General features: G+C 57.2%; 78 protein-coding genes, 2 tRNA genes and 1 other RNA gene (1 of these 81 cut by a window edge). 14 read left to right on the forward strand and 67 right to left on the reverse strand.

Annotated features, from left to right (window positions below):
- The 59 genes from FYJ24_RS06835 to FYJ24_RS07120 form a co-directional block, all read right to left on the reverse strand.
- Window positions 1-245 carry the 5' portion of a hypothetical protein gene (locus FYJ24_RS06835; protein WP_154544859.1) on the reverse strand. It extends 94 nt beyond the left edge of the window, so the window shows 245 of its 339 coding nt (coding positions 1-245); the start codon lies at window positions 243-245; its stop codon lies beyond the left edge, outside the window.
- A gap of 11 nt (window positions 246-256) precedes the next feature.
- Complete coding sequence (locus tag FYJ24_RS06840) at window positions 257-1,165, reverse strand: peptidoglycan recognition protein family protein (protein ID WP_154544861.1); 909 nt, start codon at window positions 1,163-1,165, stop codon at window positions 257-259.
- A gap of 78 nt (window positions 1,166-1,243) precedes the next feature.
- On the reverse strand, window positions 1,244-1,837 hold the full coding sequence (locus FYJ24_RS06845) for a hypothetical protein (protein ID WP_154544863.1): 594 nt from the start codon (window positions 1,835-1,837) through the stop codon (window positions 1,244-1,246).
- Window positions 1,834-2,919 (reverse strand): hypothetical protein, encoded by a 1,086-nt coding sequence (locus FYJ24_RS06850; RefSeq protein ID WP_206192566.1) that lies wholly within the window; start codon window positions 2,917-2,919, stop codon window positions 1,834-1,836. The genes FYJ24_RS06845 and FYJ24_RS06850 overlap by 4 nt, the downstream gene beginning before the upstream one ends.
- Window positions 2,920-2,931: 12 nt before the next feature.
- On the reverse strand, window positions 2,932-5,127 hold the full coding sequence (locus FYJ24_RS06855) for a fibronectin type III domain-containing protein (protein WP_154544865.1): 2,196 nt from the start codon (window positions 5,125-5,127) through the stop codon (window positions 2,932-2,934).
- A gap of 1 nt (window position 5,128) precedes the next feature.
- Window positions 5,129-8,956 carry a tape measure protein gene (locus FYJ24_RS06860; protein ID WP_154544867.1) on the reverse strand — a complete coding sequence of 1,276 codons (3,828 nt, stop codon included), beginning with the start codon at window positions 8,954-8,956 and terminating at the stop codon, window positions 5,129-5,131.
- A 12-nt stretch (window positions 8,957-8,968) separates the two neighbouring features.
- Complete coding sequence (locus FYJ24_RS06865) at window positions 8,969-9,295, reverse strand: hypothetical protein (protein WP_154544869.1); 327 nt, start codon at window positions 9,293-9,295, stop codon at window positions 8,969-8,971.
- Between the two features lie 74 nt (window positions 9,296-9,369).
- Entirely contained in the window at window positions 9,370-9,696 is a 327-nt protein-coding gene (locus FYJ24_RS06870; protein ID WP_154544871.1) for a hypothetical protein, read from the reverse strand.
- Between the two features lie 83 nt (window positions 9,697-9,779).
- A complete protein-coding gene (locus FYJ24_RS06875) occupies window positions 9,780-10,346 on the reverse strand; it encodes a phage tail tube protein (RefSeq protein WP_154544873.1) in 567 nt (188 codons plus the stop codon).
- A 77-nt stretch (window positions 10,347-10,423) separates the two neighbouring features.
- Window positions 10,424-10,801, reverse strand: a complete 378-nt coding sequence (locus tag FYJ24_RS06880) for a hypothetical protein (RefSeq protein ID WP_154544875.1) — start codon at window positions 10,799-10,801, stop codon at window positions 10,424-10,426.
- On the reverse strand, window positions 10,801-11,064 hold the full coding sequence (locus tag FYJ24_RS06885) for a hypothetical protein (protein ID WP_154544877.1): 264 nt from the start codon (window positions 11,062-11,064) through the stop codon (window positions 10,801-10,803). Before FYJ24_RS06885 ends, FYJ24_RS06880 begins: the two co-directional genes overlap by 1 nt.
- Entirely contained in the window at window positions 11,065-11,475 is a 411-nt protein-coding gene (locus FYJ24_RS06890; RefSeq protein WP_154544879.1) for a hypothetical protein, read from the reverse strand.
- Window positions 11,418-11,990: a hypothetical protein gene (locus tag FYJ24_RS06895; protein WP_154544881.1), complete on the reverse strand. Its 573-nt coding sequence runs from the start codon at window positions 11,988-11,990 to the stop codon at window positions 11,418-11,420. The genes FYJ24_RS06890 and FYJ24_RS06895 overlap by 58 nt, the downstream gene beginning before the upstream one ends.
- A gap of 19 nt (window positions 11,991-12,009) precedes the next feature.
- Window positions 12,010-12,159: a hypothetical protein gene (locus FYJ24_RS06900; protein WP_154544883.1), complete on the reverse strand. Its 150-nt coding sequence runs from the start codon at window positions 12,157-12,159 to the stop codon at window positions 12,010-12,012.
- Between the two features lie 2 nt (window positions 12,160-12,161).
- Window positions 12,162-13,361, reverse strand: coding sequence for a phage major capsid protein (locus FYJ24_RS06905; RefSeq protein ID WP_154544885.1), 1,200 nt, complete (start codon window positions 13,359-13,361; stop codon window positions 12,162-12,164).
- A complete protein-coding gene (locus FYJ24_RS06910; RefSeq protein WP_154544887.1) occupies window positions 13,358-14,062 on the reverse strand; it encodes an HK97 family phage prohead protease in 705 nt (234 codons plus the stop codon). Before FYJ24_RS06910 ends, FYJ24_RS06905 begins: the two co-directional genes overlap by 4 nt.
- On the reverse strand, window positions 14,059-15,984 hold the full coding sequence (locus FYJ24_RS06915; RefSeq protein WP_154544889.1) for a phage portal protein: 1,926 nt from the start codon (window positions 15,982-15,984) through the stop codon (window positions 14,059-14,061). Before FYJ24_RS06915 ends, FYJ24_RS06910 begins: the two co-directional genes overlap by 4 nt.
- Window positions 15,984-16,172 (reverse strand): hypothetical protein, encoded by a 189-nt coding sequence (locus tag FYJ24_RS06920; protein WP_154544891.1) that lies wholly within the window; start codon window positions 16,170-16,172, stop codon window positions 15,984-15,986. The genes FYJ24_RS06915 and FYJ24_RS06920 overlap by 1 nt, the downstream gene beginning before the upstream one ends.
- 9 nt (window positions 16,173-16,181) lie before the next feature.
- The gene (locus tag FYJ24_RS06925; protein WP_154544893.1) at window positions 16,182-17,717 is read right to left on the reverse strand and encodes a terminase large subunit domain-containing protein; all 1,536 of its coding nucleotides are present in this window, start codon (window positions 17,715-17,717) and stop codon (window positions 16,182-16,184) included.
- Window positions 17,718-17,736: 19 nt separating this feature from the next.
- Window positions 17,737-18,147 carry a terminase small subunit gene (locus FYJ24_RS06930; RefSeq protein WP_154544895.1) on the reverse strand — a complete coding sequence of 137 codons (411 nt, stop codon included), beginning with the start codon at window positions 18,145-18,147 and terminating at the stop codon, window positions 17,737-17,739.
- A gap of 11 nt (window positions 18,148-18,158) precedes the next feature.
- Window positions 18,159-18,458 carry an HNH endonuclease gene (locus tag FYJ24_RS06935; RefSeq protein WP_154545023.1) on the reverse strand — a complete coding sequence of 100 codons (300 nt, stop codon included), beginning with the start codon at window positions 18,456-18,458 and terminating at the stop codon, window positions 18,159-18,161.
- Window positions 18,459-19,014: 556 nt separating this feature from the next.
- Window positions 19,015-19,329: an HNH endonuclease gene (locus FYJ24_RS06940; protein WP_154544897.1), complete on the reverse strand. Its 315-nt coding sequence runs from the start codon at window positions 19,327-19,329 to the stop codon at window positions 19,015-19,017.
- 349 nt (window positions 19,330-19,678) lie between these two features.
- Window positions 19,679-20,446 (reverse strand): hypothetical protein, encoded by a 768-nt coding sequence (locus FYJ24_RS06945; RefSeq protein WP_206192569.1) that lies wholly within the window; start codon window positions 20,444-20,446, stop codon window positions 19,679-19,681.
- Window positions 20,447-20,574: 128 nt separating this feature from the next.
- Complete coding sequence (locus FYJ24_RS06950; protein ID WP_225872065.1) at window positions 20,575-21,360, reverse strand: phosphoadenosine phosphosulfate reductase domain-containing protein; 786 nt, start codon at window positions 21,358-21,360, stop codon at window positions 20,575-20,577.
- Entirely contained in the window at window positions 21,354-22,133 is a 780-nt protein-coding gene (locus FYJ24_RS06955; RefSeq protein WP_154544903.1) for a DNA adenine methylase, read from the reverse strand. Before FYJ24_RS06955 ends, FYJ24_RS06950 begins: the two co-directional genes overlap by 7 nt.
- Complete coding sequence (locus FYJ24_RS06960) at window positions 22,123-22,464, reverse strand: helix-turn-helix transcriptional regulator (protein ID WP_154544905.1); 342 nt, start codon at window positions 22,462-22,464, stop codon at window positions 22,123-22,125. Before FYJ24_RS06960 ends, FYJ24_RS06955 begins: the two co-directional genes overlap by 11 nt.
- Window positions 22,457-23,032, reverse strand: a complete 576-nt coding sequence (locus FYJ24_RS06965; protein ID WP_154544907.1) for a hypothetical protein — start codon at window positions 23,030-23,032, stop codon at window positions 22,457-22,459. Before FYJ24_RS06965 ends, FYJ24_RS06960 begins: the two co-directional genes overlap by 8 nt.
- A complete protein-coding gene (locus tag FYJ24_RS06970) occupies window positions 23,029-23,859 on the reverse strand; it encodes a hypothetical protein (RefSeq protein WP_154544909.1) in 831 nt (276 codons plus the stop codon). The genes FYJ24_RS06965 and FYJ24_RS06970 overlap by 4 nt, the downstream gene beginning before the upstream one ends.
- Before the next feature lie 13 nt (window positions 23,860-23,872).
- Window positions 23,873-24,265, reverse strand: coding sequence for a hypothetical protein (locus FYJ24_RS06975; protein ID WP_154544911.1), 393 nt, complete (start codon window positions 24,263-24,265; stop codon window positions 23,873-23,875).
- Window positions 24,243-24,995, reverse strand: a complete 753-nt coding sequence (locus tag FYJ24_RS06980; RefSeq protein WP_154544913.1) for a hypothetical protein — start codon at window positions 24,993-24,995, stop codon at window positions 24,243-24,245. Before FYJ24_RS06980 ends, FYJ24_RS06975 begins: the two co-directional genes overlap by 23 nt.
- A complete protein-coding gene (gene cas6e / locus FYJ24_RS06985; RefSeq protein ID WP_154544915.1) occupies window positions 24,992-25,558 on the reverse strand; it encodes a type I-E CRISPR-associated protein Cas6/Cse3/CasE in 567 nt (188 codons plus the stop codon). The genes FYJ24_RS06980 and cas6e overlap by 4 nt, the downstream gene beginning before the upstream one ends.
- Window positions 25,559-25,575: 17 nt before the next feature.
- The gene (locus FYJ24_RS12635; protein WP_206192570.1) at window positions 25,576-25,722 is read right to left on the reverse strand and encodes a hypothetical protein; all 147 of its coding nucleotides are present in this window, start codon (window positions 25,720-25,722) and stop codon (window positions 25,576-25,578) included.
- The gene (locus tag FYJ24_RS06990) at window positions 25,719-25,967 is read right to left on the reverse strand and encodes a hypothetical protein (protein ID WP_154544917.1); all 249 of its coding nucleotides are present in this window, start codon (window positions 25,965-25,967) and stop codon (window positions 25,719-25,721) included. Before FYJ24_RS06990 ends, FYJ24_RS12635 begins: the two co-directional genes overlap by 4 nt.
- Entirely contained in the window at window positions 25,964-26,209 is a 246-nt protein-coding gene (locus tag FYJ24_RS06995; RefSeq protein WP_154544919.1) for a hypothetical protein, read from the reverse strand. Before FYJ24_RS06995 ends, FYJ24_RS06990 begins: the two co-directional genes overlap by 4 nt.
- Window positions 26,206-26,547, reverse strand: a complete 342-nt coding sequence (locus FYJ24_RS07000; RefSeq protein ID WP_154544921.1) for a hypothetical protein — start codon at window positions 26,545-26,547, stop codon at window positions 26,206-26,208. The genes FYJ24_RS06995 and FYJ24_RS07000 overlap by 4 nt, the downstream gene beginning before the upstream one ends.
- A 72-nt stretch (window positions 26,548-26,619) precedes the next feature.
- Window positions 26,620-26,934, reverse strand: coding sequence for a hypothetical protein (locus FYJ24_RS07005; protein ID WP_154544923.1), 315 nt, complete (start codon window positions 26,932-26,934; stop codon window positions 26,620-26,622).
- Window positions 26,935-27,024: 90 nt separating this feature from the next.
- Window positions 27,025-27,384, reverse strand: a complete 360-nt coding sequence (locus FYJ24_RS07010; protein WP_154544925.1) for an HNH endonuclease — start codon at window positions 27,382-27,384, stop codon at window positions 27,025-27,027.
- A gap of 192 nt (window positions 27,385-27,576) precedes the next feature.
- Window positions 27,577-27,906: a hypothetical protein gene (locus FYJ24_RS07015; protein ID WP_154544927.1), complete on the reverse strand. Its 330-nt coding sequence runs from the start codon at window positions 27,904-27,906 to the stop codon at window positions 27,577-27,579.
- On the reverse strand, window positions 27,899-28,264 hold the full coding sequence (locus FYJ24_RS07020; protein ID WP_154544928.1) for a hypothetical protein: 366 nt from the start codon (window positions 28,262-28,264) through the stop codon (window positions 27,899-27,901). Before FYJ24_RS07020 ends, FYJ24_RS07015 begins: the two co-directional genes overlap by 8 nt.
- A complete protein-coding gene (locus FYJ24_RS07025) occupies window positions 28,261-28,842 on the reverse strand; it encodes a hypothetical protein (RefSeq protein ID WP_154544929.1) in 582 nt (193 codons plus the stop codon). The genes FYJ24_RS07020 and FYJ24_RS07025 overlap by 4 nt, the downstream gene beginning before the upstream one ends.
- Entirely contained in the window at window positions 28,839-29,036 is a 198-nt protein-coding gene (locus FYJ24_RS07030) for a hypothetical protein (protein ID WP_154544931.1), read from the reverse strand. Before FYJ24_RS07030 ends, FYJ24_RS07025 begins: the two co-directional genes overlap by 4 nt.
- On the reverse strand, window positions 29,033-29,203 hold the full coding sequence (locus FYJ24_RS07035) for a hypothetical protein (RefSeq protein ID WP_154544933.1): 171 nt from the start codon (window positions 29,201-29,203) through the stop codon (window positions 29,033-29,035). Before FYJ24_RS07035 ends, FYJ24_RS07030 begins: the two co-directional genes overlap by 4 nt.
- Window positions 29,184-29,657 carry a single-stranded DNA-binding protein gene (locus FYJ24_RS07040; RefSeq protein ID WP_206192571.1) on the reverse strand — a complete coding sequence of 158 codons (474 nt, stop codon included), beginning with the start codon at window positions 29,655-29,657 and terminating at the stop codon, window positions 29,184-29,186. The genes FYJ24_RS07035 and FYJ24_RS07040 overlap by 20 nt, the downstream gene beginning before the upstream one ends.
- A gap of 20 nt (window positions 29,658-29,677) precedes the next feature.
- Window positions 29,678-30,589 (reverse strand): hypothetical protein, encoded by a 912-nt coding sequence (locus FYJ24_RS07045; protein WP_154544937.1) that lies wholly within the window; start codon window positions 30,587-30,589, stop codon window positions 29,678-29,680.
- 12 nt (window positions 30,590-30,601) lie between these two features.
- Window positions 30,602-30,985: a hypothetical protein gene (locus FYJ24_RS07050; protein ID WP_154544939.1), complete on the reverse strand. Its 384-nt coding sequence runs from the start codon at window positions 30,983-30,985 to the stop codon at window positions 30,602-30,604.
- Window positions 30,982-31,293: a DUF4406 domain-containing protein gene (locus FYJ24_RS07055; protein WP_206192572.1), complete on the reverse strand. Its 312-nt coding sequence runs from the start codon at window positions 31,291-31,293 to the stop codon at window positions 30,982-30,984. Before FYJ24_RS07055 ends, FYJ24_RS07050 begins: the two co-directional genes overlap by 4 nt.
- Complete coding sequence (locus FYJ24_RS07060; RefSeq protein ID WP_206192573.1) at window positions 31,290-32,336, reverse strand: DNA-methyltransferase; 1,047 nt, start codon at window positions 32,334-32,336, stop codon at window positions 31,290-31,292. The genes FYJ24_RS07055 and FYJ24_RS07060 overlap by 4 nt, the downstream gene beginning before the upstream one ends.
- 127 nt (window positions 32,337-32,463) lie before the next feature.
- Window positions 32,464-32,916, reverse strand: a complete 453-nt coding sequence (locus FYJ24_RS07065; RefSeq protein ID WP_154544943.1) for a WhiB family transcriptional regulator — start codon at window positions 32,914-32,916, stop codon at window positions 32,464-32,466.
- Complete coding sequence (locus FYJ24_RS07070) at window positions 32,913-33,125, reverse strand: hypothetical protein (protein WP_154544945.1); 213 nt, start codon at window positions 33,123-33,125, stop codon at window positions 32,913-32,915. Before FYJ24_RS07070 ends, FYJ24_RS07065 begins: the two co-directional genes overlap by 4 nt.
- Complete coding sequence (locus FYJ24_RS07075) at window positions 33,125-33,661, reverse strand: hypothetical protein (RefSeq protein WP_154544947.1); 537 nt, start codon at window positions 33,659-33,661, stop codon at window positions 33,125-33,127. The genes FYJ24_RS07070 and FYJ24_RS07075 overlap by 1 nt, the downstream gene beginning before the upstream one ends.
- Window positions 33,661-34,467 carry a lambda exonuclease family protein gene (locus FYJ24_RS07080; protein ID WP_206192574.1) on the reverse strand — a complete coding sequence of 269 codons (807 nt, stop codon included), beginning with the start codon at window positions 34,465-34,467 and terminating at the stop codon, window positions 33,661-33,663. The genes FYJ24_RS07075 and FYJ24_RS07080 overlap by 1 nt, the downstream gene beginning before the upstream one ends.
- A gap of 9 nt (window positions 34,468-34,476) precedes the next feature.
- Window positions 34,477-34,812: a hypothetical protein gene (locus tag FYJ24_RS07085; RefSeq protein ID WP_154544949.1), complete on the reverse strand. Its 336-nt coding sequence runs from the start codon at window positions 34,810-34,812 to the stop codon at window positions 34,477-34,479.
- Between the two features lie 139 nt (window positions 34,813-34,951).
- Window positions 34,952-35,140, reverse strand: coding sequence for a hypothetical protein (locus FYJ24_RS07090; RefSeq protein ID WP_154544951.1), 189 nt, complete (start codon window positions 35,138-35,140; stop codon window positions 34,952-34,954).
- Window positions 35,137-35,340: a hypothetical protein gene (locus tag FYJ24_RS07095; RefSeq protein ID WP_154544953.1), complete on the reverse strand. Its 204-nt coding sequence runs from the start codon at window positions 35,338-35,340 to the stop codon at window positions 35,137-35,139. The genes FYJ24_RS07090 and FYJ24_RS07095 overlap by 4 nt, the downstream gene beginning before the upstream one ends.
- Window positions 35,337-35,690: a hypothetical protein gene (locus tag FYJ24_RS07100; RefSeq protein WP_154544955.1), complete on the reverse strand. Its 354-nt coding sequence runs from the start codon at window positions 35,688-35,690 to the stop codon at window positions 35,337-35,339. Before FYJ24_RS07100 ends, FYJ24_RS07095 begins: the two co-directional genes overlap by 4 nt.
- Complete coding sequence (locus tag FYJ24_RS07105) at window positions 35,690-36,256, reverse strand: hypothetical protein (RefSeq protein WP_154544957.1); 567 nt, start codon at window positions 36,254-36,256, stop codon at window positions 35,690-35,692. Before FYJ24_RS07105 ends, FYJ24_RS07100 begins: the two co-directional genes overlap by 1 nt.
- Complete coding sequence (locus FYJ24_RS07110; RefSeq protein ID WP_154544959.1) at window positions 36,253-37,050, reverse strand: BRO-N domain-containing protein; 798 nt, start codon at window positions 37,048-37,050, stop codon at window positions 36,253-36,255. Before FYJ24_RS07110 ends, FYJ24_RS07105 begins: the two co-directional genes overlap by 4 nt.
- A 253-nt stretch (window positions 37,051-37,303) precedes the next feature.
- Entirely contained in the window at window positions 37,304-37,522 is a 219-nt protein-coding gene (locus FYJ24_RS07115) for a hypothetical protein (RefSeq protein ID WP_154544961.1), read from the reverse strand.
- Window positions 37,519-37,740, reverse strand: coding sequence for a helix-turn-helix domain-containing protein (locus FYJ24_RS07120; RefSeq protein WP_154544963.1), 222 nt, complete (start codon window positions 37,738-37,740; stop codon window positions 37,519-37,521). Before FYJ24_RS07120 ends, FYJ24_RS07115 begins: the two co-directional genes overlap by 4 nt.
- 100 nt (window positions 37,741-37,840) lie before the next feature.
- On the opposite strand from FYJ24_RS07120, the gene FYJ24_RS07125 reads away from it, so the two are divergent.
- Complete coding sequence (locus FYJ24_RS07125) at window positions 37,841-38,341, forward strand: helix-turn-helix domain-containing protein (protein WP_206192575.1); 501 nt, start codon at window positions 37,841-37,843, stop codon at window positions 38,339-38,341.
- Window positions 38,322-38,771, forward strand: a complete 450-nt coding sequence (locus FYJ24_RS07130; protein ID WP_154544965.1) for a hypothetical protein — start codon at window positions 38,322-38,324, stop codon at window positions 38,769-38,771. The genes FYJ24_RS07125 and FYJ24_RS07130 overlap by 20 nt, the downstream gene beginning before the upstream one ends.
- Window positions 38,772-38,891: 120 nt before the next feature.
- Here the strand turns inward: FYJ24_RS07130 and FYJ24_RS07135 are convergent.
- Window positions 38,892-38,965, reverse strand: a tRNA-Gly gene (locus tag FYJ24_RS07135).
- A 120-nt stretch (window positions 38,966-39,085) separates the two neighbouring features.
- On the opposite strand from FYJ24_RS07135, the gene FYJ24_RS07140 reads away from it, so the two are divergent.
- Window positions 39,086-39,544: an NUDIX domain-containing protein gene (locus tag FYJ24_RS07140; RefSeq protein ID WP_318656578.1), complete on the forward strand. Its 459-nt coding sequence runs from the start codon at window positions 39,086-39,088 to the stop codon at window positions 39,542-39,544.
- Between the two features lie 16 nt (window positions 39,545-39,560).
- Window positions 39,561-39,932, forward strand: a complete 372-nt coding sequence (trxA, locus tag FYJ24_RS07145) for a thioredoxin (RefSeq protein WP_154544969.1) — start codon at window positions 39,561-39,563, stop codon at window positions 39,930-39,932.
- On the opposite strand, the gene recR is transcribed toward trxA, so the two are convergent.
- The 3 genes from recR to ffs form a co-directional block, all read right to left on the reverse strand.
- Window positions 39,929-40,522, reverse strand: coding sequence for a recombination mediator RecR (recR, locus tag FYJ24_RS07150; RefSeq protein ID WP_154544971.1), 594 nt, complete (start codon window positions 40,520-40,522; stop codon window positions 39,929-39,931). The two genes, trxA and recR, sit on opposite strands and share 4 nt — an antisense overlap.
- Window positions 40,523-42,334, reverse strand: a complete 1,812-nt coding sequence (locus tag FYJ24_RS07155; protein ID WP_318656579.1) for a DNA polymerase III subunit gamma and tau — start codon at window positions 42,332-42,334, stop codon at window positions 40,523-40,525. It lies immediately after the preceding gene.
- Between the two features lie 22 nt (window positions 42,335-42,356).
- Window positions 42,357-42,452: signal recognition particle sRNA small type (gene ffs, locus FYJ24_RS07160), an RNA gene on the reverse strand.
- Between the two features lie 55 nt (window positions 42,453-42,507).
- Here ffs and FYJ24_RS07165 point away from each other — a divergent pair.
- The 10 genes from FYJ24_RS07165 (at window position 42,508) to FYJ24_RS07210 (ending at window position 48,945) form a co-directional block, all read left to right on the forward strand.
- The gene (locus FYJ24_RS07165; RefSeq protein WP_154544973.1) at window positions 42,508-43,074 is read left to right on the forward strand and encodes a YbaK/EbsC family protein; all 567 of its coding nucleotides are present in this window, start codon (window positions 42,508-42,510) and stop codon (window positions 43,072-43,074) included.
- Window positions 43,075-43,199: 125 nt separating this feature from the next.
- Window positions 43,200-43,284: transfer RNA gene (locus FYJ24_RS07170), tRNA-Ser, on the forward strand.
- A gap of 155 nt (window positions 43,285-43,439) precedes the next feature.
- Window positions 43,440-44,636, forward strand: a complete 1,197-nt coding sequence (locus FYJ24_RS07175; RefSeq protein WP_206192576.1) for a tyrosine-type recombinase/integrase — start codon at window positions 43,440-43,442, stop codon at window positions 44,634-44,636.
- Window positions 44,633-45,124 carry a hypothetical protein gene (locus FYJ24_RS07180; RefSeq protein WP_154544977.1) on the forward strand — a complete coding sequence of 164 codons (492 nt, stop codon included), beginning with the start codon at window positions 44,633-44,635 and terminating at the stop codon, window positions 45,122-45,124. The genes FYJ24_RS07175 and FYJ24_RS07180 overlap by 4 nt, the downstream gene beginning before the upstream one ends.
- Window positions 45,125-45,227: 103 nt before the next feature.
- Window positions 45,228-45,446 (forward strand): helix-turn-helix domain-containing protein, encoded by a 219-nt coding sequence (locus tag FYJ24_RS07185; protein WP_154544979.1) that lies wholly within the window; start codon window positions 45,228-45,230, stop codon window positions 45,444-45,446.
- Window positions 45,443-45,934, forward strand: coding sequence for a hypothetical protein (locus FYJ24_RS07190; protein WP_154544981.1), 492 nt, complete (start codon window positions 45,443-45,445; stop codon window positions 45,932-45,934). Before FYJ24_RS07185 ends, FYJ24_RS07190 begins: the two co-directional genes overlap by 4 nt.
- A complete protein-coding gene (locus FYJ24_RS07195) occupies window positions 45,931-47,097 on the forward strand; it encodes an AAA family ATPase (RefSeq protein ID WP_154544983.1) in 1,167 nt (388 codons plus the stop codon). Before FYJ24_RS07190 ends, FYJ24_RS07195 begins: the two co-directional genes overlap by 4 nt.
- Window positions 47,094-47,390, forward strand: coding sequence for a WhiB family transcriptional regulator (locus FYJ24_RS07200; protein WP_206192577.1), 297 nt, complete (start codon window positions 47,094-47,096; stop codon window positions 47,388-47,390). Before FYJ24_RS07195 ends, FYJ24_RS07200 begins: the two co-directional genes overlap by 4 nt.
- Window positions 47,390-47,908 (forward strand): hypothetical protein, encoded by a 519-nt coding sequence (locus tag FYJ24_RS07205; RefSeq protein WP_154544987.1) that lies wholly within the window; start codon window positions 47,390-47,392, stop codon window positions 47,906-47,908. Before FYJ24_RS07200 ends, FYJ24_RS07205 begins: the two co-directional genes overlap by 1 nt.
- Window positions 47,909-48,090: 182 nt before the next feature.
- Window positions 48,091-48,945 (forward strand): phage major capsid protein, encoded by an 855-nt coding sequence (locus FYJ24_RS07210; protein ID WP_154544989.1) that lies wholly within the window; start codon window positions 48,091-48,093, stop codon window positions 48,943-48,945.
- Between the two features lie 86 nt (window positions 48,946-49,031).
- Here the strand turns inward: FYJ24_RS07210 and FYJ24_RS07215 are convergent, their stop codons facing one another.
- The 4 genes from FYJ24_RS07215 to FYJ24_RS07230 all read right to left on the reverse strand — a co-directional run bounded on the left by FYJ24_RS07215 (window position 49,032) and on the right by FYJ24_RS07230 (window position 51,768).
- A complete protein-coding gene (locus FYJ24_RS07215; protein WP_154544991.1) occupies window positions 49,032-49,595 on the reverse strand; it encodes a DNA primase in 564 nt (187 codons plus the stop codon).
- A 332-nt stretch (window positions 49,596-49,927) separates the two neighbouring features.
- Window positions 49,928-50,179 (reverse strand): hypothetical protein, encoded by a 252-nt coding sequence (locus tag FYJ24_RS07220; protein ID WP_154544993.1) that lies wholly within the window; start codon window positions 50,177-50,179, stop codon window positions 49,928-49,930.
- A 153-nt stretch (window positions 50,180-50,332) separates the two neighbouring features.
- Window positions 50,333-50,617, reverse strand: coding sequence for a hypothetical protein (locus tag FYJ24_RS07225; RefSeq protein ID WP_154544995.1), 285 nt, complete (start codon window positions 50,615-50,617; stop codon window positions 50,333-50,335).
- A gap of 209 nt (window positions 50,618-50,826) precedes the next feature.
- Window positions 50,827-51,768, reverse strand: coding sequence for a hypothetical protein (locus tag FYJ24_RS07230; RefSeq protein ID WP_154544997.1), 942 nt, complete (start codon window positions 51,766-51,768; stop codon window positions 50,827-50,829).
- Window positions 51,769-52,226 lie beyond the last annotated feature (458 nt).

Here is a 52,226-nt window from a genome sequence, read left to right on the forward strand (position 1 = left end):
TAGACAACTTGCATGACACCGATAACTACGGCGAGGCCCGCGAGAATAGCCTCCCATTGTGCGGGGAACTGCTGGGCGAGCACACCAACCACCGTGAGACCGAGGGCAACACCCAGCGACACGAGGGCCTTGGTTTGGCCCCGCCACGACGCCCGGTTAATCAACGCCGCCACAACAGTGCCGACCACGCCTGCGATCAGCGCAAATGTGAGCGGTTGAGTGAGTAGTTCCATAAGCTGATCCATGAGTTGTCTCCTTAGTATCCGAGTTGCTTGTTGATTGCCCGCTGCATGTTGCGGATGGCGTCTTGTAGGTTCTTCCCGCCATAAGTGGCGATAGTGGCTTTGTCCCAGTCAGGGCCGACTAGACCATCAATAGGCCCCGCGTAGTTTCCGATCCGCTTGTAGTAGCGTTGAGTCGCTGCAATGAGCTGAGAGCCCTCTGCGTCATCAGGGTTTACCCATTCCCACCCGGTCGTAAGCACATGTTGGAATCGGCTCTTCCAATAGGCGCTTTGAGAGCTGACCGTCCGATCGCGCGGCGTGCCGTTGATGTATGCCAGGGCGTCGGCAGTGTCAGCACCGAAAAGGCCATCCTCGACAAGCTTCTTTGGCTTGTTATTAGCCGGTTTCGCGGGGGCTGTGGGTGTGGTGCCGTTTTTCATGGCGTCATACCATGCCTGAGCGCGAGCCATATACGAGCCTTGTAGGGAGCGTTGTAGCTCGCCAGGGCATGAGGTGGACGTGAAATCAGAGTGGGGGAACACGTTTGTGCGCCATGCTGGGCGTCCCAGCCCGTAGCCAAGACAGAGCGCTGCGACGAGGTGCGCGCCTTCTTCCAGGGTTTCTTTGGTGAACCCCCAGGTAGGTGCCCCACTATTGTTCGCATGCTCAATACCAATACTGGAGCTGTTAGCCGCCCAGTTTCCCGCATGCCACGCCGTATCCTTATCGCGCACCAGCTGGCCAATACGACCCGACGTTTCCACCTGATAATGTGCTGAGGCCTCGCGTGACTGCCAAATATTCCAGCAATCCTCCGTCGAGAGGCCCACCCCGGCGTTGTAATGCAAAACAATCTTGTCAATACTGCGATCGCGGCCAGGACTGTAATGTTTATTCATCAGCTTATACAAGTCCGGTTCAAGATCAGTCCAGTTCTTCATGATGCGTGTTCTCCTTTGTTTTCGGGCATAAGAAAAACCCCCACAGTGGTGGAGGCTTGGGATTGTGGGGGTGGTGGGTTAGTTGAGTGCCGTTTCGTGGGTTTCGACTAGCGTGTCTATCTCATTGGTTTCAAACGAGGTAGCTGACATGCGGGGCGTACTACCGGGGCTTCTGACGAGCTGCCAGGCAATCGTGTAGGTTTGCGTGGTAGTAGGTTTGCTATTCGCCACGTCCATGATTGTGAGTATTTTCGCTGACGCTGATTTGACTCCCACGAATGCCCACCGGCCTGACGTGTCACACATTGACACCGACAGCACATACCCAGAGGGCGGGGTAGGCAGCGCGGAGGCGATAACTTCTGCCATGTGCTGAGTGCTGCCACGCGTCACCCATCTACCCTCTGTAACAGACACAGTGACAGTGCCTGAAGGTGGTCCGCCAGCGGTTCCTAGGATGATGGCGCGGCGGTTCCACAACAAAACCAGTACACGGTCCCCCGGCATGACTGCCACTAGTTTTGATAGGCCCACAGTGGGGGCCTCGTCAGCGTCCAGGGTGACCGCCAGTGGTTCTATGCTGGTGACATTACCCCACCTGAATACGGGCAATAAACGCGTGCGATCACTGATCTTCCCAATCTGCTCCCGCAAAGGATCCAACAAACTCACAGCTCGGTCACCTCCCGCCACACGGCTTTGACATGCGCGTCGAATCCACCACTGATACTCATGCGTTGCACGGTCGCCCGTATGCTTTCGCGCCCATCCACGCCGCCAGTGGGCTCAAAAACAACCAGGTCGTTGCCGTCGAGGGGAACCATGGCGTGCTCAGCCTCGAGTTTCGCGACCGGACTCATCGCATCCAAAAGCCGCCGTTGAGCGATCTGATCAGCGACCACCTGAGATTCAGCCTCAATATCGTAGGTAGCAGTAATGACCCGCCCACGCGCGCCAGTAGAAAATGGTGAGTCAGGGTTATCATTGCGTGCGACCCCCACAATGGCGGGCTCCTCATCAGTGCCCTGGGTAGAGCAAACGACCTGGTTAGGGATTCCCGCCAGGTTTTGTTCTCGACTCCAATCAGGCCGGTGTAGGGACGCACCACCAGTAGCAGTAGGACCAGCGGCGAACACCCACGAGGCCTGCCGATCCTGGGGGTTGGTGTAGGGTTCGACGCGAAACTGGCCGGACCTGTCACACCACAGCGCCCAATATCCCGCGGCCTCCAGAAGGTCATTGATGATCGAGAGTTTCGAGGTTCCCGCATCCCACACCATTGCCACGCGTGTGGCAGCACCGGTATCGGTCACGGCGGTGCGAGTCTCACCAGTCGAGGTGATGATAGAAACAACGAGCGGCACAATTGGCGTGCCAGCTGCCACAGAGAATGTTTCATCGAACGCGTCCTCGTCAATGATTGTCATTTTGGTGAGGAGGCCAACCTTCCAGGTGCGCCTACCACCGCGACTGGACATTGTGGGACTGGTGAGGAGATACACACCTACCGGCCATGAAGGGTACCCCGTGCCCGGATCGTAGGTTGCGCGCACCCTGTGAGTCAGCCAGTCAATGTCTTGCCCCCGATCATCCAGAGTGACCGACGCTGCCCCACCCAACCGCTCGGTTGTGGCGATCTCAAAACTCGCGTCCCTCACCCCATCGAGAGCGCCGAGCGGCTCATCAGAGCTGTTGAGGAGTTCAAACACCCATCGGGGAGACCTCGGCCCCGCGAGTAGTTTCGGATCACCCACCACCACTCCTCCTTAGTGTTCGGTTTCGTCCAGCGTGAAGGACCATTCCCACGCTTTGCCCCACCTGCTGGTAGCAGGAATCGTTGACAGGGTGCCATAAATACGGTTACCGGCAGGGTCTCGGTATAGGTGTATGGGGAATGAGGCGTGTGCGACCCGCTCTAAATCAACACGTGCAGCGTTTTCGGGTTCGTCATTGATGATAAGCCCTGATGCTTTCACGGACCGCGACAGGTGCTCTCCCGCGTACGCGACAGGTAGCGCGCGGCCCTCGTAGTGTTCGGAGCTGCGTTCACGTCCGGCAGTGATCTCTATTTCGGGGTTGTATGGCAGTCTGGCGGTGTCCTCATATTTACTGCCAGCACCAAGCCATATTGCGGCCGAATCTGCGGGAATAATGAGCACTGTTTCCGCGTTGGCACCTGCGTGTGTCCAGGCGACGGCACGGTATTGCGTGTCCCCAAGGCTGAGGCCTTCCCAGTCAGACACCACAGCGTCGGTGGAAAGGCCCTCTGCGACAAGCTCCCACGTGGCGCCCTGGTCGACAGATCGCCACAAATCGATGCGCACCGTTTCAGGCTTATCCGACCCAGACTTATCGCCAGCAACTACGGCCAACGTGTGCGCGCCCATGTCCTCATCCCACGACCCCACCAGTTCTGGTAGTTCAGGGGGGAGGAAAGTGGCGGTGAATGTTTGTTCTGCCCAGTCACTCCATATTTGCCAGGTTGCTGCCCGCACACGCACCACATAGGTCACGCCGTTTTCAATGCGAGTGGAAAACCGCTTGCTAGTGGTTGCCCCAGAGCCTTGGAGTTCTTCGATCACCTGCCGGTCATTGTCGAGCAGCTCGGCGTTCCACGCGGACTGGGGGCGATACTGCGCCTGGTAGAACGACCAGGCCACGTCAAGCTCCGGAGTGTCCCACGTGTCCCCTTCAGGTGTGGTAACTGCCACGCCAGGACGGTCTACCACGTCAAACTGGGCTATTGCGCTCCACGGGCCGAAATCCGCGTGTTGGCCGCGCGTACGCACCCGCCACTGAATCGGATAATGTGACGACCCCGCATCCAGCGTTGCATACGAATTCTCGCCAACAGCTATCGTATGCCACGTGTCCTGGGGGCCCCATTTCCACTGTACTTCTGCCGCTGTTTGTTCGGTAGTGTCAACAGGGTTGTGCACCCAGGTGAGACGCACCGGTTCACCAACGGCCACCACAGTCCCGTTGGGTGCGAGGTTGCTAGGAGCGTTAGGAGGCTGCAACGACGCCAAAATATTGGACGCTTCGGAGTAGGCAGACTGCAAAGCCGCGTCGTTAATCCACGAGGCGACCTTGCTGGGAACTGTCCAGGCGCGGTATTGGACGCGCGCGCCGGCAGGAATACTTGTGTCAGTCCACGACCCGGCCCACGCATCCGCATAGGCAAACCTGGACTGCCACTGCTCCCACCCACTACCCGTGTCCACTCTGCGTTCGAAATATGTGCGTAGTGCGCCTTGCCCCGACTGAGACCAGGTCACTTTCGCTGACGTAGTCGTCACCAATGTGGCTTTCACATTGGTGGGAGGAATGGCCCGCGTGTACTGCTCAACAACGTTCGACCAGCCAGACTGGCCTTTACTGTTTTTTCCGGCGACCCGATACTCGTAGGTGTTTCCAGCTTTGACAGTCGTGTCAGTCCACGTTTTCGGCACCGACGATCCAGTAGTTAGAGAGGCCATCTGGTTCCACGCAGACCACCCGCCACTGGTCCAAAACCGGCGCTGAATGATTTGCTGATGCACCGGGGCGGAACTGGTACTGGCGGGCGTCCAATCCAGCCGGATAGACGTATCCGAGGTTTTCGTAGCCTTCAGATTAGTTGGGGCTGGTGGTGGGCCAGACGGTCCGGACGGGGCTATCGTCACCGTCCGGGAAACGGACGCGCTACCATTCCAATACGAAATGTTCGCCCCGTACGAGCGAGTACCAGGGCCAGTAGTTGTCGACCGGTGCAACTCTTTCGTGACAGTCTGACCGTGCCCAGAATAAAACGACACGGACTTTGACCCTGACCAGGAGCCAGTGAAATTCAGAGTCCCGGACCAGTTATGCCCATACCCATCAGACTGCCCATACACAATAATCGTGCATGACTGTCCACTATAAACAAGGTCGATACCGAGCCGGAAATACCCCGACCACGCGCCCCACACGACAGCCATATCAGCCCACCCCGTTCCGTGACATCAACGCGCCAGAAGACACCGGCCCCAACACTTCCTCAATCTCACCGCGAGCAAGCTCACGGAACCCACCAGCCTCATCCACAACCAACACAAACTGTCCAGAACGACCACCACGGCCACTAAGCGCAGACGACAACATATCCCACTGTGACCCCGTGAAAACAGGTTCCGGTTTGCCCGTCCGGTTCTCCACCAAAGTCAACCCTGGCGGCAACAGGCCGCCCCGGTCATATTTCAACCGCCCAAACGTCGGGTTGCCATAGATCGCGGCGTTACGTACCACGTCACCAGGTTTGGGGGCGTGCACAATCGAGTTCGCGCCCGTCATGATCGCGATATGATGCGCGGGGTTTCCCCAGAAAGCGACATCCCCCGCGCGAGGCTGTGCCACGGGCATCGCCACGTTCTGATAGCCTGCCGCCGTCAAACGAGGCACGTTCGTTTTCCCCATCTGCTGGTACGCCCAATACACGAGGCCCGAACAGTCCAAACCCGGAGGAATCGAACTACCACCCCACACGTAAGGCACACCAAGCGCTTTCCTAGCAGCCGCGACCAGGCCGGTCCCGCCGCCCGCGATTTTCTCCACCGCTTTCGCGAAAACCGCAGCGTAAGCGCCCGCGATATTGACGAACCCGGCACCTGCAGACTGTCCGAACTGGCCACCACCCGCACGATTCGCATACTCACGAGCAGGGTTCGCAACCAACTGGTTGATCGTGTCCTTCGGCCTGTCCAGTGCTTGGAACTGGAAGCCCATCGGACTCGTGTTCACCGACCAGCCGTTAGACCCCTTCTTCAGGAAGTCGAGGATGCCACCATTCGCGTAGCCACGATCACCGACACTACCAACACCACGACCCCGCGATTGGTTCCAAGCGTTGATCGTCGCCGCACCACCGAGCGCTTTGACGACCTCGGGACGGAGAATCCCCTCACCACCCGACAGTCGGAGCCGCCCAAACTGTGGGGAGTAGAAATCGTAAATATCCCTGCCTGGCGTGTAACCGGGGAGGACGCCACCAGTCGCGTACCCAATCGACCGGACCGCAGGCATATTCGCGGACACACCCACAGCCCTCGCAATAGCGTTCACAGCCGAGCGGATACCGTTCATGTAAACCGTGGAGATCACATAGTTGGATGGCCCAGCAGTCCCACTCCTGATCCGACCCCACGACGAGGACACTGCGCCAGGCACCGCCACGAACGCCGCTTTGATCGCGTTCACAGCCGAGACGAGCGCGCTCTTGAATGAGCCACCCACCCACGTCTGCAAGCCCCTGAGACTGTTCTGCGTCTGGGATTGCATGAGTTTCGCGGCGTTCGGCACGACCGTTTGGAAGAGGGCCGCGACTTGCGTGAGTTGAGTGGTCACACCATTCCTGAACGCACCCGACATCATGGAGACTAGCCGCTGCAAAGATGCGATGATCGCGTTCACCTGCTGGCCCACGGCCTGAGCGGTCGCGGTCACGCTGTTCTTCAGATTATCCGTCACCGCAGTGATCTGCTTCGATGTTGCGGTCATCGCCGCAACGGACGACGCGCCCTTACCCAGACCACCAGCCAATCCCGCATCAAGATAGCCACCAATGTCAGCCATGACAGTAGACGGCGAGTGGATACCAAAGAACCCTTTGACGCCGTCGAGGATATTCCCGCCGACACCCTTGATAGCATCGACCGCGCCGCCCGCCATGTCCTTGATCCCATTGATCAAGCCACCAAGCAGGTCTTTACCCGCTTGGAATAGTTGGGGGATCAAATCGAGGACGGCTTGCACCAGTTGGGGACCAAGATCAGCGACCGCTTGGAGGAGCGCGGGGATGATCTCCGGTAGTGCGTCCACAATCGCAGTGAACAGCTCGACCGCGCCCTGCAAGAGCGTGTCAATCATCGAGATCAGGGTCTCGACGATGACGGGAATCAGGTTCACCACCGCGTCGATCAGTTGGGGGAGGATGATCGGTAACGCCTGCACCAGTCCCATGAATAGCTGGACCGCACCGTCAATGAAGACGGGGAGCATGCTGACCAGTGCATCTAGGATCTCGGGCAGCAATGCGTACACCGCTTCGAGGAGTGGCGGCACAATGAGTAGCAACCCGTCGATGAGTGCCATGAAAAGCTGGAGCGCACCCTCGACGAGCTGAGGGACCAGCGAAATTAGGGTTTCCACGATCAGGGGCAGTAGGTCGAGAATCCCCTGCACCAGCGGCTCTACGATCCCCATGAGCCCCTGAACGAGCGCCTGGAACAACTCCAGGGCCGCCGTCACCAGTGTGGGCACCAAACCCAGCAGGACGGGCACCAGCTGGTTCACCAGGCCAATGAGCGCCGAAATCACCGAGGGCAGTACGTCCGAGATAGACGAGACGAGCCCCTGGAACAGCGTTACGCCCGCACCAATCAGGATTGGAAGCATTTGTCCCAACTGGGCGACCACCGCGCCAATAATGCTTGTTACGCCCTGTACCAGGATTGGCAGGTTCGTTGAAATCGCGTTCACTATGTCAGGAATGACATTCACCGAGAACTTGATGATCTGTCGGGTCATCCCGTTGAACAGTTCGGGGATTTTGCCGAGAATCGTGGTGAACCCGCTCATCATCTGGCCGGGGTCCACATGCGTAAGTGCGAGCAGGCCCGCAGCGGCAATACCAGCGGGCCCGCCAATCGCGCCCAGCATCTTCGGGAGTGGCCCGAGCAGCCCGGCGAGCGGCCCAAGTTTTGATATGAGTGGCACCAATCCGCCAGCACCGAGCGCGGCGAACATTGCACCAGCCGGGGCGAGAGCCGACAAGAGCGGCCCAAACTTACCCTTGAGATTGTCGGACCCGTCCGCGAAAGCATTGAGTTTCCCGGTCACAAAATCGAAAGCGGGGCCCAGCTTCTCACCAACCGCGTCACCAACCTTCGACGCAATATCCTCCACCGGACCCAACGCGTTAGTAATCGCCTGAACCAAATCCGTCAGCTTCGAGTAGATACCCGTGTAAGACCCGTCATCAAGTTCGAGGCCCTTCCACAAGTTCGCGCCAATACGCGAGATCGACGCACCAGCATTCGCTAGAGATCCGGGGAGAGTTTTCCCCATTTCTTCAGCAACAGTGCCCGCCGCATCAGACGCTGCCTTCTCAAACGTTGCGAAGTCGATCTTCCCCTCAGACGCCATTTTCTTGACCTCATCAGTGGTGACGCCAAGATTGGTAGCCAACGCCTGATAGATAGGAATACCACGGTCAGCAAGCTGATTCAGGTTCTCCGTGTACGCCTTACCCGTGGCAGCAACCTTGTTGAAGATAGCCCCCATATCCTCCATCGACCCACCGGACGCGGCAGCAGCGTTAGCCACAGTTTTTAGGGTGGCTTCCAACTGTTGTCCGGGTTTGATTCCAGCAGCGACAGCCCCAGCAGCCGTCGTAGCAGCAGCATCCAACCCAAACGACGTGCCCTTCACAGCAGCGGTCGCGTTCTTCATAATCGCCGCCGTGGAATCCGCGTCATTCCCCAGGCCACGCAGTTTCGCCTTAGCCGTGTCAATCGCGTTCAAACGCCCGAGGCCCTTAGTGAGCGCCGCCCCCATAGCAACCCCGCCAGCAGCCACCACGGTAGTAGCCGCAGCGGTAGCAGCCTTCACACCAGCGTTGAGAGCACGACCCCACCTAGACCCCGCCTGACCACCAGCCTTATCAGCAGCGGCAGTTACAGCACCAAACTCCCTAGCAATATTCCCCTGAGCGCCCTTCATACTGGGAACCAGGCTGATATACGCCACGGCGATTTCCTGGCCTGACGCCATAACGCCCCCCTCTCACATGCTGGATTGGAGGGCTTCACTCATAGCCCCGTACCTCTCAATAAATTTCTTGGCGCGACGATCCTCCGCCGCAGAACGCTCAGCAGCCCGCTCCAAATGCCCCCACTCAGGCGGCTTCGGAAGCGGCACATCCTTCGGGTTCTTGTTGAACCCCTCCTGGAACTGTTGGATTGCGTGTCGCACCATCAACGCCGCATGCGCCTCAGTGCTCCACGCCAACTCGCCGCCCTGAGCCCGCCAAGTCGCCGCGCCCGGTGGTAGCCCAAACAGGAGCACCGAGAACCGGCGGAGAGTCAAACGCCCCGAGAAAATATCACCCAAATGAATCCGGTAATAGTGTTGAAAATCGGCTTCAATCTCGGGGCAACGAGTCCCTAATAAGGTGAGGGCTGGCGCTATTTTCCCGCGCCCAACGCCTCCACCAGTTCGTTTACCATCTCCATAGCTGAAGACAGTTTCGGATTCCCAGCCGGTGACTTCTCACATGTCGCCAGAAGCCGCGACAACTTAGCCCTATCGGGAATGAGAGCGTTCAAAACACCAAACGGCATACCGCTACTTAACTGCTCCATCAGCGTGTAATCGTCCAACACCTCCGGGTCAATCGCTAAGACTTCCCCACGAAAATCAATGGTGACCTTCTTACCAGTAGCCTCCGCTTCCAACGCTTTCACCGCGTCCGTCTTGGTCGTAGTAGTTTTCTTTGTTGCCTGAGTAGCCACGCTTCCTCCAAAGTCAAAAGTTCAAATGACGGTCAATAGTTAGATGGTGGCTGGAGATGACCACGCCCCAGCCACCAAACTCTTTACGACGCTTTCAGCGCGTCGTCCCCCTGCGAGTACAGGAAATAGTCACCAATGATTTCGACGGTCACGTTGTAGCCCGTGATTTCCTCACGGCCAATCGTGATCTCCTGGCGTTCTGTGATCTCCCCGTGGGGAATGTGCAGGAGCCACTTCACGTCACCATCGAACAGGCCAAGCAGGAACTGTCGTTTCTCGATCTGCCGGGCACCCTTGAGTGTGCTCTTAGTGACCCCGCCCGTAGTGGTCGCGTCGCCACGGCTCAATGCGAGTCCCAGTGATAGGGCCGTCGATTCCAGCATTTGGAAAGCAAACGACGTTTCTGAGCTGGTGATCGCCGTTCGGACAACACGGCCACCCTGGAAGCCCTTCAGCTTCGCGACCTCATCGGTGGGTGTGAGCGTGAACCCGTCCGGGTGAATCCACCCGACCTCAACAAAAGGAGCGGGGGCCGCCGCGCTGATCGACTCAGGCGCGGTAAACGCCGCGTCCAAATCCGCGACCGCCACATAATCGTCGTCTGAACCGAACAGGCGTGCGTTATCCGCATTTACTTGTGCTAGCGCCATAATGAGTTCCTTTCACTCGTGTCTTGCGCATAAAAATGCGCCTAACCGACTCTCGGTAGGCGCTAGAAAAACTGTGTTTAGGCGAGTCCCCGTATGTGAAACTCAAACGTGGAGCGAACCCGATAAAACGGGTCACTGCTCAGGCTTGCATCCTCCGGGTTCAGCACCTCGCGGACCCCGTAGATGAAGTAGGGACCGACCTGTGAGCGTGGCTTCGACCAGTGCTCACGCACCTGGCGGAGCATGTCCCACGCCCGCTTCTTCGACTGGGAGAGGACCGTGAACTGGAGCCACGGATTATCGGAGCGACCGAGGCTGGTCATGCCGCCACCAACACGCTCCACGATCACGAGGCCGTTGCTTGGTATGCCGTCCTTGTCTTGTGGTTCCTGCCCGGCGTAGCCACAACCCAGGATGGGGGCGACGGATTGGCCAGCGGCGTCGATCAAATCCACTACCCACCCCCAAGAGCCCTACCGAGCCGATTCTCTCTGGCCTGCGCTTGCTTTGCCGCCCGTGTCTCCGGATAGATACGGACGCCGGGACGATTCTGACGCTGCTCCATCCGTTTCACATCAAAACCGGGACCAGCACGACTAGCGATCTTCCGACCCTCCGACTCAAGCAAGGCAAGCATCTTCGGGTTGCTCCTCTGATCCTTCAAGAACTGGCCGATCCCAGGCTTGTTCAGTTCGATGCGAACCTTTGAGATAGCCATCTACTTCTTCCCGTCCCAACGCTTCAACATGACCTCAATGTGGGAGAGTTCCCCGGTCGGACTGTTCTGCTCGGACGGTTCACCGATGATTTCCCACACGCGGCCAAGGTGCCTGATCCTGTCGGTGCCACGAACGTCTGTACCTGGGGGCATGAACATTTGCCTTGCCCCGGCGACTACCTCGGTCCCGTTGATTGTTTCCACACCGGACAATGCGTAATCCGTGCAGCCCGGAACCTCGATTTCAGTTACGTCATCCCAATCGACAACAGTTTGCCCCCACTCCGTAGTAGACCCAGGGCGGAGGATAACCGGGGTCTGAGTTGCAAAAGAAACAGTCAACATGAGCACCCCTATGGCATTATTTGGAGCCGGTAAGGCTTCATCATCTCCAGCATCGACTCCGACCACGCCATACCCTGCGCAGTACCCCACGACACGGAAATCTGACCAGCCTGCTCCCTCGTCCTACCCATTGGGGAGGCGAGCGCAAACCTGGCCACCTGCGACGCGATAGCCGACAGGTCCGGCACATAGTCGTACCCATGTCGCAACGTGACCTCCACGCTCCGGTACCGTTTCGGGAACCGCTTCCCATGCAGTTCCAGCAGCCCAGCCACGGACCAAGAAAACTGATCCGCTGACACGGGGACACCGCTGACCTTCACCTCCAGCACGTCCACGACATGCTGGGACGGGAGTCGCAGCACCGAGCCGCCGCTGCCGTCCACCGTGATCGTCTCCTCAATCACCGGGGCAACATGCCACCGGCAATACCGACGCACAGCCGCCGAAGCCGCATCACACGCGACATCAAGACGAGGATCACCCGCTTTCAACTGACCGCCCGAATCGGCGACAACGGCTTGAGGCGTGACCAGCAGCGGTAACTTTTCCTCCCCAACAACAGGATCAATAACACGCATAACCGGACACGCCCCCAACCTATCTAACTGACTTATTAGCAGGCGCTTTCCGCGCCTTATTCTCAGGCTTCGGAGCCACCTTCACCTCAACAAGAACCGCACCCTCCGGCGCCTCATCCTCATCGAACTGATACGTGCCACCCGCGAAAACGTATTCTTTGAGAGCCACGGTTAGTCCTCCGACACGGTGATCTTCACGAACGCCGCAGGCTTACGAACCGCCAACGCGACCCGTTCAGTCGCGCGAACCGTCACCAAGCCCTTAGTGAAATCCGCCTGGTCCGAGTTAGTGGCCTCCACACGCACACCACCCTTACGGTATACAGTCGCACCAGCATTGAACGCGCCAACCACAGGCGCACCCACAGCCACAGCAGGGCTAACGACAGTGCGCAAACCCCAAACAGACGGCTGAGCGACAATGCCACCCTGCCCATACTGCCCAGCGAACATGCCACCACCGTAATACTGCCCGTTGGCATCCTTAGCAAGCCTCAGCCCCTCATAGTCGGCAGGATTGATCACCAACGCGTCAGCGTTCAGGCCCGTAGCGTTAGAAATACGCGTCATAGACTTGAAGATTTCATCAGCCAAACCATCCGCGACGGTAGAAGCCGTCTGCAAACCCGAACGATTCAGCAGACCCAACAGGTTGGTGCCGGTTCCATTTCCGGACAACAGTTGGGCTTCCTCAACCAGCGACAGGTCATACAGTAGCCGCCCGTCAATCTCGGAAACAACATAATCCAGATCTTCCAACATCTCGTCCGAGAGCTTGATGAACCCAGCGATCTTCGACAACGCATCAGTGACCTGCGTGGGGTCCTTATAGTGGAGTTGCCCCATTTGTCCGGCCTCGCCAACAGTGGCGAAGTCGCCCTCACGCGCACCTTCCACGAAGTAAGTGATTGCCTGCCCACCAATTTGTCCCTGACCGAACAGTCCGGTAATGGTGGGACGCCGGTAGGCTTGCACGATGGTGCGGTCAACGTCGGTCAGGATGTCACGGAACGCGCCCGTAGGCCCTCCGGTAACCTGCGAGTCGTCAGCAGCCTTGAACTCAGGAGCCGACACACTGCCGTGACGGCCCTTGAGCTGACGCAGCTCTTCACCGACAGTCTTACGAACATGCTCACCCAGCGACTTCGCCTGCACCTCGGGCGAGCCATTTTCAATGCCCACTCCATCTGATAGTGAGTCGAGCGCGGCCTTCGCTGCTTTCGCGTTAGCGATCCGCTCATCCAACGCCTTCACGTTGTCGGCGGCGTCCTGAGCTGCCTTGATCGTCTCATCTGTAGGGTCCGCCTCCATAGCGGCCTTAGCGTTCTGCGCGGCTTCGAGTGCTGCCGCGCGCTGTGCCTTCAGGTTCATTTTGAACTCTCCATTTCTGCCCCTCCTAGGGCGTCGATTTGTTTACTTAGTCGCGCGACAACCTCACCTAGTGACTTACTCGCGGCCTCACCCTGATCGGGATTGCCAGCTTCGGGAGCCTCGTCTGGCTTGCTGTCCACTTCCACCCCATCGGTGGCAAGATTCTGTGCCGCTAATTCTTTGAGCGCGGCGACTTCTTCCGCAGTGAAACGGTCAGCGACCGACTTCACCACGTCGATCGAGGTGTCACTGTTCGCACCTTGCGGAACAATGCTGACCTCGAAAAGGTTGAGTTTGCGCAGTTCTCGAACCTGTTTCCCGTCCTCCGTGATCGTCGCCGCATCATCGATGTCGAACGCAAACGACATCTCGTTGACCATCCGCTCCTTCAAGAGCCGATGAACCTTCAGCGACGTTGGATCATCATCGAAAAACTCACCTGTGACCTTCAGGCCGTGGTCATCCTCAACAATGTCAACGACCTTAGCGACGTAAGAGCCAGGATCATATTGGTCGTGCAGCCAAAGCACCGGTATTGTCTTGCCAGACTCAGCCCACGCCTTCAGCGACTCAGTAAACGCCCCCTTAGCGACCACATCCCCATACGAATCTGGGGTGCGTGTCCAAGTGGACGCATATCCCGTGAATGATAAAGGCCCCGACTCTGCCGGGGCCACCTTGAACGCTTTTGTGAGCCTCATTGTGGCCCCCTTCCAATAGATACACCACACATGCAACCGGCTGTTTCATCCACGCCCGCTGAGGAATCACCGGGCCAGGACTGACCGTTACTGAACCGCGCGCCGTAAGGCACGGTCTCCCCATCCATCGCAGCGTGAGAATCCCGTGGGTTACCGGACGTGACATGCCACTGTTTCCACCCCTGGCCCCCAAGAATCTGTTGGCCAACCTCTTTCGCCGTCCATGACGCGACGAAAGCGGCGAACGCCGCACCCGCAACAACGGAGCGAACATCAATAGCCTCTTTGAACACGTCCGCAGGGGCGACACCCTCAGCCAGAGCAAACTGTAGGGCCTCTACCGTTTTCGCGTTGATAAGCGCGGCCCGTGAGCGCGACACCTGCTTCAAATATGCGTAGGTCAGTTCTGGCACGTATTCGGACGGGTCCACACCCAGTGCTTCAGTTTGGGCGCGCCCAATCTCGGGGGAGTATTGGACCGCGATCTTGTAAAGGTCATCCGCTAGCTCACGGTTCCACCTGAGCCCGTCCCACCATTCAGGGAACCCCCCAACCGTTTCAGTCGCCTTCCCAATGACGGGTAACACTGCCTTGCTTTGACGTTCAAACGTCTTAGCCAACACCAGACTTGTCGCCTGCCCTATCTCGGGCGTGTACTCCCACGACTCCACCGGGGCCGGAGCCTTCACCTGCACAGGTTTAGCCCGCTCATTTTGCGTGCCTGAATCTTGCGGTGACGCCTGCCCACCAATCAACACATTCAGCGGCGTAACTAGATCATCCCCGCCAGGAACGTCCGGCAGGTTCATCTTCGCGCGCGCCTCATTACGAGTCATCACCGGAGCACCCACACTCGTTTGGAACGTCTTAGCCTGCTCCTCAAACGACCCACGCAGCTTCGCATCCAGGAACGCCTCAATATATTGGCCGGGCTCCCCAAACACGTCAACGAGCGGCGCAACCGCCTGCTCCCACCCATCAATGTAAGGCCCCAGATTGTCACGGTAGAGTGACTGCCTGAACGCTTCCATGTTGGAATAGTTACCCTGACGCGCTCCCACCATTTCCGGGGCAATATGGAACAGGGACGCAACCTCAATATCTGTCAGCCGACGCGCCTCAATGTCATCCAGGTCGCGCGGCGTGAAGGACGGTTTGCGGTCCTTCCACTTCATGCCCTCATCCAGCAGCATCGACCCGCCAGACCGCTCAGACTTCGCGTCAAACGCGCGTAGACCTTCGAGGAAGTTCTTACGCGCCTCCAGAGAGTCCCACGCCTGTTCACGCTCCACAACACCCGTGTGGGTGGCCTGCCGCTGCCACATCATTCGCCGGAATTTTAACGCATCGTCAGAATCTGTCAGAATCGCGCTTAGCGTTTCCATCGGGCTAAACCCCGCGACACCAGGAATCGAATAGCCCGACAGAATCAGGAACTCGTCAATGTCCCGCGTGACGTACTGGCCACGCTCGTTGACCACTTTGATCGTCTTGATTGTCCCGTAAACGTCGTCAATGCTCTGCACCCATGACGCTGGGGGAATCCGACGCAGTTTCATTTCGAGCGGGTCAATATGCACTGCGGCGCGGTCGTAGATCAGCCAGTCAATGAGGACACGCTTCCAGAATAGGTAAGCGTTTTCTTCACGCGCCATCGAGGGGGAGTGAAGCAGTCGTGCTAGGTCACTGTCACGCACCCGTTCGCGCCCATCGTCCGTGCGGTCATACAGGTGCAGCGGGATCGACGCAATATTGCTGGCGATGAAGTCCACGACTTTACGGACGGACGGCTGATCCCTCCACACGTTCACCGGGGACGGCTTGAAAAACGATTCGATAGATTCGAGGGGGACCGCCATGTTCATGTAGTCCACGTTCTCGACGCGGGCCGCACGCTCTGCCGCTGCGAGGAAGTTAGCCACTATTCGACCACCCTCCTAAGCCACGGGGGAGCCGGGATCACTAGGTCACCCGCATCCACGCCCTCAATCACACAACCCGTAATCAGCAGGTAGCCGGTACGCTCCACCGCCCGCAAAGTACCCTCACCAACGACATCCTGAAAAGGAAACACAACCTTGGAACCAACAAAAGACTTGAACAAACGCACCCCGGCCTCCTAAATCAGATCGAGAGCACCGAACGAATAAATCGACGGCGCAGGCGGTTCCTCCGGTGTTCGCAAATGGTCCCACAGCGCGCCCGTAGCAGCCACCAAGGGACTGGCGTCCTGCGCAGAGTTACGCCGATCCCAATACCAGCCGTCACCCGACACTCTTTGCGCCGCCGTAGCAGCCGCCAAATTCAACGCTTCCTGACCACGATGCGCCAACGGTGGGAACGGAGGATGATCCTCTAGGACGCTCACAACGCGGTCATAGATCAGGCCACAAGCGAGCGGCATATCAGGCCCCGCCCACTCCACAACCTCAACACCATCCAAATCATTGAGCGGCTCCAACAACGCGGCAGCCGGGTTCATCGCTCGCGATGGAACCACGACACGAACCGGCCGAGCCGGGTCCGCTATCTGCTCGAACCACTCCGGCACCCACTTCAACCAGCCACCACCAGGACGCCCAGCCGCGACTTCCACCTGCGGACGACCAGACGCCTGCGACCCACAAACAGCGATCCACGCCGTCGAACGATCAACAGAAACGTCCACGCAATACGACACGTCCACAGGATTCTCAATCACCCCAGTCAGGTCCGCGCATTGCTCCCAAGACCCACCCGGAAACGGCCCCTCCAACGTCCCCAAAATCCACTGACACAGACACTCGGTGCGGAACACGGGGTCCGGGTCCGTCGCACACGCACTAGCGAGCGCCTCCTCCGTGAGCGCCCCGTAACCCATCGCGGGATTCGCTTCCGCCCAACCCTCACGATCCCACTTCGACCTGCCCGGAGCGGCACTCCACTCAAAAATGCCGAGCGACTGGTCCGCGGTCTCCGGCGCGTCATCATCAAGCAGCGCCGCGTCCTTGTTGATCCCATCAGGGTCCCCGAGGGCGGCGTGCGCCTTCTTACGCAGTGACATGAGCACCACGCTCAACTCGTCACCCGCGTTCGACAACGCCCACGCCTGCGCCTTGGGGCGCGCCATCATCGTCTTAGTGACAGCCCCCCAAGCCTCCCAATTCGTATGCTCCCGCAACTCATCCAGCAGCAACAAATCACTAGACAGGCCACGCGCCGCCTTACGCGTAGAAGCCTTCACCTTGTACTCAGTGCCAATCGACAGAACAAGAGACTTGTTGACACTGCTCCGGTTCACGGCCTTTATGAGAGCGTCCAACTCTGGGACGCTCTGCGCCATCTCTGTCGCATCCTGCCAAAGCGATTCAGCAGTAGCCAAGTCTTGCGCGGTCCCCACAATCAAAGGCACCTGCAACACATACAGGGACCAGAGCGCTAACACCTGGCCCAACGTGGACTTACCATTCTGGCGGGCAATGAGAATAACGATAGTTCGGAACCGGAACCGACCCGACTCCGTCACCTCCAGACCGTGGATCAGCAAGAACTCCTGCCAGGGATAAAGCTTCATCTCTAACACCTGGTCAGCGAAATCAATCACCGAATATCCAAGAGTCCGCTTCTCAGTTTCCGGTGACCGTGGCTCCAAAGGGCGCAACGGCGGTGTGAACACGCGCGGCTCACGGCGCCCCCTAAGCGGTTGCTTCGCCCCGGTACGCTTTGAGCCCGACCCCTTCTTGGAGCGCCTGGAGTTTCCCAACCGGAGCACCCCCCGCCTTACTAGATGATGCCTTCATCGACTCAGTGCGTGCCTGGTCCTTCGCGCGCGCAACATCCGCCGCCGGAGTCAAACCCAAATCGTTCATGTACTTTAGGAACGCGGGGATCGAAGTGTTGTCGTTATCCGGCACAGCGGGGCGGCCACCGCCAGCGGCGCGAACATCATCGTTAGCCCACTGAACAATCACGTCCCAGGCGTCGATCTTGTCGGCAAGGGCGCGCGCAGCCGCAACCGTCCCCGCATGCCTGGCATAGATGAGCTTGTCCCGCCGAGCAGCCTTCAACGCCCGCTCAAAATCAGAACGAACCGGACCATGAGCCATGAGGCCACCCCCTAAACGCGGCTACCCTTCGCAGAGTTGCAACTCAAATGCGCGAGCTGGCTATTTTCCATCGAATGGTCGCCACCAAGAGACAACGGCACAACATGATCCAACGACGCCGACATAACATCCGGACGTTTCAACTCAGGATCTACCGGCCCACCGCATAACTGGCAGATCCAACCGTCACGCTCAAACACTACGAACCGATCCACCACGTCGAACCTGCCGCCGTACTTTGCCGTCTTTCCTCGCGGCCCGCCGGGCGCATAGTCCAAGATCGCCCACTCTTTACCCGCGTCAGCCTGCATCTTCACGTAATGGCGCTTACAAAGTTTCCGCCAGTACGTCGGCTTAGAACACCCCTCATGAGTGCAAGTCGGCGGATTAGTCCGCAACTTCGGTTGCGAGTACTTAGGGCGATCAAAAGGGATACCGTGTTGCCGCCGGTCATAATGCATATAGCAGAGCCCAGATGAGCACTGCCCCGGATTCTCGCACCCAACTACTGAACACGGCCTAGATGAACGCTTCGCGCGCCTGAGCCGATCCTTAGTTCTGTTGCTGCACGTTCCTGAGCAATACTTACGCGGCGACTTCTCGCGGCAAGTAAAAAACTGCCCGCAATCGTCAGCGGCACATATGCGGGTAACATCAACCATGTCGAGACTCCCTAAAGTCATCGGCCACGGTCCCGGAGATTGCCGTCTCGCGGGACCACTCACTGGCTCTATTCTACCGAAAGCACTAATATTCCGCGCGCGCACGCGCCTGCGCGACCCCGGTTCTGAAACACCTGAGAGCGAAAAGCCTCCTACCCGCGCCGCCGGGTCTGATGGTGTTGGTTCGCTCATGATTTGAACCCCCTTACCCTTGGGGGAGACTCCAGTCGCGGCTGGTGTTGCCGCTGGTGGGGAGCGCGTACATTTTGACGCCGCGCGACGTGTTGCATGAGCGGTGGCAGATTTGCGTGTTTCCGCGATCTAACCTGAGTTCGGGATGGTCTCGCCAGGAGAGGACGTGGTCCACGGTGGGCGCGTCGGGCGCGTTGTAGTCGCGCGTCTTGTAGTTGATTTTCATTCCGCAGATCGCGCATGGTGTTTGGTTGGCGCGTGCTTGTTTGAGTAGTGACTTGCGAAGCCTCTTCCATTCGTGACTGTCGCGGGCAATGTTGCGTGCCATTGTCACCGCCTCGCGTGGACTATTTCATTTCGGCGTGTGCAACGTGCTTGTTCATGAACATGTTGTGCCCGCAGTACACGCACTTCTTATAGAAGGGGAGAATCAGCAGCCCGAGTCCGCCAGTGCATAAGCCGAGGGTCCAGAGTGTCGCAGTTCGTCCTACGTTCTTCGCTCCGGTTTCGCAGATGCAGCAGCCGACACACCCTTTGCGGGTGTACATTTCGATGTTTTGGTTATTGAGTTGGTTTCTCATCGGTGGTGCCTTTCCGTGGTCAGCGGGTAGGTGTGTCTCTGATTCTAGCCGCCCGGGATGTGGAGCACCCCATATTTGGGCGCGTTGGATGTGCCGCTACTGAGATGATACCAGATCATTGATTTGCGCCAGGGGATACGCATAGTGTTTCTTGTTTCCCTTGCGGTCGAGTTTCCCGGCTTTGTGCCAGTCGCGCAGGTGCGCCCAGGTGAGGCTGCCTGAGTAGAGTTCGATGGCTTGTTTGCCGTATATCCAAGTGTCTCCTGTGTCGTCGGTGGTGGTGACGTGTTTGAGTGCGGCTGCTTGAAATGCGGGGATGTGTTCGGCGGGTATCCTGTTGCCGCAGTCCTTGTTGCTGCATGTGGCCTCGTCGTCGTATCCGCGTTTGGGGAGTGGTTGTTGGAGCATGTTGCCTCGTTTGCATTTGGGGCATAGGCCTCGGTTCAATGGCGCGTTGCCTGTTGCGTGGGCGACTTTGTGGTGGATGATTTTTAGTTCTTCGCAGTAGTCGTCCCAGGCGGTTTGGCATTGGAGCCCGTAGTCGTCTTGAGTGCCGTCTTCGTTGAGGTGCCAGCCGTTGACGTTGGTGAAAACCGGGTTTTCTTGGAGTTGTTGTAGCATCCACGCGCCGGGCTGTTCGCGGTAGGTGGGGGGTTGGTCTACCCAGTCGGAGAACCAGGGCACCCAGAATCTTAGGGCTTTATCGACACTCTCACTGTCGCACACGCCTATAGCGCCGTCACTGTCCACTGAGTCGATGACGCTGTCGAGGCCGAAGGGGAGGCGTCCTTGGTCGTCTCCCCCTTGAACCACATCCTGGTCGTAGCGGATGGCTGACACCTGTTCGACGGGCGTCCAGGGCATGAGTCGCCACCGTAGGATGTCCTCGAGGAGTTTGGCGGCGTGGTGGCCTGTCATGTGTGTCAATGTGGCTCCTTGGTTCTACCCGCAATTCTACTTATATTATGACTATATAAGCGTTTTTGCGGGTGTTAGCGTGTCGTGGTTTTGGTTGGTGTGGCGCGGGTTGGTGCTAGATTCGGGAAGTAGGTGTCCTCCCAGTCGTCCATGTCACGCCCGTACACGATAGAGCGAGCAGGTGCTTTTGAACGCAACGGGTGGACACGCAGCCATCGACGGTCTAATAGCCCACCATGTGATGCGGCATACGCAGGGTGAACTGGAAGATTATTGACTGCTAACAGGCCGAAAACCTGCGCTGCTGTCCATTTGATGATTGGGCGACATGAATTCTTGCTGCTCACGCCATGCCAACGAAGGGATCGGGCGCGCATTTGTGATTCTTCTGCGCGCACACCGTTGATCGACGGCTCGGGGATATTCTCCTTGAGCACGTCTTGCGACCTATAGTCGGGCCTGTCGAACTGTGCTGGATTGTAGTCCGGGTCTCCGCGCTTAGGGTTGCGTGCAGTAGCGGGCCGCTCCTCGTATGCGCCAGGAAAAGCCTTTAGGAATGCGTCGCGCACCTGGTAGGTGGCTTCCGCCTCGTAGCTCATTCCGTCCGCGCGGATGGTTGGCACCCAGACGAGCGGAATCATGGGGTCTGTTTGGCGGGTGAGCCATGCGACCACCACGGAGTCTTTCCCCCACGAGGTGGAGCACACGCAGTTTGGGTTGCGTTCTTTGAATGTGCGAATCTCATCGAGGGCCTCGTCAATCATGCGGGCGGGTAGGCGGCCGATCCGCTGGTCGAAGCGTTCCAGCTCGGACCACCGCGCACGGTCTGCCGCAGTCAATGTTGGCATGTCAATCAACATTTGACCCACACAACCTCAGTGCGGTCTACGAGCTTTCCGACTGTTATTCTGGCACGCCCGGGGAACTCATAGCGGTCCCAGTCTTTCAGCCTTTCCTCATAAAGTGGCGTTGAGTATCCAGAGATCATTACTGATGCTTTCGCATTGATTGAGGCATTTAGTAGCGCCTCATGATCGTCTGCGGTCATTTCGTCCCGATACCTACTTTCTGCACCTAAATAGGGCGGGTCAACATAGAGCAGTGCGTTCTTAGCGGGGCCATACATTTTTACCATTTCCACAGCGGGACGCTGATCTAAGCTGACGTGCTGCAGGCGCCGAGAAATAGATAGTAGTTGTTCCGCTTTTCTCACCAGAGTTTCTGGATGGCTACCCGTTGTGAGCCGTTTGGCCCACATGGGACGTTGCGGATTCACTAGTGACCGGTTTGTTCCCTGCGTGAGCCGAACCCACACTTTCCGCGCGATTTCCAGGTCAGATTTACCTTCATTCTTGAGTGCGTCGTAGTATTCATAGCGCGAATGTGGGGTGAGTTCTATTGCGGATATCAGCTCGTCTGGCTGGTCCCGCAGGACACGCCAGAAGGTGACGAGCTGTCCGTCTAGGTCGTTCGCTGTCTCGGCGGCGCTTGGTGGTTTAGCTAGGAGCAGAGCGAGACTCCCCCCGCACACCTCCACATAGTGGTGATGCGCGGGGATGAGCGGGATTAGTTTACTTGTGAGCATTGATTTAGTCCCCACGTAGGGGAGTGGCGTGCGGAGTTTAGGCGACATCTGTTTTTCCTCCCATAATGTCGCGTGTGGGTCGGTGGTCTGCGAAGCTGCCGTGTAGTGGACGATTGGGGACTAACTGCAGGTGTGATGGCACTACTAGGCGGATGAGTTTTGTTTTTAATGCTCGAGCGATTTCGCATGCGTCGTCAACGGTGGCGCGGCGCTGGCCCGCTTCGATTCTGATGAGCTGATCGCGTGTGATGGCATGCCCTCGGGCGCGGATTTGTTCTGCGAGGTCTTGCATTTCGATGCCTAGGTTTTTGCGGACGACCCGCATGTTGGTGGCAAAGGCTTGTCCATGTTCACCGAGATTTACGGGCGGGTTAGCCATGGCTTTTCCTTTCGTAATGCCAGTAGGGTGGGCGTGTTGGCAGGGTCATTGGTCGGTCTGCCCATGCTCCGGGCGTGCCAGGTTCGATTTCCCAATGTGTGACTTGTCCGAGGCCGATTGCGCGGTGTGAGCCGAGGTGTGTGATGCGGTCGAGCAGGAGACGTAGCCAGTCCTCGTCGGCGCATTCGATTTCCCAGCTGATCTTGGGGATGAGCGCCACGGGGATTACCACGTCACGCGCTTTGTGTGGTCCGAGCGCGTGGTGGTTTTTCTTTTCCTTGGTGAAGCGCACTAGCTCCGCGTCTGCCGGTTTCTTACGGATTTCTAACATCGTGTGGGCTTGCACCTGATAGTGGGCGCGTGAGTTCTTCCAGCCCCAAAGTCCGTTTTGTTCCCATTTTTCTAGGGGGAGTAGGATCTCTGGTGCGTGTTCACGGGTGATTGTCGGATAAGCGCTGTCGGGGCGGGTGGCTTCGGCCCAGGCCAGTGGCCCGTCGAGCAAGAATTCTCGCCCGACGATGCCACTGGTGCGCTCGATGAGGTGAGCGGTGACTTTTAGGCTGGTCATGCCGCTAACTCCCGCACGATCTCCACAATTTCATCAGCATGGTCCAGGTAGTGCTGGGTGAGCCAGGGAACCTCGTTAGATACTTCTTCCTCTGTGGTGATGCGTGCTTTTCCGTAGCCGGTCGCGGTTTTCGCGGCGAGAAACGCAACGCCACCTGGCGCCCACAGGTGGAACGCGGCTGCCAGGGTTTTCTCATGCTCACCTGTGGCGGCGGCATCTGTTTCCATGCTGCCAGCTAGTTCCGCGCCGGGCTTGAGTATCTGGGTGGACCAGATCATTTGTGTAGACGCGTTCACCGCATCGTCGGCTAGCTCGATAAACCGCGCAGCAGGCGTGGTGTCCAGGTCGTGGCGGGTTCCAAATTCTTCTCCCCGATAGTGGGCTGCTTTGTGGGTTGCCTGCACGGGAATGCGCGCATGGTTTTCCTCACACACCAGGATCCCGTCAGAAACACGCGCGGTTCCGGCAGTGATGTCAGATTGGGCGGCGTACCCGAGCAGTCCCAGCATGGGGAGTGCCGCGTTCGCTCTGCGTGTCAGATCCAGATTGGTTTGCGCCCCGGTAGTGGTGACCGCGCCACCACTCCAAATGAGCGACACTGCGGTTTTTGTCAGTGTCCCGTCTGCTAGATCGAGGGTTTTTGCGAGATGCCAGGCGAGTGCGTCCCGCAGTCCATGACGGATAGAGTTGGCGCTGAGGAAGGGAACCATTGCCAGGCTGCCGTCTTCAAGGACGACTTCCTGTGTGCGGAGACGCTGTGTATTCCCGCTGGTGCCAGCGCCGTGGTGGAACGGGCTTTCAAGGGTTGCAATGTAGTTGATTTTCATTCTTAGGTGCCTTTCAGAAAATGGTTACAGCGGGTTCAGTTTTTGTTTTTGCCGTGTCGCGCTGCTCTATTCGTTGAATATCAGCGAGCGCGAGGATGTAGACCGCGTTGCGGGTGATGTGTGCAGCCCAAGCCGGGTAGTCCTGATCGATCAGTTCCGCGACCTCAGCAACGGTTTTTGCTTGGCGCTTGTCGATCTGGGGGATTTGAAGTTTTTTAGCGGCTAGTGTGATTGCTTCGCTTGCGGTTGAGGCTCCGGCGGCGGCGGCTTCGAGAGCGCTGATTGCGCGCCCGCCACTCCAGAAATCGATGCGGCTTGGCCCGTCGTCGGTGAGACTGTCGCGTAGTGCGAAAATCAGGCGGATTGTGGCCTGGTCGAGTTGTTCAGGCGTGGGGGTAGTTATCATTTTCGGTGATTCCTTTCGTGATTGTCCACAGTGCGAGTCGCAGTAGTGGGGATCGGTGCCAGGCGGCTAATTCGCCGTCTAGCTTTTGCCATTGGGTGAGCATTTCGCGGGTTTTCAAATACTTTGGTGTGCCTGTGAGGATTGCGTCGGAGGGTATTCCGAGGCGGCGTAGGCCAAGCGTGGCGGTGAACACCTGCCGCCAGTCGTCACACCTGTAGGGGACGTTGATTGTTTCGAAGCGGATAACTCCCGAGTTCCCCTCACAGACTGTCGCGTAAGGGAGCACATGTTTTTGACCTGAGTCGGCCACGCTAACTAGCCATTGGCCAGCGGGAGGGTCCCAGAGCGTGTCGATAACTGGCGTAGTGTCTTTTTTGCTTGTCAGGCACAAACCGTTGTGCTGACCTATCCAAGCGGCGGCTTTCTCCTGTGAGGGTGGAAGCTCTCTTCCAGGGGTCGCGATAACGGTCCACTGGCGAAATGATCGGGGTGGTTTGCCAGAACATATAGCAACACACGCCCAACATGCCCGGTCCGAATCCTCCCGGGTGAACATTCCTCTGTCAGTAAAGTTTTCACCGAGCACTTTCTTTGCAGGCGCAGTATTGTTTTCGGTTTCACCACAAACACAGCAGATTGTAGGGGCTGTGCTAGTGAAAGCTTTTGCGCTGGCCCCCTCGACGGGGGGTTTGCCCGCGAGGTTGTGGACGAGCCTGGTTGCGTGGGTCATTTCAGCACCTCTGTGAGTAGGAGTCCGCAGCCGAACCTCTTAGCCCGCCCAACGCCGTGTGTGAGTAGGTGGGAGAGTGCTTTTGGATCGTTCACGGTCATAGTGCCGGTGAATGCGGTGCGTGTGTGTATCATTCGGGTTCCGTCGGGGCGGTTTCCTTTTGCGGGGCTCATTATTTGCACATCTACATGGTTGACCTTTGCAGCCGAGCCGATTTTACGGACGAACCAATCAGGTATTTCGTCTTGGCTTAGCGGCGTGAGTTTTCCGCGTTGTTCAGGTTGGAAGGTTCTTTTTACTGGGTTCAAGATTGCTGCAAAGGTGAGTTTTTCATGTTTCTGGTAGTTGGTTTTGCGTGGCGCGGCAAAAACACTAGTAGAAACGCGTTTTATTGTGTTCATATTGAGTGCCGATTCGGACTGGACGATTAGTTTTCCGGGGCGGGGGGATGCCCACAGATAGGTTGAGCTGTTAGATGCGAGGGTGAGAAAACGGTGTGTCATGTCCGTGTCGAATGTCATCCGGCGTTCACGTTGAGATAATTCGATACTGGTCAGCCACATGGGAACTCCTTTCGGTGTTAGTCGTGGTTGGGCATGTCGATTTGGAAGCCGATGGGTGGGGGGTCGGCTTTTTCGTCGCGGCTGTAGGTGTCGGTTTCGCGCGGCTCGGGTTCGGGCTGGTGGTCGCGGTTGATGCGGAGTTCTAGGCTGAGTCGGACTCTCACTGCGCCCCTCCTTGCCAGTTGCAGTCGAGTCCGCCGCCGGTGTAGATGACGCATTCCAATGGCTGTCCACTTTGTTGGCTGATGATGTACCTGGACAAATAGCCGTCTTGTACGCGCCATGATGGGACGGACATGTCAGGCGTGCTGTCGGTACTCTGTGCGGGTGCGGGTGTTGTCTCAGCCTGGGTTGCGCATCCTGTGAGTAGCAGGCACGCGGCCAACACGGACAGTAGGCGGCGTCTCATTGGTCGTCCTCCTTGGCTGTTTTCTCCCATCCGTTTGCGGCGGTGTTAACCCATCCGCGTTTTTTCCAGCAGTCTGCGCAGAGACGGAGTCCCGGCTCGCGCTTGTTGAAAATGGCTTTCCGCACGGTCAGGATGGGGAGTTTTTCTGACCATACTCGGAGGCAGTCGTCGCATTGTACTGCGAGCGGGTCGACTGCGACGATGCCGTGTACTCGTCCGGGGATGGTGGGGAGTCGTTTCATTGGTCCTCCATGATGCGTTTGATGGTCATGAGGTCGCGTTTCCACCCGCAGCCGATTGGCCCGTCTGGTGGGTAGGTGTCGCATTCGGGGTAGCTGGATAGGACCGCTTCGATGGCTTCTAGCCTCTTGAGCGCTTCTGGCACCCAATCGCGGCAGGCAGCAATAAACTCGGCGTCATTCTTCGCGTTCCAGTCCCCTCCACCGACCTCCGCAATCAACCATTGTTGCTCCTGGTCGTATTCGACTTTCCACTCACCAGTGAGGTCGTTTTGATTGGCTTCCCACGGCCCCTCAGTCGCACTGTCGGCCAACTGTCGCATTTCCTGGTCAGTGGTCATTGTGGCTCCTTATCCAGACGATTCCGAGGATGGTCAAGCATCCGATTAGTGTGGTTGCTACATCAGGCCAGCTCATTTCCCCTCCAGTGCGTTGAGTGCGACGCGGGCTTCCAGTAGGACCCATTTGTCATATGGGGCTTTGGTAGCGATTTCTGGCGTGATTTCTTCCGGATTTGCAGGCCCTAACATGCGCGCCTCCTTGATGATTTCGCGGGCTCTCTCCCGGTACTGCGACTGCACCGCTTCGGGGAGACAGTGCAGAAAATCAACCGGATATGTTTCGGGCACAACCTGACCTCCCCGTAGGCCCGCGCGTCGTTTCAGTGATGTGCATTCGAGTCCGGCCACCAGCTCCACAAGCCGCTGGTCACGGTCGTCACAGCTCATTTCTCGTTCCTTTCTGCGAGTCTTGCGATGATTGCGTCGATCGCAGCTATTACCGAGTCCTTTGGTAGCGCCTTGATTTCGTCTATGGTTCTAATCATCATGGGTGGACTCCTTTTGTAGTTTTTCGAAATAGAATTCGACGGGTCCGCGTGTGAATGCGATTTTCCCGTAGCGGAGTAGTGCTTTGACGGTGCTGTTGCGTTCGAGGTTTTGGATCATCAGGTCCATGCGTTCCCGGAACTGATCGAGCGTCATATCAGATTTGTAGTAGTTGCAGCTCCTACAGGCGGGCATTTTGTTGCTGAGCACGTCCAGGTGTGACTTGTCGCCCTTGTCTCCGCGTCGCAGTGGGATCACGTGGTCTTCCTGCATCGTTTTCAGCGTCAGGTGGCACCCGCAGTAGGCGCAGTGACCACCGGTTTTCGCTAACACTAGCTCCCGCTCAGTCATGGGTACCCCCTTTGCATCGGTGAGTTTTCATGTCCCATTTCTGGTGGGCTTTCGAGTGGTAGGGCTCCATTTCGTAACCGCATTTGCGGCACATCCACCCATAGTCCGGCTCGAAGAACCATCTCGAAGTGGTCAGGACCAACGCGATTCCCGCCGGGAAGCTGATGAATCCGAGAAGGAACCATAACCAGCTCATTTCCCGCTCCTTTCCGCGATCTGGGCGGCGATGTCTAGGCCCGCACTTCGACCTAGTGCGTATCCAAAATCGAGGCCTTCGGTCTTTGCTTTGTCGGGGGGCCACGCAGCCGCCCGTATTTCCTCCGCTACTCGCCGCCGTTCGTCAGCGCGAATGATCGGGGCAGCGGCTTCTAAAATGCATCGCCGGTTGTCCCTGATAATCTCCGCCGCATCGGGATCGTCTTTGGCGAATTGTTCCCATTTGTCGGAGCGGCCTAGCACCTCATCCCAAAAAACCTGAGTCGCCGCCTCTACCGCTTCATCTGGAATGTCAATGTCAGCCATTGTCTTGGTCCTTGCTTTCGTAGCAGCACATGCATACGTGCTCCATTCCTCGGTAAAACTCTCGGTTCTCCGTATTGGTCAGGTCTGGGTATATGTGCCCTTTTTCCATGCAGCGTGATGTGCGGGCGGGCCATTCCAGGTCGTAGATGTTGGTGCGGCGATGCTGGTCCCAGAGGCTTGGGTGTAGTCCGGCCCCAGATAGTTCTTTGTCGGACCAGTCGCGCCAATGATGCCGGGGCCATTCATCCTGAGTTTCTACACACTCGTAACCGGTGACGGTTGCGCAGTACGTTTTCTCGCTCTTGACTGTCTCTCGGCTCTGGTCGCACTGCAAACAGGTGCCGACTGGAACACTCACTGTTCCTCTCCGATCCCCAAAGCGGCGGGTAGTTCGACCTCGAACGCCACGGATAGTGCCCGCGCCTGTGCCCGCGTCCACTCCTCGCCATAGAGTCCACCGAACATGGCCACGAACTGCTGTTTTGCAATGAGTCGTTCCAATGTCTGCGTGTCGGCCTCTAGTTCGTTGGCGGTTTCCTGTGCTTCGACTAGGGCGAGAGTGGCTGCGACTTGAGCATTAGCTGAGTGCATTTGAGCAATCCATTTATGATCGGATTCCGCCATCGCGGCCTGTTGCCACGCTGCCCGCATACACTCCTCTGCATCCGCAAAATGCTTCTCCGCTTCGTTTTTGTGGCTCATGAGCGGTTCCTTTCGGCTCCTTTCGGCTTTGATTTCTTCCTCGATTGCGTGGGGCCAGTACCATGCGTCCCAAGTGGATTCGAGTTTCCTGTCTGGTGGTGCCGGGTAGTGTCCGGGGATGGTCCACCCGCATGTGCAGCGGCACCAGGTTTCCTCATCGCCGGGGATTATCAGCAGGTAGTGATGGTCCGGCGTGATGGGTGTCTGGTCCCACTTGGCAGGAGTGTGGCTCATGAGCGGGCCTCCCAGTCACAGGTAATGCCGGTCTGGGAAAAATCTTTGGCTTTGACACAGACAACTTTGCCGCCGTCTGGCAGGTCAACAACATATGACCTTAGTGATCCTGGTCCGTCTGCGGGGGTAGTTGGAGCGCACCCGGTCAGGCTTATTAGTGTGAGCGCGGTGATCAGTGCTATTCGCTTGCTCATTTCGTCCTCGTTTTCGTGGTGGTGGCGATTGTGTCGCCGCTGATGGGGTAGGGGGTGCCGGTGTTGTTGTGTGCTGCTATTAGGGCGCTGATGGGCAGTGGGCGGAACACGAACGCGGCGGTGGTCGCGTCGCAGAATTGTTCGGGGTCAGAAGGGTGCTGGCTCATTGAAGCTGCCTCCTCCCGCGTTTCCGAAAACGTCGTAGGTGCCGTTTTGCGGGCCGTTCGTGGCGGGGGTGTCCGAATACCCGCCTGTGGGGCTGTTCGGCTGTCCTGCGAACGGCTGGGCGGCGTTTTGGGGTGCTCTGGGGACCACGCCGAGGAACTTCGCGCCTAGTAGTTCGTAGCTGAGTCGCTGTGACCCGTCCTGAGCCTGGTAGGTGCGAATCGAGAATGTACCCTCGACGCTCACCCGGTCGCCCTTGTGGAGCACGTCGGCGAGACGTTCAGCCATTTGTTCCCAGAGTGTCGCGCGAATCCACAGAGGTTCGCCCACGTCAGACCACTGGTTCGTCTGACGATCCAGCCGTGAGGGTGTTGCCGCAATCGAGAGATTCAGGGTCGCTTTGCCTGACTGGTTGTTGAATTTCAGTTCCGGTTCCTGCCCGAGGTTGCCGGTCACTATCCCATGAAATGCCATGTTTATCGTCCTGTCTGTTGGTTTGCTGTGTCTATGGCTTGTTGGTCATCTGCTCCGTCGCCGATAGCGGCGAGGAAGGCGTCTTGCCAGGCGCGCCACGCGAGCGGATCGTCTACCTTGAAAAGTTCGGGTGGGATTGGAATATCACCCGACTGTTTGCGGGCCTCGATGCGCTGCTGGCGAGGATCAGACGTGGTGGGGGTTAGCCCCAGGTCGTCGGTCCATCGGTCTTTGTTGAGCCATCCCTGCGCGTATTTCGGGGACCGGTCGGGGTTTGCTTTGAGCCATGCGGCGTAGCGGTCAGCCCCGGCAGTGAGTGTTTCTAGGTCTGCTCTGGAGCGGGCATTGATGAAAGCGTCTCGCGCTTCTGTTTTGCCGCGTTTGACGGGCCAGTGATCCCACCATGCGTCAAACTCTGAGGCAAATTGCGCCTCTTGCGCTTTAAGTAATTCTTTCTTTCTATCTATCTTTCTATCTGTTACACGATTCGTTGAACGATTCGTTGAACGATTCGCTTTCTTAGCTTCTGCCGCAGCACGTCCCGCAGCGCTCAGTTGCTTGGCTTTTTCGGCGCTCTGTTGGTGCTCCAAATAGTCATGCACTTCTGCCATTCCACCTGCATGATTGATCCACAATCCCACCTCAAAAAGGGCAGTGATCGCGGCCTCTTCTTCGTCGGTTTGGACAACCGCAAGAGCCTTGACTGTGTCCACAGGGAATAACCCGTCGGTGAGGTTTTGCGCCGCATACAGAATTGACGCAAGATGTGCCTCACGAGCGGTTCGTATAGCGTTTCGTATAACGATTGGTTCAACGGATCGTAGAACGGATCGTAAATGGCGCTCGACGTGAAACCACTTCGGATTCAACATGTAACCGGTGTCGATCTTCGCCCAAGCGCGCTTATCAGCCACGTCTACCTCCTTTCAGAATGGGATGTATTGGTCGGTGAGGACCAACTGCAACGCGTGCATTTTGGGTTTCAAAGTGCGGTCTCTAGCTGGCCTGCCGTAGCCGACCAAGGGGACGTGTTCGCCGGTGTCATCAGGGATGATGCCTGCGATGACGAGGCCGTCTATGGCTGCTTTGACCATGGGTGCGATTGCGTCTGCGTCGCAGAGTGGGCCGGTGCGTATGTAGGCGCGGGCGTAGATTGCGACGGGGCCTTTTGCTGGTTCTAGGTTGGTTTTGGCGAGCCACGCGGTTTTGTTTTTGATCGCGACACGTTTCAGGCTGGCTGCCTGATAATGCACGCGGTGGTTTTGTAGTAGCCACTCATCCGGGCTTATCGGGACCATGAGCGTACTCACGCCTCCTCCTTGATCCAGGCGCTCGGAGTGGCAATCTCGATGCCTAGATCGATTGCGAGTTTGATCTCGATGCAGGCGCCCCGCGATTTTGACCAGCCCGGTAATAGCGCTACCCCGTCTGCCTGGATGAGCATGCCGATGGCGTCGCGCATAAACAGCTGCCAGGGGTCCGAGGTGGGCCGGTTGCTTTCGGCGGGGTTTAGTACCTCATAGCCCGCCTCCCGTAGCTCACGTGCAGCCTCGTGGAATGCGGGGTAGTTGTATTCGGGTAGGCCACTCATAGGGCCCGCCACATATAAGCGCGTCACGCTCCCACCTCCCACAGTTCCAGGACACCCTGAGATAGCCGCCTAGCCGCGATCTCACAGTATTTTTCTTCCAACTCCACGCCGATGGCTTTACGTCCCAGGCGTTTAGCGGCCACCAGGGTCGAACCAGAACCAGCGAACGGGTCAATGACCGTGTTCTCGATGCGGGATGAGCTGCGGATCAAGTGCTCCATAAGTGGCAGTGGTTTTTCGCAGGGGTGTTTCCCCGGGTAGCCTGCAACCGGCGAGAAGCGGAAAATGTCAGTCGAGAGGTCTCTACTATGGATGTTGAACGGCCGTCGCAATTCCTCGTACTCGCGTCGCAATTCCTCGTACTCGCGTCGCAATTCCTCGTACTCGCGTCGCAATTCCTCGTACTCGCGTCGCAATTCCTCGTACTCGCGTCGCAAATACTCGCCGCCATCCTGGTTCAGCAGTTCCCGGGCAGCCTCATAAGCCTCTTTCGTTGGCAGTGAAGAGCCCTCTGCCCACCGAACTGGTAGCGCACCGTCGTACCCAAGGGCCTTGCCGAGCTGACTTGCCTTCCACCCCGCCCGTTCCCATTCGGTTTGCATGTATCGTCCGAGGGGCGCGAACACCTCGCGGTGCAGAGCTTTTGCCTGTTCGCCGTACTCGTCGGCGAATTGCTCCGCGAAGATGACGGCCTCCCACGGCGAGAGGAAAGACCTCGCTTGACTGAGATCGATTTTATTAAGCCTGCTGACATCTTTGACCCAGCGCGCGTTGTTGAGAACTCGGAACCATTTGCCAACTTCGTTTTCAACCGCGGTTGACATCTGCGGGGATGCGAAGATCCAGATTGACGCATTGGCTGGCAATGCGGACTTGGCGATTTGTAGCCATTCGCCCATCCAAGCCAGGAATTCGTCTGCGCCTCCCCACTGGTTGTCCCACGCGTCGGGCTTCACCCCAAAATATGGCGGGTCTGTCACCATTACGTCGGCTCCGGTCCACCATTCGGGGCGTTCTAGGCAGTCCCCGTGGTAGAGCCTGACAAAATCATCCTCGTAATAAACGCTCACGCGGCTGCCTCCTCCTCGTTGTTTACGCATTGGTGTGTGGTCCAGTCGAGTACGCGCCGGTCGCAGTCTGGGCAGATGCGGATTGCGGCGTCGAGGCGTGCGAGTGTGGTGGGGGAGTATTTGCGGCTCACGCGGCCCTCCCCAACTCTGACTGGGCGCGGCGGGTTCTGTAGTAGCGTGTGCAGCAGCGTGGACACATGCCATGACCCCGGTTCTCCCACGTGCCCGGATAGTCGTCTGCGCTACTGCGTCCTGGCCGCAACACACGGGCGCAGTTCTCACCGGCACATTTTCTTGTCGTGCCTGTCAGTGGTAAACGCCGGAGAGTGACGCCGAGTTCTAGGCTGATGCGTTGTTCGGGTGTGAGTCCACCCCACATGCCATGCCGATACGCGCGGCCCTTACCGTGTTCGTGGCGCATTGCCTCGTCCAAACACTCGCGGCGCACAGGACACTCACGACACACCTGGCGGGCGTCGTGCTCCCACTGTTCGAGTTTTTCACCGCGCATACCATCCGGCGGGAAAAACAACTCAGCATCCACCTGCGCACACAACGCGCTAGTCGTCCACTCACTCACGCCGCATCACCACCACAGTCGCATTCCAGGAACCGCGCGGGAAGCGGCTTCGGCGGCCCGTAATAGTTGAGTTTCAGGTCGGCACCACAATGCTCACAAAACACCGCATTCGGGTCCTCGTCAGGGTGAATCACGTGCCCAATCGGCAACCGCAGTGGCGCATCCATCAGCGACTGACGCGGCGTAAACACAGAATGACGCTCAAACATTAGGCCTGGCCTCCCTCGATTTCGGCGACGCGCGCCTTGATTGCCTGCTGCTGGATTTCGTCCGCACCAGCCCACAACGCGCGTAGCTCATCCACCGTCGTAGCCGCCGCGATCTGCTCATCAGACACGGCAGGCGGGGCAGTAGGAGCCTGCTCAATAAGGGGCTGGACGGTAACCATTTTCGAGCGTCCCCGCGACTCGATAACCGCCGTCGTAACAGGCCTGTCAATGTGACTCAGGGCTTCGATACGCACCCCTCCAACAGCCTCCTTGCCGAAACGCACAGTCGGGTCACAATAGAGACGTGCGCGGCGCCCGACGTATTTACTGGCGTCTTTACCCCATGCTGCTACCAGGACACGACGGACATTCTTTGATGGCCTCCATGCGCGCCCACCAAGCTCAACGAGATGCAGGTTTACGGGCTGTTTAGCGTTACCCTTACTCACGCGGTCGATAGTGAATGTTCGCGGCTCAGTCAGTTCTGCCGCGTCTAGCTGGTCCGACTTTGGCTCAATCGTGGATGAAATATCCATCAGAACCCCTCCATATCAATGTCTTCAAAGTGATTCACGTACTCGGTTGCTGGCGCGTTTTTCATGCGCTCGTTAAAGGTGTCGACCATCTGTGTGATCGCTTTTTCGGCGTAGAACGCGGCGGCCTCAATAGCCTCAAACCAGTCGGGGTCAGGCAGGACGCGTTTCACGTAGAGCGGCATTCCAGCGGCAAACGACACGTAGTCGATATAGTCGCGTCCGGTCACGTACAGGCCCGTCTGCAACTGCGCCATATTCTCTTTTGGTGGCTCATCAGCAAGGACCGTGGACACCTGAATCCTGGGGTCACGCGATTTGATTTCGATTAGGCCGTCATCACCCACCAGCCCATCCGGCGAATAACCCAACGTAAAATCCGGCTCGACCATTTTGATAAACCCAACCTCACGGACCGGCGCATAATTGTCCGCGTAATACTGGCGTGCTAGCGGCTCGTCCAAATGGCCGCGCATAATCGCACGGCCCGTTAGCGGCTCAGGACCGCGCCCAGTGATACGCTCAGCTGCCAGTTGTAAAAGCTGTTTCCGTGCCGTCTCGCCGTGAGAGGCTTTCCCGCCCGGTGTGAGTAGCGCACCAATCACGGATGCGGTCACAATGCCCAGACGCAACTCCAACCACTCATCCGTACCCTGCACAACATCGTCGTAGATTTTGATGTTGCGAGACCGGCGGCGCATCTTCGGCGCTCTCTGTTTTGGTGACCGACGCCCCACATATCCCTGATTTTCGTCCTCCATAATCGGGGAATAGCCGCACTCAATCGCTTCTTCTAGCTGATCTGCCATGTCGCCCACCTAGGCCACCTCGCCGTCAATGTGCGTGCAGTCGTGCTTCTGGTCGCAGTATTCGCAAGCACGGGGGATAGTGATCGCCGGATAAGCGATAGAGCCATTGAGGCCGATAGCTCCCAGTTCAAAGCGCATTTCTCGGCAGGTTGAGTAGTAGCTGGCGGGGGAGTCAATTCCAAGCGCATCCTTGAGCGCTGTCGCAGCCGCTTCGTTCGCCATGTCGATTGATACGTACGGCTCCTTATCCATGTCGGAGGAGTACCAGCTCTGCATTTTCGAGTCGGCTTTTTCCATTGCGTCAGCGAGCTTCCTGAATTTCGCTGCATGATCTTTAGTGCTCATTGCCCGTATTCCTTTTCTATTACTAAGTCGTCGTCCACCTGCTGCTCGTAGCGCAGTGTGTCAATGTCGAAATCGTCTACTGTGTCGTCTGTGGCCTCATGCCCACGAAAAGTCATGTGCTCCCACTCAGCCTGGGGATTCACTGCTGCCTCGCTCTCACCGCGCGTACAGCCAGATCAATCTGATCAGCCAAACGGATAGCGTCATCTGGGGACAGATTGATGACAGCGCGACCATCACTGCCCCGCATTTCCACTGTCACCCGATCCCACCCATCACCAGCGCGGATAGCCTCACGCTGCAACTCGCCTGTAATCCACTGCGTCATCGGCCGTCACCTCCCGCATACGGGTTAGTAGGTTCCACAATTTCGCCGTCCACATCCCACGCGGCCCGCATCGCCGATGCGCCCTCAGACCACACACGCTGGTCGCGACGCCGAATCCACCGATCCCACACGGCCTCCACACCAGCCATCACCGCGAAACACGCAGGAATCGCAACCATCCAAAACACGGCGCCCATCATCGGCTCCTCGATATTTGCATGTGGATGCGTAGTGAGCCCGCCATCACCGGATGCAAACGCCCGTCACACAGAGGCTCAGGAAACCCATACGACTCGAGCGCGTCGTCAGGGTCACCAAGCGCGGGCTGCCTCTTCGCGCGCTCCAGAGCCTCATCCAAACGCGACACGATTGCCGCAGTATCAGCACACGCGTCACAAAACACGCCGCCACCAAACGACACCCAATCCTCAGGCATACACTCAATAGCCTCATCCGGATAAAACATCGCCGAAAAATCCCCATAATCCGTACACACCAGCCCGCACCGATCACACTGCACCTGGTAAAACGTCACCTCACGAATCGCCATCAGCACGCCTCACTCTCGACGCGTGCGGCGGTAGCCTCCATGCTCGGGACCAGCTCAGGATGATGCTCTGCCGCGAACGCAATCTGCGCATGCAGGGCCGCGCGGGTACGAAGCTCACGAGCCTTCTCCTCCGCGCGTTCCGCCTGCGCCTCCAAGCGTTCAATCTTGCGATGCCGATTCGCCTGCGCCACCGGAACCCATTCCGGCTCACACTCCAGCAGGACAGCCTGGCCGCCCCACCGTTCGATCAGGTCAACGCGGTATTGAGCTGCGGACCTGGAGCGGAACACCTTGTCCGTGCTAGGCCAAAAGAACGGCTTCACATAGTGGACCACCCCGTCAATGACCTCTTCGTAGTTAGGCCACTTGTCTAGCGCATATTCCGCCCAACCCTCGGGAGTGAACCCCTTGTAGAAGCCGACCCAGTTTTCACCATCGCGCACTTCCTCAGCCACAACCTCATAGTTTTCAAGCTCCCACTCGGCGCACTCCGCCTCGCGTTTCCACTCAATAGCTTCTGGCGGGTAGGCCGCCATGTCCACGGCGTACAGTTTTTGACGTTTCATGCTGCAATCTCCGGTAGTTTGTGCTGGTTAGAGGGAAGTCCCCACTTTTCGAGGAGCTTCACCAGCTCCGTTTCAGGGCGGCCAGGGCGAACCCGCGTGTTATAAAACCAGTCACCGAACCGGTCAATGTATGGGTCAAGAAAGAAGTACGGTTTCCCCGCATAGCCTGGGTGCTTGTGCTGCTTGCCGTTCTTGAGCTTCCCGTTGGCGTCCCGACCACGCGCCCCACGCTGGTCAATCAACAAATGCCGCTTATACAACAGCTCGAAAAACTGGCGTTCAGGCACGTCAGGGAAATAATGCTTATGGAACTCACGCAGAGCAAACCCTTTGCCGCCCTCAATCACATCGAGGCGTTCCTCAGACACTTTCGCGCGAGCCTCAGCCTCAATAGCCCGATTCAACGCGGCCTTACCCGCATCAAGCAGGGCAGAAATACTATCCAAACTCGTCAGGTCCAAGGAGGGCTTACCATAGCTGCCCGTCTTGCGGATGCTAGGAAGGACCTCGGAGAACAACCAGCGCTTGAACGGCTTGGCTTTTGGTGAGCGGCTAGTAGCAATCACCTCATACAAGCCCGGCTCGGAGACGAACCGCGCGGACTGGGGTCTTCCCATGGAGTCGATGACCTCATTAGTAATGAGGGCATCTTCATCAAGCCGTGAAGCGACTTGTGAGGGGTTGCTTAGGTCTAGTGCAGTACACACATCTGCTAGTGCGAACCAAGGATCACCGCCTACCAGGATTACGCGCAATGCGTTACCCTGGAAGTCGAATGGTATAAGGTCTTGCATAAGATTTTCCTTTCATCTGGTCGCCCTCGTTGCAGCGGGGGCGATTTTTCGTGTACCCCAAACGGGATTCCTCCCCAGCTGTGTCACCAACCGAGGAGGAAAACAATGGTCACGCACCCGCCTTTGCGTCCATCGCGCAGGCCAGTGACACGAGACCCTGGGACCGCGCCTCAGCAGCCAGAAGCAAAAACCGGACAGTCGGGCGAGACTCAACAAGCGAAACAAAAATCGGAGGAAACATACGGGCCGCCTTTCAAGCGTCTGGGAGGCTGGCGCGCCACTCGGCGGCCTGCTCTGCGGTGATATAAATAAGCCCGCCTTTACCGGGCTTGGTGCGTTTCGCCTGCAATGGTGGATAGTTGCGTGCGGTGCCGTTCAAACACTCACGGACCACGGACTCACTAATCCCATGCCACTGCGCAAAATCCTTAACGCTCATCAGCGCGGGAGTAGCTGGAAGCTGAACACTCATGCGGCCTCCTCTGACTCAGAATCGCTAAGAAGGGCTTTTGCAATTGCTCCAGTCACTGCACCGAGCCACGCCGGGGTCGCCTTTTTCGCCCCTGTCTCCACACGACTTAGGTGAGTGGCGGATACGCCAGCCTCTTTAGCTACCTGGTCGAGAGTCAGACCCGCTTTCATACGCAAGACTCTGAGTGACTTGCCTGGGGTATTTGCCATCTCTGCCATACCCAAGAGTGTAGTCACTGTTGCGATAAATACGCAACCCAGAAACGCGCATTTGGGAGTTGAGTTGCACTAAATACCCAAGAGTGGGTATTATTCTTGCATGTCAACGAAACGAAATGCGCAAGAATTGCCTAAAGCTCCTGCAATGTCAGAGCAAGAGCGTATGACATACGCGAACATGCTCAAAGAGGCGCGCGTCAAGGCGCGTCTCACGCAAGCAGAAGTAGCTGAGCAAGCTGGGATCGCACTCAACACCTATTCGACAATGGAGAACGGGAACCGTATTCCCCAGGCAGAGAAACTCTGGGCGGCAATGCTCGTTCTCGACCTACAGCCACAGGACGCAGAGCCTGAATGGTTGCGCGAATGGTGGGCGATCCTCAAACCCCTCATTATGGAACTCCCCCAAGCCACGCGTGGGATAACCATGGGGCGCATCGTTAACATCCTCGCTGACGCAATTAGGGACGGCGAGCCAGTAGGCCTCAAGGTCGTTCCCAAAGCGTCTTATTCTGAGGAAGATTTGGAGGCGATGGGGATTGCAGCCAAACGCGCACCGGAAGACCCAGACGAAGAGCTGGATGGAAACACTCGAATCTGACTTGTCGGAGCTGACCCCTACCATCGACATCATGAACGGGATCAGCGAAGATGAAGTGATCGAGCGTCTAGCTCAGTCGGGAATCCGGGTTGAATATGCAGAGCTTCCACGGGGCATGTGGGGCTTCTATTCTCTAGAGTGGCGGCTAGTGACATTGAGAGTAGGAATGCCACACATGTATCGGCTGCCCACGCTCCTGCACGAATGTGGTCATGTGGCGCGGATGGATAACGGGCACCAGTGCTCCAAGGTTGAGAAGGCCATTGACGAAGATGTTGCACTGGCTCTTATTAACCCTGCTGACTTTAAATGGGCCGAGACTCACGTTGGTTACCATACGGGCGGCATTGCTCACGAGTTGGAGGTTCCTAAGTGGGTTGTGCGCGCGTATCGGCGGGTTCTCCTAAAACAGATGCAAGGCGCTGCATAATACCTCCACGGTACCGTGAAAGAATGTGTAGACCAATGTGTAGAGTTGGTGTGTTTGTGCAGGTGGGTTTTGTTGGTTTTGGGTAAAAAGAATGGCTCGGTTTCGTTGAAACTGAGCCGTTGGAGCGGGCGACGGGAATCGAACCCGCGCTGTCAGCTTGGGAAGCTGAAGTTCTACCATTGAACTACGCCCGCACGTCTTGCGACCAGATGAGTCTAGCAAGTCAGAGCTACTTCGCGCCACATTGCCCGCAGCTAGACGCAGTGGGGTACCGCACGTAAGTGGGTGAGCCCTAGTTGGGTAGGCTAATCGCTGTGGATCCTGACTCTCAGTTAGTAGTTGCAGCGGCAATTGTCGATTCCCTTGAGCAACCCACGCGCCTATTGTGTGCGGCGCGCGCATACCCCGAAGAGCTCAAGGGGATGTTTGAACTACCCGGCGGAAAAGTGAAAACCCAGGAAGGACCTGAAGATGCTCTTATTCGCGAGATACGCGAGGAGCTGAATACTGGCATCATGCTCGGAGCAGAAATACCTGGTCCAACTAATGGGGCTTGGCCGATTTTGCATGGACGTCATATGCGTGTGTGGGCCGCGCAAGCTTCGGAAAATCCGCAGCTCACAGCAGTACATTCCCGACTTGTCGTGTGTGCGCCCAAGGACTTGAATACCCTTCCTTGGCTTCCGACCAACTGGCCGATAGTTGAGGCGATTGCTGATGCTTTCGGGTGGAGTGTTGGAGAAAAATGTGAAACGGTTGAGGTAACGAAATAGAGGGGAAGGAACCGCTATGGCCACCGTTGAAATCACCAAGGACAATTTCGAGTCGACAATCAACGACAACAGTATTGTCCTCTTAGACTTTTGGGCTTCCTGGTGCGGGCCTTGTCGCCAGTTTGGCCCCATTTTTGAAAAGGCTTCTGAAAAGTACTCAGATATTGTCTTCGGCAAAGTCGACACTGACGCTCAGACAGAATTGGCTCAAGGAGCACAAATAACGTCGATTCCCACGTTGATGGCGTTCCGTGAGGGGATTGCGATCTTCCGTCAGGCTGGAGCTCTTCCAGCACCTGCGCTTGAAGATCTCATCAAGCAAATTCAGGGATTGGATATGGAGCAGGTTCGCGCTGATATTGCCGCGCAGGACGGCGACCCAGTCTAAACCTGGCGACGTCCCTCAAGGGCTCGCCCGAGCGTAACCTCGTCAGCATATTCTAGGTCTCCGCCCACAGGCAGCCCTGAGGCGAGACGGGAGACCGTTACCTCTAAAGGCGCTAGTAGTCGCGCAATATAGGTGGCGGTCGCCTCGCCTTCGATTGTGGGATTAGTTGCCAAGATTACTTCGGTGATTCCAGAATCGGATAGGCGCGAGTAAAGTTGCCTGATTCGAAGCTGATCAGGGCCGATGCCGCTAAGTGGATCAATGGCACCACCAAGGACGTGGTAGCGACCGCGAAAGACGCGGGTACGCTCCAATGCTTGAATATCCTGTGCGGCCTCAACCACGCAGATAACACCTTGATCGCGCCGCGGGTCAGAGCAGATGGAACAGACCTCAGTTTCTGTAACGTTTCCGCACACCTCACACGTCTTTACTAAACGTTTGACCGCCTGGAGAGCGTTGATCAGGCTTTGCACTTCATCTTCTTCTTGTGCGAGGAGATGAAAAGTGAGCCGCTGCGCCGATTTGGGTCCGATTCCAGGAAGTCGGCCCAGTTCGTCAACAAGGTCTTGAATAGCCCCCTCATACATTTAGGCCTCCTTTATTCGTTCTTCCACAATGGTTCCACCGAGGATACTGAGCACTTGCGGAACTCCTGGGGGAGGGGGTGCCTCAATATCGCGGTCATCTTCACTGGGGAGGTCCTCCTCAGGCTCAGGCATGGGGGGTGCCTCATCGTAGGGAGCGGGGTCTTCTAAGACTGGTGCCGGTTCTGGAGGAGGTGGTGCTGGCTCAGAAGAATGTGGCGGCGCAGGTTGGGACTTTTCGATTGGATGCGGCGCCGCTTCAGGCGCTGGGACTTTTGGGTCTGCAGGTGGTGCCCCCTCAGATAACGTCCATCCTGGCCCCATTACGGTGGTGATGGCCTGTTCAATTTTTTCCCGATTGGCGGGTAGACGAGATGCTAATGGTCCGGCCAAAGAAACATACACCGTTGTGCCTGATACGGTCGCTTTTGCATCTCGGATGATGGCACCGGCAATGGCCGAGAGCTTCTTCGCCTCGTCTACGATGCGGTCCCACTGAGCCGTAAAGTTGGCGTTGGTAGCGTGAGTTGCAGGTTGAGGTTCTCTAGGTGTCGGTTCTGGGGCGGCCTGAGTGGCGCGAGGCTGGGGTGTGGCAGCGGGTGGCGTGCTTGTCTCTGTTGGCTGGGACACCACAGGAGCAGGAACAGGTGTTGGTCGACTTTGTGGCGCTGCGGCAACTGGCGGGGTTGGTTGCACCGTGGGAGTGCTTTCAGCTACCCCTGCAACCAAGAGGCGCCCCATGAGGAGTTCCAGCATGAGGCGAGGCGGTGTTGCCCCGACCATGTTGGCTAATGCCTCTTCGACTATGTCAGCTCTGCGTGAGAGTAAACGTGATCCCCACTGCTCAGCTTGCTGCTTCATGCGGGCCAATTGATCGTCAGCGATGTGAGGCAAAATGGCGGAAGCTTGGTCGGCAGCTAATGCACAAATAACAAGATCGCGGAGTCTTTGTAAGAGATCTTCTGCGAATCGTTTGGGATCTACTCCAGACGAGGTGACTCTTTCAATGCCGGTAAAGACTGCCGCTCCGTCCCCAGCACCAAGTGCGTCAATCACCTCGTCCAAAAGGTTCGCGTCGGTATATCCAAGGAGCGCTGCGCAACGTGCGTAAGGGAGTGACCCATTTTCTGCACCAGCGAGGAGTTGGTCCAGCACTGAAAGAGAGTCCCGTACTGAGCCACCTCCAGCCCGTATGACCAGGTCTAGCACCCCGGGTTCGACCTGGACGCCTTCTTGCTGACAGATGGTTTCTAGGTAAGGGCGTAAAACCTGCGGGGGCACCAGGCGAAACTGGTAGTGGTGAGTGCGAGAGCGGATAGTGGGCAGCATCTTTTCCGGCTCGGTGGTGGCAAAGATGAACTTCACATGGGCGGGAGGTTCCTCAATCAACTTGAGAAGTGCGTTGGCACCCTCTTTGGTGACCATGTGCGCCTCGTCCAAAATAATGACCTTATAGCGGTCTCGAACTGGGGCAAATTCGGCACGTTCACGCAAATCGCGAGCATCATCGATGCCACGGTTTGAAGCCGCGTCCATTTCGATCACGTCGAGGGAACCGGAGCCACCAGAAGCAAGCTCAATGCAGGACTCGCACGTGCCACAGGGAGTTGATGTGGGGCCTTCAGCACAGTTGAGGCAGCGCGCCATGATTCGAGCCGACGTCGTTTTCCCGCATCCACGCGGTCCAGAAAAGAGATATGCGTGCGAGGCGCGGCCACCATCGAGTGCTGCCCGGAGAGTGTCGGTGACATGGTCTTGCCCAACCAGGTGCGCAAAAGTGTCTGGGCGGTATCGACGGTATAGGGCTTGCGCCACTCTCACTCCTCGCTAGAGATAAGATAGTGGTCCCCCGCGCACCCGGCAGAGCAGCCCTATCCTTGCTGCCTTCCGGCCCTGGGGAGGTTCAGGTGATACCGTCACGCGGGGGACCGAGTACAAGTCTACACTGGGGCACCGACGGTTGATGTCACTGGACGAGTGGGAGAGAGATGTTGGACATTCCTGGGGTCGGAAATCTTGAGTTGGTGCCTGTCTCTAAGAGACTGGATTTGGTAGCCCCCGTAGTTGAAAAAGCCCTGAAATCATTGGAAGAAGAGCATTCCGGCTTGCTTGCCGAGGTCTTCGTCGCAGAGATAGATCCCTCCATCGCTGACACAGATGTTATGACGGCCACTCTGGGGACTTCTCTTGAGCTATCAGTGAACTGCATTCTCGTGAGTGGAAAACGAGCGGGAGAGGAGAGAGTTGCAGCCTGCGCCGTGCGTGCTACGACCCGGGCTGATGTCAACCATGTTGTCAAAGCGACTCTTGATGTTCGCAAGGCTTCGTTTATGTCTCAAGACATAGCTGTCGAGCGTTCCGGGATGGAATATGGCGGAATTACGCCAATAGGTTTGCCTGAAAACTGGCGTATTCTGTTGGACTCGCGCACTGCTGAAGGGTGGGCTTGCATTGGTTCTGGGCTGCGGAAATCCAAGCTTGTAGTGTCAGCGAACGTCTTGAAGGCACTACCTGGCGCCGAGGTAGTTGAAAGCTTAGCGATTCCTATTCACTAGGGAAGTAAGCGGATCGGGGTTTCCGAGGAGAGAGGGTTTTTTGTGTTGTGACGATACCCTCGCCGTTCCAGTTTCACCTTCACGGGGATAAACAGGTACTATGTCAGGGCGCGTTAAGCGCGACCGGAGGATTCGCCTAGTGGCCTATGGCGCTCGCTTGGAAAGCGGGTTGGGTGCAAGCCCTCGGGGGTTCGAATCCCCCATCCTCCGCTCATAGCCCCGGGATCTGTTGAGGTTCCGGGGTTTTTCGTTGCTATCTCAACAACCTGCACATATTCTGTTGTGGACACTAGCGCCCAAATATGGTCACTGCTAGACTAGAGTCTAGGGATACATTCGGGATTAGTCAAGGCGAAAGACGAAAAATGGCTACCAGATCTCCACGAAAAGCAACCAAGGGCAAAGGCAAAGGATTACCCCGAGGCATCACCATGCGCACGGGAAACTATCGCGTTCGAGTGTCATACGAGGGACGCCAATACGAGTGCGGTATTTACGAGACTCTGGAGCTAGCGAAGCTCGCTCTTCACAAGTACCAGGCAGAGTGCATCCTTGGCACTTTCGTGCCCCCGGTGGAGCGCAGACGCCAACTCAAAGCCATGCGCGCCGCTAACGCCGCTCGCAATGTCACCGTGGCACAGTGGTCGCAAACATGGATCGAATCACTCGCCACTGGCCCAAAGCCACGTTCGCCGGGCACAATCGCTAGCTACCAGTCCACAGTAAACAGCCATATTCTTCCCGGCCTTGGGAATAAGCCCCTAACTGAGGTCACCCCCGACGACATTGAGGACTGTGTCGCCACCGCCATGCAAAGTGGTGCAGGAGCGTCCCGCAACGTCGCCCGAACACTACGCGCCATGTTCAACGCCGCCGTCGAGATCGGCGCAGGAGGGCTCGAAGCGTCCCCGGTAAAGTTGAAAATCAGCAAAGGCACTTCAAACGCCCGTCAGGACGAAGAAGTTCCTTCCTTGGAAGAAGTGAACGGCCTAGCAGCAGCGATGCCCCCAGACACCCGCCTAGCGGTCCTATTAGCCGCCTGGTGTTCCCTTCGAGTTGGTGAAGTCCTTGGCTTACAGCGCGGCGACTTCAAACACCTGGACCAGCCTGGCAAGACCACGGTCACTATTGAACGCCAATGGCTCAGTAAAGCTAAACCCCCGGCGTATGGTCCCCCGAAGGATGATTCTTATCGCACTGTTGTGGTGCCCGCGGCCTTGGCTAGGAAAGTGCAAGCACACCTAGACCGCTACGTACTCCCCAATCCAGAGGCACCAGTGTTCCACTCGCCCATTGACAGCGCCCGACCCATGAGCCACAACTCGATAGGGAAACGGTGGAACGAAGCCCGCGCAAAGATCCGCCCCGGCACCGACTTTCACGCGCTACGACACTTCGGCCTAACCGTCTACGCCCAGGCAGGTGCCACACAAACCGAGATTATGCGCCGAGGTGGGCACCGCGACGCCGACGTAGCCCAGAGATACCAACACTCCAGCCTAGAGCGGGACCAAATACTCACCGCCAGACTCAACGACATCATGGAAGGGGTAGAGGAATGAGTGAAGAGCCTTACACAATCCGCATTGTCTGCGACATGAGGTCACACCCGCACCATAAGGGGCGGGATGCACATATAACTGAACTCCAGTTCTATGACCAAGATGAGATAGACCGTGCTAACCCGTGGCGTTATTCGGAAAGAGAGCTATCGAAATCGAGAAAGAGGCGACGAGGCGCACAAGACCGTCCATTGACTTTCGACTTTGGCGCAAGCACGGGCCCCACACGACGCTCACTTAACTACATGAAGCATGAATTGCCGGAACTTGAAGGAGCCTTTCGCGATGGCACAATCACAGCGGCTCGCTACGAACTCGAATGCGGTCGCTGCGGAGAAAAGGCATCTGCTCGAATGGAAACCATGAATTACTGTCTAAATCAACTAATGCAGGCAGGACTTCACAAGATCGATCTGCGAACGCTCGGAAAGAAATTGGATAAGAACAATGCACTAGCCGCACTCCGGGGCGGTAAAATGCTAGACTGACCTTTAGTGACCCCATGGGGCCACTCCGTGCCGTTCCGGTGAGGATCGGAAACAAGACGCCTTTGCGGGTGTGTGGATACATCACACCCTGGAGGCGTTTTCTATGTCAGTGGAAGCTCTGACACTCAAAGAAGCTGCATCACTCACTAAGTCATCTGAAAAGACTCTGCGCCGAATGATTGCGCGCGGTGAGTTGAAGGCATACAAGTTTGGTCGCGGGATCCGTATCAAGCCCGCCGACCTTGAAGCCGCCATGAGGCCCGTAACCCCGCTAGCAAACATCGTTGAGATCGATCTGGAGCTGGCTGGTGGTGTTCGGTGACATCACCTAATGAAAAAGCCGCCCGGGGCAAGGGCGGCGATCTCGAAGTGTTTAGCTATCCGTTGGATGACTCTATTCTAGCCCAGATCAAGGCCGGAACGTTGAAAGCCCCGGCCCCGAGGTATTCCAAACATTGGCCAGACTCGCCACTGATCTGGTCGCCCCTCCCGGAGGATCTGCCAACGCCTTGGTATCGCGCCGCACTGGAATACGGGGACGCTGGAGCACATCAACGACGCCACGACTTCAACATTATTCGCTTGGATCATTGTGCAACGTCTTATGACGAGGGCTACCAGGACGGTTACACCGCTGGCATGTTGGAAGCTAACGAAGAGATCGCGGAGCTGCAACGCCAGGCGGTAGCAGTAAACCGCGCCAACCTTCGCCTTACTGGTGGACGTTCTTTCGCCCAAATGTGTGACCTTCGTGGAGAGCCGGAACGCGCGGCAAAGGCGCGACGTTTGGAAGTGGAGCGTGGCTTATGAACCAGCCGCTTTACTTTGATGTTGCTAAGTTCCTGTCGGGAAAGATGCCGCCTGCCCCACAGCCGGTAGCGGTCCAATGTGATGACGGGATCGGCTTGTTCTACGCAAACCAGGTGAACTTGATCTTTGGAGATCCAGAGTCAGGGAAAACATGGTTAGCTCTCGCCGCAGTTGTGGAGTCCCTCGCTGTCGGTCGCCGGTGCATCGTCATCGACCTTGACCACAACGGTGCCGCTGCCACAATCCGACGCCTGTATGACCTGGGAGCAACCCCGGAACAACTCAGTAATCCTGACTTATTCCGGTACGTAGAACCAGAGGACGGGCCACACCTAAACGCGATTGTTGCCGACCTGAAGCAGTGGAAACCCGCTGTTGTCGTGGTGGATTCTTTGGGAGAAGTTCTACCCCTGTATGGAGCTTCGTCGAATAGCCCGGATGATTTCACGCGGGTTCACACCAATGTCATTAAACCTATGGCTACCGCTGGCGCGTGCGTCCTGCTAATCGACCACTTGGCCAAAGGTGCAGAATCTCGACAAATGGGATCAACGGGAACAGCGGCGAAAAAGCGGGCTGTTGGTGGTGTGTCTATCCGCGTGAAAGTTGCCGACCAATTCACCCCTGGCAAGGGAGGCTCAGCGCACCTGTCGATCTCCAAAGACCGTCACGGCGGGCTACGTGAGCATCGGCCAACGGGAGACAAGGAACCACTGGCGGGCACCTTCCGTCTCTACCCAGAAGGGCCGAAGCGGTGGGCAGTGATCGCCCCACAAGACGGGCAACGCAACCCCAGCGAAGCACCCCCGGCAGATGATCAAGCGGCCATACTCGCATTGGACCCGCCCCCGGAAACAGTCAGGGAGGCACGCGAGCGATTAGGTATCAGACAGGACCGGGCCGCAGCAGCTCTCAAATGGCTCAAAGCGCAGAATAGCAACGTTACCTCATTACCGAGTAGTGACCCGGTCACGGGTAACAGGGACGTTAGCTCAGCGTTACCCGTTACCCGCCCCCAGGGTACGGTAACGGGTAACGATACCAAACACACCTATGCCGATGCTGACAAGTGGACTGACTGCACCAGCTGTCATATCCCGTTCGAATCCCACAACCTCACGGGCGGAAAGTGCTCCAAATGCCAAAAGAAAGAGGTGGCATGATGGCCCTCCCATCAATGAAGGACCAGGCCCGCGCGGTGGCTCATGATGCTCTTATGCGCCAGATTGGGGACCGCTTGGACATTCCCTGCCGTGGTCCCCGTAGTGGTGCGTGGCAGTCCACGAACAGCACGTTGCAGGAATACGCCGCTAAGGAGTGTTGGCAGTGTCCCGTGGTCGAGCAGTGCCGTGCGTACGCGTTGGAACACGAGAAAGACCGGTGTGAAGTATGGGGCGGAATGCGGCCCAGACAGGCAGTAAAGCAAATGGAAATCGATTTAGAAGGAGTTGCGTAGTGAACCAGGAGGAAATTGTGGAGAGTCAGGAAGTTTTGGAAGTCGAGACGTCTGAGGTAGAGCCGGTAGCGGATGAGTCTGTGACAGACGCGCCAGTAGAGAGTGATGCTTCGGAAGTGGTGGAGGAGGAGCAGCCTAAGGGTAGGTCGGAGGCGGCGAAGTATCGGACTCGTCTTCGTGAGACTGAGGCGGAGCGGGACGCGTTGCGAGAACGAGTAGTCGGGATGCAGCAGTCAGTGGTCAGTTACGTGTTGAAGGATCATTTGGACGCGCCTGAAGCGTTGTTCAAGTTGGGCTTAGATGCTGGTGCTCATTTTGCGGAGGACGGCACTTTAGACATGGATGGCCTTATGGAAGCAGCGGATGTGATTGTCCAGGAGAACGGACTAAGACTCAAGGCGCGGGCAATGAGCAATCGTCCTGTACCGGCATTGATTCCCACTTCCCTTGTTAGCGGGAGTGGACGAGGGTACGAAGAGATGCCTTCATGGCAAAGGGCACTACAGAGACGCCACTAAGGAATGGGGCGCGGTGCCTGGTAGAATATGTGGTGAGAGATGTTCTACCAGGCCCGTGGCCCAGTTCGTTCTCTCAGGTAGCCCCCGTGGGGCACACCGGTTTGGCCCGTGGCCACCAGTGAACAGTTATTTACAGTTCAACGTGGTGGCCCCTTTTGTTGCCACCGGAAAGAAGGCTAAGAATGCCTACTAACAACACTCTTTTGACAACTACTGATGATGTCAGTGGTTTCCTTCCCCCCGAATACGGGAATCTTATTGTCCAGCCGGTACAAACTGGCGCGGTTGCCTACCAGGTGGCCGAGAATATTTCGACTGGTAGTAGTGAGTTCCACGTCCCGATCGTTGGTAAGGACGCGGGTGCGGGATGGGTAGCTGAAGGCGAAGAAATCGCGGTCACTGAAGGTAAGTATGGGGAAGCAACTGTCATACCCAAGAAGGTGGCCGGCTTGTCGGTTATCAGCCGAGAACTAGCGAATGATTCTTCGCCCGCAGCTTCCAAGATCGTTGGTGATGGTCTAGCTAGGAGCATCGCCCGCCAAGTCGATATTGCATTCTTCGGATCAACTACCGTCAATGGTCCCATTGGCCTCGAAGGAGTACCCGGGATCAACGAGGTGGAAGCGCCAACAGCGTGGACCAACCTAGACCCGTTCGCTGAAGCTATCGCCGAGGCGGAACAGGAGGGCGCGGTTATCACCTCTTTTGTTGCTAACCCAGAGGATGCCAAAGTGTTGGCAACACTGAAGGACCAGGCCGACTCCAACCGTCCCCTTCTTGGAGTGGACCCAACCAAGGCCACACAGCGCTTACTTCAGGGAGTGCCCCTACTGGTAAGCCCGGCAGTCACTCCCGGCACCGTTTGGGGAATCCCCCGTGACCGCGTCCTCGTGATTACTCGGGAAGGCACAGAAATCGCGGTCGATGAGTCCGTGTTCTTCACCAGTGACCGGGTAGCAGTACGGGCAATCATGCGCGTTGGGTTCGCCTACCCGCACGCTGAAGCAGTACAGAAGATCACTCTGGCAAGTGAATAGACCGCAGGAGCCCCCTCTAAACCTCCGGGGGTGAACCTGCATTATGGGGCGGCGTTTGGGTATGGCACCAGCGCCGCCCCTTCTTGCTACCAGGAAAGCGTCTCAGATAAGTCAGCTAGTTCTCGTGGCCCGTTCCCGTAGCGTTTGCCGGTGATCGTGATGTAACGACCCGTCGAGTAGCGTTCAACCTTGACGCCATCGCGGTAGAGAACGCGGCCGTGGTCCTCTGGGATCAACCCCCACACATGAAGACCATCCCCTGATGGCGAGATTTCCATCCACGTCGCAGGCAAAGACTCAACTAGGGTAGCCACCTTCGGATCGAGCACGCCGTTGGTGAAGCAGTGGTCAAAATCTAGACACCCAACACCGTCGCCTAGCACGAATCCGAGGCCATGGCCCGCAGTGGAAGCCTTCGCCGCAGTGAAACTAGACCAGGTAGATGGGGCCGTAACTGACGCCGCACGGCCCGTAACAGTTAGGGGACGTTTCTTGTAGTGGCGTATCCACCTGTCAGCAGATCGGAGCCTTCGCGGTACCCCTAAAGCCCGATTAGAAGCCTTCCGGCACCGTTGCCCACAAAAACGCTTCGGGCGACCAGTCGCAGCGGCAATAATCGCCTTCCCACAATGCTCACAGTGCCGTTCCATACCCCCATAATACCAGGCTAAATGCGCTTTGACCAGGTACGTGTCACGAAACTAGAGGTCGGTTGATTCTAACGGCCTCAAAACAAGGGAGTGCCACCAGAAAGCAAGAAAACTCTAAAAACGCCGCAGAAGTAGCCCCAAATGTCCACAATCAGCCCAAAAAACACAGAGCATCAGCGCACGCTCATTCAGAGCTGCTATCCGGCGGTTATCAGGGCAAACGGTTGGGGAGTCACCCCCCACCCCTTTGGGGCTTTCACTTCAGCATTGAAGCCGGTGGAAACAGTGTTCAGTCTAGCAGTGAAGCCAAACAACAGCAGCCTTGAAAACGATTAATCGGCATTGATCTCTGGAACTTGAAGCTCTTTGAGGAACAAGGATGCAAGCTCTCGCCATGCTGAAGCTGGAAGATCACCGTCAATGTTAAGTGCCATCTTTTCGAAGTCTCGCTCATTTCTGTATCCATCACGAACGTAAACATCGTAATCATCCCAGTAGCAGACCCGATTGCTTCGTCTTACTGTTGCCCAAGTCATCACGCGATCTTCGTTGAGTTTGCTGCGACCGCGAAGTTTGTATGTCACGTGAGGAAAACGCGCATGATATTTCCATCGTCCCCAAGCGATCTGGAACGCGCTTCGAGCTGCAAGAGTATCTGCACCAGGCTGAAGGTGTGGTCATTACGCCCATGCCTTTGTGGGGTAGTGGTTCGCTACCTCATCGGCAAGGGGATGATTCTAAATCACCCCATCGGCATAGAGATTGTTTTCAGTGGGTCTGCTGATAAGGATGCGGGGAAGGGGATCGTGTTTCGCGACTACCTTTGGATCGCCATGATGAAGATGGTCGGTTAGGCCTGAATGTCCGTTATGGAGGTTCAGCTCTGGGTGTTCTATGCGGTGCCCTATGGGCCTGGTTCTTCTGGTGTCCCACTGCCCCAAAGTGCCCGCTGGCCCCGCCTTCGCTCTCCAAGCATTTGCGCCACGCCAACTAGCGGCTACCACAATGGCAGTCGCAGTCATGTATGGCTTAGACAACGCCTAGCTAAAGCCTTGTCCCCTTGCAGCGGTCTACAAGGTTATGAAGGTTTATACCGCCCACTATCGTTTATGGCCTGACGTACTCCAGCGGCCTCGGAACATTCACCAGTGGCATGTGGTGATCTGCTACCTACTCGCCCCAAAGGGGGGTACACACAATGGACACCCCTTTGAGACTGGTTGGTGTCAGATCATTTAGCAGCCCCGGTGATTAGTGCGAAGGGGTCTACCCCGCACCGGCTTGCTATGCGGCCGACTTGTTCAAAGTCCCAGGGCGCAGCCCCAACCATGAGCCGTTTGAAAGTGTCCACATCACAGCCAATCACCTGGATCAGTTCACTATCAGACAGGTCGCACTCTTTTGCCAGAGCCTCGACCCTGGCGGCCACAGCAACATTGATATTGCGCTCATCAGCAGACTTCACTTCCGGGGAGACGTGCTGGGCTACCCACGCCCCGGCACGCGTGGCCAGACTGTTAGCTTCCCGGTCATGCAACACGCCAATACCTTTACCCAAGGCCTGTAATAGTCCAATTGCTTGGCGCCTGGTCATGGTGATCCCAGAGGGCTCAAGGATGAGCAGCGCGCCGCGCTCATCATCCAGCGTGCATACCCGGACCGTGTCGGGTTCTAGCGTGTCTACTTCGCCTAGTACCTCCATACGGAAAGACTCACGGTTATCCAGGTCATCGTTGAGCACCGCCAGGGCTAGGTCTACTTGTTCCTCAACCGATAGTGAGCCTTGCTTGTCTAGGCGTGAGTCCCATGCGGTAGCGATACAAGCAGCGTCACTGCCAGTAATCGTCTCCGCCAGAGAACCAAGCGCATCGCCAGTCTCAGAGTGAAACATTTGGACCGCGTCGAGGCGTTCTAACACGTCACCGGCTGTTGTTCGTGGCCCTAAGCTACGATCCTTGAAATACTGATCAACTGCACGGCTCATCTCTTGATGTAGTAAGTATGTGTCCACGCCGTCGAATCGCTCCACCACTTCCCGGACCGCCATAGCTACATCGTGAGCTAATGCGCCACGCCGATTGGCGAAATTCATTCCTTCCAACGCGTCGTAATCGCCAAGACTCACCTGTAAAGCCTCGACCTTGGCGGCTCCCACCTGATACCCTGCATCCATAACTAAATCCCTTATCTCTATGTCCCCTAAAGGGGTGTTTAGGACATATAAGGGAACTAGAGTTTACAACTGACAAATGTGCAGGTCACAAGGGTAGGGTGGAGATTCCCCCATCCTCCGCCGATATGTGGTTTGAACTGCAAAAATAAACAGCATTGTTAGAACAGAGAATGTCGCAAGGACTGTCGTATTCACTGTTCTACTGTCTAATAGAACGGGATGTTAATTTGAATCCCACTTCTCGCGCTCTGAGGAATGGATTGACAGGTTGGGACTTTGACATCTTTTGTTAGCCGAGGAAACCTACTACAACTTTTTGTGCTGGCTACTATAGACCTGACTTCTGACGCGGCTAGTGCCCCGGTTCGGTCTTGAGGTAGTGGCGGAACTCTTCGGGGATATGGCTGGGTAGCGTTTGCTGGGTCCCGGCGATCTCGATTGTGACATCGCATAAGGGT

Origin of the sequence: Scrofimicrobium canadense, assembly GCF_009696615.1 — a bacterium.
Classification (GTDB): domain Bacteria; phylum Actinomycetota; class Actinomycetes; order Actinomycetales; family Actinomycetaceae; genus Scrofimicrobium; species Scrofimicrobium canadense.

Coding starts and splice junctions, on each gene's coding strand:
- FYJ24_RS06840 (WP_154544861.1), bottom strand. CDS start 1,165: ATGAAGAACTGGACTGATCTTGAACCGGACTTGTATAAGCTGATGAAT.
- FYJ24_RS07105 (WP_154544957.1), bottom strand. CDS start 36,256: ATGAAACGTCAAAAACTGTACGCCGTGGACATGGCGGCCTACCCGCCA.
- FYJ24_RS07110 (WP_154544959.1), bottom strand. CDS start 37,050: ATGCAAGACCTTATACCATTCGACTTCCAGGGTAACGCATTGCGCGTA.
- FYJ24_RS07115 (WP_154544961.1), bottom strand. CDS start 37,522: ATGAGTGTTCAGCTTCCAGCTACTCCCGCGCTGATGAGCGTTAAGGAT.
- FYJ24_RS07080 (WP_206192574.1), bottom strand. CDS start 34,467: ATGGCAGATCAGCTAGAAGAAGCGATTGAGTGCGGCTATTCCCCGATT.
- FYJ24_RS06930 (WP_154544895.1), bottom strand. CDS start 18,147: ATGGCTCATGGTCCGGTTCGTTCTGATTTTGAGCGGGCGTTGAAGGCT.
- FYJ24_RS07005 (WP_154544923.1), bottom strand. CDS start 26,934: ATGAGCTGTGACGACCGTGACCAGCGGCTTGTGGAGCTGGTGGCCGGA.
- FYJ24_RS06950 (WP_225872065.1), bottom strand. CDS start 21,360: ATGTTGATTGACATGCCAACATTGACTGCGGCAGACCGTGCGCGGTGG.
- cas6e (WP_154544915.1), bottom strand. CDS start 25,558: ATGTGGCTGACCAGTATCGAATTATCTCAACGTGAACGCCGGATGACA.
- FYJ24_RS07215 (WP_154544991.1), bottom strand. CDS start 49,595: ATGGAACGGCACTGTGAGCATTGTGGGAAGGCGATTATTGCCGCTGCG.
- FYJ24_RS07090 (WP_154544951.1), bottom strand. CDS start 35,140: ATGACGCAGTGGATTACAGGCGAGTTGCAGCGTGAGGCTATCCGCGCT.
- FYJ24_RS07175 (WP_206192576.1), top strand. CDS start 43,440: ATGGCTACCAGATCTCCACGAAAAGCAACCAAGGGCAAAGGCAAAGGA.
- FYJ24_RS07185 (WP_154544979.1), top strand. CDS start 45,228: ATGTCAGTGGAAGCTCTGACACTCAAAGAAGCTGCATCACTCACTAAG.
- FYJ24_RS06895 (WP_154544881.1), bottom strand. CDS start 11,990: ATGCGTGTTATTGATCCTGTTGTTGGGGAGGAAAAGTTACCGCTGCTG.
- FYJ24_RS07015 (WP_154544927.1), bottom strand. CDS start 27,906: ATGGCTGACATTGACATTCCAGATGAAGCGGTAGAGGCGGCGACTCAG.
- FYJ24_RS07165 (WP_154544973.1), top strand. CDS start 42,508: ATGTTGGACATTCCTGGGGTCGGAAATCTTGAGTTGGTGCCTGTCTCT.
- FYJ24_RS07010 (WP_154544925.1), bottom strand. CDS start 27,384: ATGACTGAGCGGGAGCTAGTGTTAGCGAAAACCGGTGGTCACTGCGCC.
- FYJ24_RS06945 (WP_206192569.1), bottom strand. CDS start 20,446: ATGCCCTGGACGCCCGTCGAACAGGTGTCAGCCATCCGCTACGACCAG.
- trxA (WP_154544969.1), top strand. CDS start 39,561: ATGGCCACCGTTGAAATCACCAAGGACAATTTCGAGTCGACAATCAAC.
- FYJ24_RS06860 (WP_154544867.1), bottom strand. CDS start 8,956: ATGGCGTCAGGCCAGGAAATCGCCGTGGCGTATATCAGCCTGGTTCCC.
- FYJ24_RS06875 (WP_154544873.1), bottom strand. CDS start 10,346: ATGGCGCTAGCACAAGTAAATGCGGATAACGCACGCCTGTTCGGTTCA.
- FYJ24_RS06980 (WP_154544913.1), bottom strand. CDS start 24,995: ATGACCCACGCAACCAGGCTCGTCCACAACCTCGCGGGCAAACCCCCC.
- FYJ24_RS07035 (WP_154544933.1), bottom strand. CDS start 29,203: ATGAGCCAGCACCCTTCTGACCCCGAACAATTCTGCGACGCGACCACC.
- FYJ24_RS06935 (WP_154545023.1), bottom strand. CDS start 18,458: ATGCAGGCTGACGCGGGTAAAGAGTGGGCGATCTTGGACTATGCGCCC.
- FYJ24_RS07030 (WP_154544931.1), bottom strand. CDS start 29,036: ATGAGCAAGCGAATAGCACTGATCACCGCGCTCACACTAATAAGCCTG.
- FYJ24_RS07210 (WP_154544989.1), top strand. CDS start 48,091: ATGCCTACTAACAACACTCTTTTGACAACTACTGATGATGTCAGTGGT.
- FYJ24_RS07070 (WP_154544945.1), bottom strand. CDS start 33,125: ATGTTTGAGCGTCATTCTGTGTTTACGCCGCGTCAGTCGCTGATGGAT.
- FYJ24_RS06910 (WP_154544887.1), bottom strand. CDS start 14,062: ATGAGGCTCACAAAAGCGTTCAAGGTGGCCCCGGCAGAGTCGGGGCCT.
- FYJ24_RS06940 (WP_154544897.1), bottom strand. CDS start 19,329: ATGGCACGCAACATTGCCCGCGACAGTCACGAATGGAAGAGGCTTCGC.
- FYJ24_RS07120 (WP_154544963.1), bottom strand. CDS start 37,740: ATGGCAGAGATGGCAAATACCCCAGGCAAGTCACTCAGAGTCTTGCGT.
- FYJ24_RS07095 (WP_154544953.1), bottom strand. CDS start 35,340: ATGATGGGCGCCGTGTTTTGGATGGTTGCGATTCCTGCGTGTTTCGCG.
- FYJ24_RS07125 (WP_206192575.1), top strand. CDS start 37,841: ATGTCAACGAAACGAAATGCGCAAGAATTGCCTAAAGCTCCTGCAATG.
- FYJ24_RS06885 (WP_154544877.1), bottom strand. CDS start 11,064: ATGGCTATCTCAAAGGTTCGCATCGAACTGAACAAGCCTGGGATCGGC.
- FYJ24_RS07025 (WP_154544929.1), bottom strand. CDS start 28,842: ATGAGCCACACTCCTGCCAAGTGGGACCAGACACCCATCACGCCGGAC.
- FYJ24_RS06905 (WP_154544885.1), bottom strand. CDS start 13,361: ATGAACCTGAAGGCACAGCGCGCGGCAGCACTCGAAGCCGCGCAGAAC.
- FYJ24_RS07180 (WP_154544977.1), top strand. CDS start 44,633: ATGAGTGAAGAGCCTTACACAATCCGCATTGTCTGCGACATGAGGTCA.
- FYJ24_RS06955 (WP_154544903.1), bottom strand. CDS start 22,133: ATGTCGCCTAAACTCCGCACGCCACTCCCCTACGTGGGGACTAAATCA.
- FYJ24_RS07200 (WP_206192577.1), top strand. CDS start 47,094: ATGATGGCCCTCCCATCAATGAAGGACCAGGCCCGCGCGGTGGCTCAT.
- FYJ24_RS07195 (WP_154544983.1), top strand. CDS start 45,931: ATGAACCAGCCGCTTTACTTTGATGTTGCTAAGTTCCTGTCGGGAAAG.
- FYJ24_RS07085 (WP_154544949.1), bottom strand. CDS start 34,812: ATGAGCACTAAAGATCATGCAGCGAAATTCAGGAAGCTCGCTGACGCA.
- FYJ24_RS07075 (WP_154544947.1), bottom strand. CDS start 33,661: ATGGATATTTCATCCACGATTGAGCCAAAGTCGGACCAGCTAGACGCG.
- FYJ24_RS07225 (WP_154544995.1), bottom strand. CDS start 50,617: ATGACTGCGACTGCCATTGTGGTAGCCGCTAGTTGGCGTGGCGCAAAT.
- FYJ24_RS06995 (WP_154544919.1), bottom strand. CDS start 26,209: ATGAAACGACTCCCCACCATCCCCGGACGAGTACACGGCATCGTCGCA.
- FYJ24_RS06970 (WP_154544909.1), bottom strand. CDS start 23,859: ATGAAAATCAACTACATTGCAACCCTTGAAAGCCCGTTCCACCACGGC.
- FYJ24_RS07130 (WP_154544965.1), top strand. CDS start 38,322: ATGGAAACACTCGAATCTGACTTGTCGGAGCTGACCCCTACCATCGAC.
- FYJ24_RS07100 (WP_154544955.1), bottom strand. CDS start 35,690: ATGGCGATTCGTGAGGTGACGTTTTACCAGGTGCAGTGTGATCGGTGC.
- FYJ24_RS06855 (WP_154544865.1), bottom strand. CDS start 5,127: ATGGCTGTCGTGTGGGGCGCGTGGTCGGGGTATTTCCGGCTCGGTATC.
- FYJ24_RS06965 (WP_154544907.1), bottom strand. CDS start 23,032: ATGACCAGCCTAAAAGTCACCGCTCACCTCATCGAGCGCACCAGTGGC.
- FYJ24_RS06960 (WP_154544905.1), bottom strand. CDS start 22,464: ATGGCTAACCCGCCCGTAAATCTCGGTGAACATGGACAAGCCTTTGCC.
- FYJ24_RS07230 (WP_154544997.1), bottom strand. CDS start 51,768: ATGGATGCAGGGTATCAGGTGGGAGCCGCCAAGGTCGAGGCTTTACAG.
- FYJ24_RS06975 (WP_154544911.1), bottom strand. CDS start 24,265: ATGATAACTACCCCCACGCCTGAACAACTCGACCAGGCCACAATCCGC.
- recR (WP_154544971.1), bottom strand. CDS start 40,522: ATGTATGAGGGGGCTATTCAAGACCTTGTTGACGAACTGGGCCGACTT.
- FYJ24_RS07000 (WP_154544921.1), bottom strand. CDS start 26,547: ATGACCACTGACCAGGAAATGCGACAGTTGGCCGACAGTGCGACTGAG.
- FYJ24_RS06990 (WP_154544917.1), bottom strand. CDS start 25,967: ATGAGACGCCGCCTACTGTCCGTGTTGGCCGCGTGCCTGCTACTCACA.